44 protein-coding genes and 2 pseudogenes (2 of these 46 cut by a window edge) are annotated in these 57,671 nt (G+C 42.8%); 34 read left to right on the top strand and 12 right to left on the bottom strand.

All coding sequences use genetic code 11. The features are described 5' to 3' along the window. The 5 genes from J2736_RS07590 to J2736_RS07570 form a co-directional block, all read left to right on the top strand. Positions 1-38: the final stretch of an NAD(P)H-dependent oxidoreductase gene (locus J2736_RS07590; protein WP_310224947.1), read on the top strand. It extends 622 nt beyond the left edge of the window; 38 of the gene's 660 nt are visible here — the last part of the coding sequence; its start codon lies off the left edge, out of view; the stop codon is at positions 36-38. A gap of 1,097 nt (positions 39-1,135) precedes the next feature. Beyond that, positions 1,136-1,855 carry an alpha/beta fold hydrolase gene (locus J2736_RS07585; protein WP_310224945.1) on the top strand — a complete coding sequence of 240 codons (720 nt, stop codon included), beginning with the start codon at positions 1,136-1,138 and terminating at the stop codon, positions 1,853-1,855. Positions 1,856-1,911: 56 nt separating this feature from the next. Next, on the top strand, positions 1,912-2,358 hold the full coding sequence (locus J2736_RS07580) for a cupin domain-containing protein (protein WP_310224943.1): 447 nt from the start codon (positions 1,912-1,914) through the stop codon (positions 2,356-2,358). A gap of 214 nt (positions 2,359-2,572) precedes the next feature. After that, positions 2,573-3,238: a cupin domain-containing protein gene (locus J2736_RS07575; RefSeq protein WP_310224941.1), complete on the top strand. Its 666-nt coding sequence runs from the start codon at positions 2,573-2,575 to the stop codon at positions 3,236-3,238. A 623-nt stretch (positions 3,239-3,861) separates the two neighbouring features. Further along, positions 3,862-4,428, top strand: coding sequence for an NAD(P)/FAD-dependent oxidoreductase (locus J2736_RS07570; protein ID WP_310224939.1), 567 nt, complete (start codon positions 3,862-3,864; stop codon positions 4,426-4,428). Positions 4,429-4,610: 182 nt separating this feature from the next. On the opposite strand, the gene J2736_RS07565 is transcribed toward J2736_RS07570, so the two are convergent. After that, positions 4,611-5,147 (bottom strand): nuclear transport factor 2 family protein, encoded by a 537-nt coding sequence (locus J2736_RS07565; protein WP_310224937.1) that lies wholly within the window; start codon positions 5,145-5,147, stop codon positions 4,611-4,613. A 941-nt stretch (positions 5,148-6,088) separates the two neighbouring features. Here J2736_RS07565 and J2736_RS07560 point away from each other — a divergent pair. The 22 genes and pseudogenes from J2736_RS07560 to J2736_RS07455 form a co-directional block, all read left to right on the top strand. After that, on the top strand, positions 6,089-7,102 hold the full coding sequence (locus J2736_RS07560; protein WP_310224934.1) for an LLM class flavin-dependent oxidoreductase: 1,014 nt from the start codon (positions 6,089-6,091) through the stop codon (positions 7,100-7,102). A 123-nt stretch (positions 7,103-7,225) separates the two neighbouring features. Beyond that, on the top strand, positions 7,226-8,650 hold the full coding sequence (locus tag J2736_RS07555; RefSeq protein ID WP_310224932.1) for an MFS transporter: 1,425 nt from the start codon (positions 7,226-7,228) through the stop codon (positions 8,648-8,650). 158 nt (positions 8,651-8,808) lie between these two features. Beyond that, a complete protein-coding gene (locus J2736_RS07550) occupies positions 8,809-9,483 on the top strand; it encodes a DsbA family oxidoreductase (protein ID WP_310224930.1) in 675 nt (224 codons plus the stop codon). A gap of 134 nt (positions 9,484-9,617) precedes the next feature. Then, positions 9,618-9,917, top strand: coding sequence for a Dabb family protein (locus J2736_RS07545; protein ID WP_310224928.1), 300 nt, complete (start codon positions 9,618-9,620; stop codon positions 9,915-9,917). 152 nt (positions 9,918-10,069) lie between these two features. Further along, positions 10,070-10,504 carry a universal stress protein gene (locus J2736_RS07540; protein ID WP_310224926.1) on the top strand — a complete coding sequence of 145 codons (435 nt, stop codon included), beginning with the start codon at positions 10,070-10,072 and terminating at the stop codon, positions 10,502-10,504. Between the two features lie 165 nt (positions 10,505-10,669). Continuing rightward, a complete protein-coding gene (locus J2736_RS07535) occupies positions 10,670-11,356 on the top strand; it encodes a response regulator transcription factor (RefSeq protein ID WP_310225263.1) in 687 nt (228 codons plus the stop codon). 1 nt (position 11,357) lies between these two features. Further along, positions 11,358-12,359, top strand: coding sequence for a sensor histidine kinase (locus J2736_RS07530; protein WP_310225261.1), 1,002 nt, complete (start codon positions 11,358-11,360; stop codon positions 12,357-12,359). A gap of 95 nt (positions 12,360-12,454) precedes the next feature. Then, complete coding sequence (locus J2736_RS07525; RefSeq protein WP_310224924.1) at positions 12,455-13,138, top strand: ABC transporter ATP-binding protein; 684 nt, start codon at positions 12,455-12,457, stop codon at positions 13,136-13,138. Next, positions 13,135-15,705, top strand: a complete 2,571-nt coding sequence (locus J2736_RS07520; protein ID WP_310224922.1) for an ABC transporter permease — start codon at positions 13,135-13,137, stop codon at positions 15,703-15,705. The genes J2736_RS07525 and J2736_RS07520 overlap by 4 nt, the downstream gene beginning before the upstream one ends. Before the next feature lie 195 nt (positions 15,706-15,900). Next, positions 15,901-16,617 (top strand): response regulator transcription factor, encoded by a 717-nt coding sequence (locus J2736_RS07515; protein ID WP_310224921.1) that lies wholly within the window; start codon positions 15,901-15,903, stop codon positions 16,615-16,617. Further along, a complete protein-coding gene (locus J2736_RS07510) occupies positions 16,601-18,064 on the top strand; it encodes a sensor histidine kinase (RefSeq protein ID WP_310224919.1) in 1,464 nt (487 codons plus the stop codon). The genes J2736_RS07515 and J2736_RS07510 overlap by 17 nt, the downstream gene beginning before the upstream one ends. Next, positions 18,061-19,200 carry a TolB-like translocation protein gene (locus J2736_RS07505; RefSeq protein ID WP_310224918.1) on the top strand — a complete coding sequence of 380 codons (1,140 nt, stop codon included), beginning with the start codon at positions 18,061-18,063 and terminating at the stop codon, positions 19,198-19,200. The genes J2736_RS07510 and J2736_RS07505 overlap by 4 nt, the downstream gene beginning before the upstream one ends. A gap of 142 nt (positions 19,201-19,342) precedes the next feature. After that, positions 19,343-20,719: an ABC transporter substrate-binding protein gene (locus tag J2736_RS07500; RefSeq protein ID WP_310224916.1), complete on the top strand. Its 1,377-nt coding sequence runs from the start codon at positions 19,343-19,345 to the stop codon at positions 20,717-20,719. Beyond that, positions 20,716-21,582, top strand: a complete 867-nt coding sequence (locus J2736_RS07495; RefSeq protein ID WP_310224915.1) for a carbohydrate ABC transporter permease — start codon at positions 20,716-20,718, stop codon at positions 21,580-21,582. The genes J2736_RS07500 and J2736_RS07495 overlap by 4 nt, the downstream gene beginning before the upstream one ends. A gap of 12 nt (positions 21,583-21,594) precedes the next feature. Next, positions 21,595-22,473 (top strand): carbohydrate ABC transporter permease, encoded by an 879-nt coding sequence (locus tag J2736_RS07490; RefSeq protein ID WP_310224913.1) that lies wholly within the window; start codon positions 21,595-21,597, stop codon positions 22,471-22,473. 48 nt (positions 22,474-22,521) lie between these two features. Beyond that, complete coding sequence (locus J2736_RS07485) at positions 22,522-23,649, top strand: efflux RND transporter periplasmic adaptor subunit (RefSeq protein WP_310224911.1); 1,128 nt, start codon at positions 22,522-22,524, stop codon at positions 23,647-23,649. Between the two features lie 30 nt (positions 23,650-23,679). After that, entirely contained in the window at positions 23,680-25,875 is a 2,196-nt protein-coding gene (locus J2736_RS07480; RefSeq protein ID WP_310224909.1) for a hypothetical protein, read from the top strand. A gap of 334 nt (positions 25,876-26,209) precedes the next feature. Beyond that, positions 26,210-26,506 carry a hypothetical protein gene (locus J2736_RS07475; RefSeq protein WP_310224907.1) on the top strand — a complete coding sequence of 99 codons (297 nt, stop codon included), beginning with the start codon at positions 26,210-26,212 and terminating at the stop codon, positions 26,504-26,506. A gap of 227 nt (positions 26,507-26,733) precedes the next feature. After that, positions 26,734-27,525 carry a hypothetical protein gene (locus tag J2736_RS07470; RefSeq protein ID WP_310224905.1) on the top strand — a complete coding sequence of 264 codons (792 nt, stop codon included), beginning with the start codon at positions 26,734-26,736 and terminating at the stop codon, positions 27,523-27,525. A 188-nt stretch (positions 27,526-27,713) separates the two neighbouring features. Further along, positions 27,714-28,064 (top strand): alpha/beta hydrolase family protein, encoded by a 351-nt coding sequence (locus J2736_RS07465; RefSeq protein WP_310224903.1) that lies wholly within the window; start codon positions 27,714-27,716, stop codon positions 28,062-28,064. Positions 28,065-28,078: 14 nt separating this feature from the next. Further along, on the top strand, positions 28,079-28,546 hold the full coding sequence (locus J2736_RS07460; protein ID WP_310224901.1) for an alpha/beta hydrolase family protein: 468 nt from the start codon (positions 28,079-28,081) through the stop codon (positions 28,544-28,546). A gap of 633 nt (positions 28,547-29,179) precedes the next feature. Further along, positions 29,180-29,353: pseudogene (locus tag J2736_RS07455) on the top strand (transglutaminase-like domain-containing protein); the annotation flags it as partial. 730 nt (positions 29,354-30,083) lie between these two features. On the opposite strand, the gene J2736_RS07450 reads toward J2736_RS07455, so the two are convergent. Then, positions 30,084-30,434 carry a cupin domain-containing protein gene (locus J2736_RS07450; RefSeq protein ID WP_310224899.1) on the bottom strand — a complete coding sequence of 117 codons (351 nt, stop codon included), beginning with the start codon at positions 30,432-30,434 and terminating at the stop codon, positions 30,084-30,086. Between the two features lie 384 nt (positions 30,435-30,818). On the opposite strand from J2736_RS07450, the pseudogene J2736_RS07445 reads away from it, so the two are divergent. Then, a pseudogene (locus tag J2736_RS07445) lies at positions 30,819-31,619 on the top strand (DHA2 family efflux MFS transporter permease subunit); the annotation flags it as partial. A gap of 333 nt (positions 31,620-31,952) precedes the next feature. Here J2736_RS07445 and J2736_RS07440 read toward each other — a convergent pair. Together J2736_RS07440 and J2736_RS07435 are read right to left on the bottom strand one after the other, a co-directional pair. After that, a complete protein-coding gene (locus J2736_RS07440) occupies positions 31,953-40,301 on the bottom strand; it encodes a glycoside hydrolase family 94 protein (RefSeq protein ID WP_310224897.1) in 8,349 nt (2,782 codons plus the stop codon). Between the two features lie 144 nt (positions 40,302-40,445). Further along, positions 40,446-40,868, bottom strand: coding sequence for a hypothetical protein (locus J2736_RS07435; protein ID WP_310224895.1), 423 nt, complete (start codon positions 40,866-40,868; stop codon positions 40,446-40,448). 128 nt (positions 40,869-40,996) lie between these two features. Between J2736_RS07435 and pdxR the strand changes: the two genes are divergently transcribed. Then, positions 40,997-42,433: a MocR-like pyridoxine biosynthesis transcription factor PdxR gene (gene pdxR / locus J2736_RS07430; protein WP_310224893.1), complete on the top strand. Its 1,437-nt coding sequence runs from the start codon at positions 40,997-40,999 to the stop codon at positions 42,431-42,433. Between the two features lie 14 nt (positions 42,434-42,447). Here pdxR and J2736_RS07425 read toward each other — a convergent pair whose 3' ends face one another. Together J2736_RS07425 and J2736_RS07420 are read right to left on the bottom strand one after the other, a co-directional pair. Further along, positions 42,448-43,053, bottom strand: a complete 606-nt coding sequence (locus J2736_RS07425) for a hypothetical protein (protein WP_310224891.1) — start codon at positions 43,051-43,053, stop codon at positions 42,448-42,450. Between the two features lie 102 nt (positions 43,054-43,155). Next, positions 43,156-43,371 carry a hypothetical protein gene (locus J2736_RS07420; protein WP_310224889.1) on the bottom strand — a complete coding sequence of 72 codons (216 nt, stop codon included), beginning with the start codon at positions 43,369-43,371 and terminating at the stop codon, positions 43,156-43,158. Between the two features lie 213 nt (positions 43,372-43,584). On the opposite strand from J2736_RS07420, the gene J2736_RS07415 reads away from it, so the two are divergent. From J2736_RS07415 to J2736_RS07405, 3 genes are read left to right on the top strand one after another with little or no spacing between them, the layout of a single operon-like run. Then, positions 43,585-45,192: an AraC family transcriptional regulator gene (locus J2736_RS07415; RefSeq protein WP_310224887.1), complete on the top strand. Its 1,608-nt coding sequence runs from the start codon at positions 43,585-43,587 to the stop codon at positions 45,190-45,192. A gap of 60 nt (positions 45,193-45,252) precedes the next feature. Further along, positions 45,253-46,251, top strand: a complete 999-nt coding sequence (locus tag J2736_RS07410) for an iron-siderophore ABC transporter substrate-binding protein (protein ID WP_310224884.1) — start codon at positions 45,253-45,255, stop codon at positions 46,249-46,251. Continuing rightward, positions 46,252-47,055, top strand: a complete 804-nt coding sequence (locus J2736_RS07405) for a (2Fe-2S)-binding protein (RefSeq protein ID WP_310224882.1) — start codon at positions 46,252-46,254, stop codon at positions 47,053-47,055. It abuts the gene before it with no gap. 81 nt (positions 47,056-47,136) lie between these two features. Here the strand turns inward: J2736_RS07405 and J2736_RS07400 are convergent, their stop codons facing one another. From J2736_RS07400 to J2736_RS07390, 3 genes are read right to left on the bottom strand one after another with little or no spacing between them, the layout of a single operon-like run. Continuing rightward, positions 47,137-48,786: an SGNH/GDSL hydrolase family protein gene (locus tag J2736_RS07400; RefSeq protein WP_310224880.1), complete on the bottom strand. Its 1,650-nt coding sequence runs from the start codon at positions 48,784-48,786 to the stop codon at positions 47,137-47,139. 56 nt (positions 48,787-48,842) lie between these two features. Continuing rightward, a complete protein-coding gene (locus J2736_RS07395; RefSeq protein ID WP_310224878.1) occupies positions 48,843-52,274 on the bottom strand; it encodes a glycosyl hydrolase 2 galactose-binding domain-containing protein in 3,432 nt (1,143 codons plus the stop codon). 24 nt (positions 52,275-52,298) lie between these two features. Beyond that, the gene (locus tag J2736_RS07390) at positions 52,299-53,831 is read right to left on the bottom strand and encodes an ADP-ribosylglycohydrolase family protein (RefSeq protein ID WP_310224876.1); all 1,533 of its coding nucleotides are present in this window, start codon (positions 53,829-53,831) and stop codon (positions 52,299-52,301) included. Between the two features lie 202 nt (positions 53,832-54,033). On the opposite strand from J2736_RS07390, the gene J2736_RS07385 reads away from it, so the two are divergent. Further along, a complete protein-coding gene (locus J2736_RS07385) occupies positions 54,034-54,930 on the top strand; it encodes an AraC family transcriptional regulator (protein ID WP_310224874.1) in 897 nt (298 codons plus the stop codon). A gap of 113 nt (positions 54,931-55,043) precedes the next feature. Here the strand turns inward: J2736_RS07385 and J2736_RS07380 are convergent, their stop codons facing one another. Then, positions 55,044-56,000 (bottom strand): dihydrodipicolinate synthase family protein, encoded by a 957-nt coding sequence (locus J2736_RS07380; RefSeq protein ID WP_310224872.1) that lies wholly within the window; start codon positions 55,998-56,000, stop codon positions 55,044-55,046. A 210-nt stretch (positions 56,001-56,210) separates the two neighbouring features. Between J2736_RS07380 and J2736_RS07375 the strand changes: the two genes are divergently transcribed. Next, positions 56,211-57,059, top strand: coding sequence for an AraC family transcriptional regulator (locus tag J2736_RS07375; protein ID WP_310224869.1), 849 nt, complete (start codon positions 56,211-56,213; stop codon positions 57,057-57,059). A 55-nt stretch (positions 57,060-57,114) separates the two neighbouring features. Here the strand turns inward: J2736_RS07375 and J2736_RS07370 are convergent, their stop codons facing one another. Together J2736_RS07370 and J2736_RS07365 are read right to left on the bottom strand one after the other, a co-directional pair. Then, entirely contained in the window at positions 57,115-57,411 is a 297-nt protein-coding gene (locus J2736_RS07370; protein WP_310224867.1) for a MerR family transcriptional regulator, read from the bottom strand. Positions 57,412-57,444: 33 nt separating this feature from the next. Then, positions 57,445-57,671, bottom strand: partial view of a GOLPH3/VPS74 family protein gene (locus J2736_RS07365; protein ID WP_310224865.1) — the 3' portion only. Its footprint extends 412 nt past the window's final position; 227 of the gene's 639 nt are visible here — the last part of the coding sequence; its start codon lies beyond the right edge, outside the window; it ends in the stop codon at positions 57,445-57,447.

Below are 57,671 nucleotides of genomic sequence, written 5' to 3'. Positions count from 1 at the left end.
GAAGACGCCCAATAAATGAAATCGTAAAATTTGTCTAAGGGTAACGGAGAAGTATAAGTAGTACAAGATTGAAAGAAAGCTTCCAGTATTCAAACTCATACATCTAAAGATCGATTTTTTTTGCTATTGAAGTGCACCCCTAAATAGTAGACATAGGACAAACACTCTAAGTGTTAATGCCAATGTATATTATAGGGGTGCTTTTTCTTATGGAAACAAGTGAAGGTGCGAAAGAACTGACTGCAAGTGGAGCTTTTAGGCCATGAATCACATACATATGGTTAATCGAATTGGTAGCCTTAGAGCAAGCATTATCAGACTCCAGTCTAGCGCTTGAACAAATGAATCGAAGTCGAATCGGTGTGTATGTCGGCTCTGCCGCGGGGGAACCCAGACCTTGCTTGAACAAGCAGCCATTAAAGAATCACGTGGTCCTCAGCGAGCGAGACTTTACTTTTCTAAAGCATATATTAAAAAATAGCCTCCTTATGAAAAAAATAAATACCTGCTATAGTTGTGACCGAGGCAATTGAATTTTCAATTACTATCCTAGCGGAGAAGAGGTTGTTCATATATGCAGGCATAGAATAAAATTCTACCACTTTTTGGTAGGAGTCATAAATGATCAACAATCATATAGTACTGTGCTGTAATTTGGTTATCGAGCCTAGCAACTGTTGCGTTAAAATGTGAAGGATTCTATTTTAGAAATCGAGCAAAGCTTATTACTTTATCGAAAAAGTTTGCCGAACCATTATAAAACGAAACAGAGGCCGTAGTCGCGATAGTCGTAAGAATGCATACTCAAGCCCCCAGCAAGAACGTATTCTCGATTCGCGGCAACTCTTCGCAAGTAATGGATTTGGCAACAGGAGGCAGATCCCGTTAACGCTGATAGGTAACAAAGGAAAGCATTGAAGCTGAACAACTACTACTTCGGAAGTCGAACTTGAAGTCGGTGACGTCATATCCATATCGGCATTGAAACCGCATTTTTCACGTTGATGGATAACAGCAAAAAAAAATCGGACACAGTTATGGCCTTGCGGGGCCATTTGTATGGTTCTAGTCAAAGATTTGAAATTTCAAAGGTGATCCATAAAAAGGATTTACCGGGATAATTGGAGAGATAGTGATGAGTACATTTGTTTTGGTACATGGATCGTGGCACGGAGCATGGTGTTGGGAAAGAATAGTTCCCATGCTAGAAGAAGCAGGACATCGGGTAATTACAGTTGACTTACCTGGGCACGGCATAGATCATACGCCGCTTACCGAAGTTAACTTGAAAAGTTATACGGACTGTCTAAGTGCAGTTTTGGATAAAGAATCCGAGAAAGTCATTCTTGTTGGACACAGCATGGCAGGGGTAGTTATAAGCCAGACAGCTGAGTATTTCCCTGAGAAAATCGAGAAGCTTGTTTATCTGTGCGCGTTCCTTCCGGATAATGGTCAGTCATTGTTCGATGCGTTCGGTATCGTTGATCTGGGCGATGACGCTCCAACTGCAGTTTACATTGACGAGGCTCAAATGTACATTGGTCTAAATGATGATGCGATCTATTCTCATTTCTATGCCGATTGTTCCCGAGAGGACTTTCAGCATGCTAAATCAAAGCTTGTTAAAGAGCCGCTGATCCCATCGGTTACGCCTATCCAAGTAACAGAGGAAAGATTCGGTTCAGTACCTCGCGTATATATCGAAGGGCTTAGAGACAAAGCCATTCCAATCAAACTGCAAAGAGCCATGTATGCCAAAATGCCTTGCGAACAAGTCATTACCATGGACACAGACCATTCTTCATTTTATTCGCACCCAGAAGAATTGTCAGTTAATCTACTGAGTCTAGCTTAATTGTTGATGGTAGCTAAAAGAAATATCAAATGAGATTAATTAAAGGAGAATGAAACATGAGTAAACCAGTTGTTAATTATTCTAAGGATCTTGTATGGTTCGACACAATGCCAGGTGAGCAGATGGCAGTGCGCCTTCACAGCAATCAAGTTGGCGGAGCACTATCTATCGTTGAAGCACGTGTACCGTCTCTAATGGGACCGCCGAAGCATATCCATAACGAACGCGAAGAAACGTTTGAGATTCTTGATGGCACTTTCCGTTTCCAAGTTGGCGATGAAGAATTTGATGCTACTCCTGGAACAAGTGTCTTGGTTCCTCGCGGCGTACCTCACGCCTGGGCTAACGTAGGACCTAATATGGGGCGGATTCTGTTCATCTTCACTCCGGGCGGAATCGACGGCTTCTTCCCTGAAATCGGTCGTCATTCGCTGGAGGAAATTGTTAAAATCGCTTCGGAAAATGACACAGTGATTATTGGACCACCAATGGTTGTTAAATAATCAAGCGGTAATCTAGAACCTTACAAAGCAAACCGTAAGAGCGGAAAATGTCAGTGAGTCTTATGCTGGCATTTTTCGTCGTTAATTAATTGAAAATTTTTCAATAAACATATTATTAGCATTAAAACGTGCTATTACGCTATGCATTAGTCATGGTTATAGATGCAGTGGAATACGCTTAGTAAAGATGAAACAACAATCGGGAGGCTTGCCTATGGCTGTATCCTATATGGATTTCAATTCTCCAAACGTACAATATTTCTACGATCTGAAGAACAATCGTACATTCACAAAGGATGCGAACAATTTTATTAACGCCTTGGGAATTCAGCAACTCAATACTCTGGGCAACGTATCTCTGCTCGACATCTACTTATCTAAAGCGAATGTAATCGAGCCGCATATTCATCAGAACGCCTCTGAGCTGGTTTATTGTATTCGAGGTGCAGCAGTCGTGTCGATTCTGAATCCGTTTACCAAAACCGTGCTTAACTACAATATAACATCTGGTCAGGTGACTAATGTTCCCCAGGGGTGGTTCCACTGGGAGATGGCTACGGAAGACGATACGCATTTGCTCGCCATCTTCGACGCACCAGTACCGGAATTCATCGCAGTTTCTGACTTCCTCAGGCTGGCCCCGAGAGATATGCTCGCCCACACGTATTGTCTAGATCAGGCGTTGGTGACACAGGCGTTAGCACCAATCAAGAGTACGACTACGATTGGTCCACCGGCCAATTGCGTGAATCAACGTCTGCCGAGAACTGATAGCTACCCACCGCAGGTGGAGCAACATCTGCAAGTCTCTTATCCGGTATATGGGGCGCGGCAATCTTCCTACCCCGGTATCGGCAACGGATATAATCAACAGGGATAGCCATGGGAGATACAATTATCTGAGTAAGCCTACTGGTTCGTTTATTCTTCTGGCATTACGTTAATCCTTAATTTCATGAGCACGGGCAAGAGTAAGAATGCGGCAGAAAAATTAAAAGAAGCAGACAACTAAGACATCTGTTCTTAGTTGTCTGCTTCTTTTTCTAAGAGTAGAGTATGTTGTACTCCCAATAAAGAGACGGAGCTCACAAGAGTTATCTTGGCTTGCACCGTGCTTTCGCTCCGTCCCTTTTTATGTTAGCTGTGCATCATATCTGAGTATAATTCGTCTTGAATAGGAGTCGTTCGTAAGGGAACCTTATATATCGACAATAATTTCATAACGTTCTGTCGGAGAAATCACAGTATACATATTAAGTAACTTTATTTTTGTAAAGCATATTTATAAAAATAGCGTTCTTATGGAATAGGTGAAGACCTGATATAGTTAACTCTGAAGCAATGCTTCACTAAGTACGAGGTTCAATTATACAGGAGCAGATAAACACCCCTGTTTGGCTAATTACAGGTACTTCGAGAGCAAGTCGTTGAGCAGGAGGACAAGCCTCTTCCTCGGAGTAAATTAATAACGAAGATTTAAAAATAAAGGAGATTGTGAATCTTATGTTTGAAATTGCAATTATTGGGTCCGGTCCTGCAGGTGCAAGCGCTGCGTTATTTTCAGCCAAAGCAGGGAAGAAAACCTTGCTTATTGATAACGATAAAAGTATGACGAAGCGAGCTTGGATTGAAAATTACTATGGGATTGGGGAGATCTCGGGTCCTGATATGGTTGAATTAGGCAAAAAGCAAGCAGAACATTTTGGCGCGAAGTTGCTTCATGAAAAGACTACTAATATTACAAAAGGTGAAAATGGATTCAACATTGAAACAGACCAAGGCAACTATGAGGCCAAACAAGTCATTCTTGCGACGGGTGCTTTATTTGATCTCGCTGAACATATAGGTGTTAAAACGAAAGAAGCGACAGAGCCTCGGATAAAAACAATTGTTGACGTTGACATCAAAGGTAAAACAAGTGTAGAAGGTATTTGGGCAGCTGGAACTATTGCAGGTGTCAGTGTACATGCCATCATTACTGCTGGAGATGGAGCAAAAGTCGCTATAAACGTAATAAGCGAATTAAACGGCGAGAGATATGTTGATCATGATGTATTAAAAACAACATAATGGGGAAAATCCTACAATAACAATAATTGAATTTACTAATGGCCATTTTGGGTCTCACCAAGCAACTATCAGCATCAAAATTAGCACGGGTGTTCGGACTGAATTCTTGAAATCAAAAAATACAAGTAAACCCTTGGATATCCAAAGGGTTTACTTGTTCTTACATCTAATTTGTCGCTGGATTATTTGCCAGTTACAGCTTGTCCAGTTACTGGGTCCGTACTCGGATCCCAGTTTTTCAGAGGATCCATCCTGAATCGCGTTAGTACTGTGGAGCTAATTTTCCAGGTACCATTCACTTTTCTATATATTTCGCGGTATTGCCCATACCCGTTATGCCCTGGATATGCATCTTTGGCGTCAGGGAAGGTCAACATATCCTCCATGGCCCAAATACCATTGGCAGTATCATTGTCAATCATTTCAATCTCAGGCATGTGTCCGTGGTGAACCGTAGGTGCTTTTCCGACAAGATCTCCAATCATCTTCCCGTAAGCTTGTCCGCCCCCAGCAGAAAAATCTTGGCCCTGAGAAATTAGTGTGGCGTCAGAAGTAAAAAGATCCCCGAATTCTTTCCAATTTTTCTCGTCGACATAACGAAAATAGCGGGCTTTTAGTTTTTTGATCTCCTCGATGTCTTCTAATTGTTGGAACTTTTGTTCTAGTTGAGTAAGTCTACTTATTAGATTTTCTTGCTCATTATCTTTCGTGTTGGTCATAATATGTCAATCCCCTTCTAATTTTAGTATGGAAATAATAACCATGAGATTGAATTACAAGCTGGTCATCGTTGAATAAAGGCATAAACGAAATAATCTGGATGTTCTTTTTTTTCGCTACATAAGTGAATAACCTCTTCTCTTCAGGATAGGTAGGTGAGAGGCTTTAATCGCCTGGAAACAACTATAACAGGTATTCTTATTCTTTATAAGAAGGCTATTTTTTTTAATATGCTTTAGAAAAATAAAGTAATACGCCTAGCCGTTTAACAGGTGATGTTAATCTAAGTGAGACAGTTGTAAATAAGGAAGAAACTATTGTTTCAATAAAATCATTGTAAACAAGAAGTTAGAAACAAGACTTTAACAGAAACTGGCTGTTCTGACTTGGGATTTTGTTCGTGACTGATGTTCCAGTACAAAAGTGTCATCGCTACAATAGAATCACTAGGCAGAAATCAATTTGGAAAATTGTATATTATAACCAAGTGCATTACTAGAATCAGTTTATTTTTATAAAGCATATTAAAAAAAATAGCCTTCTTATGAAAAAGATAGATACCTGCTATAGTTGTCTCCGAGGCGATAGAAGCATCACTTACAATCTTAATGAGAGTGGTAATTCACAATTCACATATGAAGGCTTCTACGATACAGCCAAGTTGTGATCGAAAATCTCTACTGTGCACAGTATTTGGATAATTGTGAGTGTGCGGGAAACGCAGTGTCCATCTTCTTCAATGCCTATCTTTCTCTAGAACTTATCTTTTATTAATGATTTTGAGTGCTCCACACATCATCAATATAGGCTGGAAACGGGCTACATCTGTCTACCTGATAGTATTCCCAACGTCTTTTCAATTTTTCAATAATGAAGCAAAATTTAAATATCATAATTTACATTGAGCTTTACAAAAGGTTTAGCTGAGGGGGAAATTATTGTGGATGTATCATACACCAAATCATTTCAAGGAGTTCCCATATCCATTCTTGACACTACTAATATTGTTGTTGGTGGTAATGCAAATGAAACGTTTATGAACAGCTTGGATTTGGCACAAAAAGCAGAAGACTGGGGATATTATCGCTTTTGGTTAACTGAGCATCATAATATTCCCGCAATGGCGAGCGCAGCTACATCCGTTGTGATGGGATATATTGCTGCAGGGACTAAACGAATTCGTGTTGGTTCGGGAGGCATTATGCTATCCAATCATGCTCCGTTAGTGATCGCAGAGCAGTTTGGAACCTTGGAATCCATGTATCCTGGTCGCATTGATCTGGGCCTAGGTCGAGCCCCCGGCAGTGACTCGGCCGCATCAGCTGCTCTTCGGAGGGATCATACAAATGGTGAAGACTTCCCTGAACTGCTGCGCGAATTGAGAGGGTATTTTCGGGATGATGCCTTGGCTAAAGTACGAGCATACCCGGGGACAGGACTTGCAGTTCCGATTTGGCTTCTAGGTTCAAGCGACTTTAGCGCTAGGCTCGCAGCAGAATTAGGTTTGCCATTTTCTTTTGCTAACCATGTTGCTGCCGATTTCACGATACCAGCTGTTCGTTTGTATCGACAATTATTCAAGCCATCAAGTGTCTTGAGCAAACCTCATGTTATGGTCGGGATGAATGTGACAGTCGCTGATTCGAATGAACGTGCACATTATTTGGCCTCTACACAGAAACAAATGTATTTGGCTGTGTTAAGTGGGCGAATGACGCCTCTCATGCCTCCGGTTGAAGATATGAGTCAGGTAGCCTCCGAGGCGGAAATTTTTATGCTTGAGCGTAATTCGATGTACCGCAGCTTAACGATCGGAGATCCGGATCATTTGAAAACTAGCATGCAGAAACTAATTCGTGATACGCAACCTGACGAAATCATTATGACGACTCAAATTTTCCATCATAAGGATCGGCTGCGCAATTTTGAAATTATTGCTGAATTACTAGATTAAATCAGTCTAAGATCGTTAAAGATCGGAAACTTTGGAAAAGCAGCATTTCTCTTGAGCACTATAGAACGAAAGTATTTCTCGTTTCTCATATCATATATAGATAAAAATAGGAGTGGAATAAAAGTGAGTGAAAGAATTTCGAAAGCGAATATGTTTTTGCTAATTATCGTTTGTTTGGCCCAGTTTATCGAGGTCATGAATAGTTCGACGGTCGTTGTAGCGCTCCCTTCCATACAAACGTCGCTTCATATGCAGGCGAACGATTTGCAATGGATTGTAACTTCTTATGTACTGACGTTCGCTTGTTTTTTGATGATAGGAGGACGAGCAAGTGATTTACTTGGAAGAAAACGCGTTTTAATGATTGGTTTGACCATCTTCGCGCTAGCTTCTCTGGCAGGAGCCTTGGCAACAAATTCGGTCTGGTTGATTGCCAGCAGGGCGATCCAAGGTATCGGGGCGGCTCTTTCCATCCCCGCGGCGATGTCGCTCATTAGTAACAATTTCCCAGTCGGACCGCAGCGAAACAAAGCATTCGGGATTTTTGGAGCCTTAGGTTCAGGGGGAGCGGCGGCAGGATCAATAGTCGGCGGTTTGCTAACCGATTCCGCGGGCTGGAGATCGTTGTTTTATCTGAACGTGCCGCTTGGCATCTTGCTCATCATCGGATTATTATTCGTGAAAGTAAGTCCTTCAGTTAAACTCGAAAAACAAACCATAGACTGGTTTGGATTGATTTCCGTTTTGGCGGGCATTTTCATTCTGGTCTATGGCATCTCCATGCCAGATGTCGACGGCAGTTGGTCGGCAGCGAAGATCGCCATGTTGATTGTTGGGATATTGGTTTTGGTCGTATTTGTACTGATAGAAAAATCCGCCAAAAATCCGCTTATGCCGCTTCGTCTCTTCAAGATTCGTTCGCTCGTAACGTCCAATATTATCGGGTTTTTGATGTTTTCTTATGTGACGGGCTTCATGTATTTCTCGACGTTGTATTTCAACGAGCTTGGTTATTCGTCTTTAGCTACCGGCTTGGCCTTCTTGCCGCTGGGTTTGACATCGATCGTCGTAACGCAAATCACGCCGTTCTTCATGCGTAAATTCGGGGCAAAAAGAGTCCTAATCATCACGCAGATCATCAACGCGCTCGGCATGTTTTGGTTAAGCAATATGGATATGGATAAAAGTTACGCGTCATTTATTCTTCCGGCCTTTATCGTGCTCGGTTTATCGATTGGCGCGTCCTTTACGGCAGTTATTGTCGGTTCCGTTCAAGATGTTAATTCCGAAGAACATGGAATTGCCGGCGGAATCGTGAATACGTTCCTGCAATTGGGAGGGAGCTTGGGCTTATCCATTCTGGCCACCATCGCGACTACGGTTACCGCTTCGGCGCATATTAAATCGGCAAACACGGCCTTGTTGTCGGGTTTCCATGCTGCATTAATCGTAAGCGGCTGTTTCGCAATCGTTGCGCTGATTCTTGCTTTCATGAGCGGAGGTAAGAGTAAGAATGCCGCTTCCGTTCCTTTAGAAATGCATGTTTAAAGCTAGATAAAGATATACTTTACCGTATTTCGAAGTAGTTTTTGATGCAGTGATGACAGGTAAGGCTACTTCTCCAGATACCTGTTACGCTCCTTAGATCGAGAGAATTAGTGGAATTATTTCAAGCCTGAATAATATAGAAAAAGGGAGCTACAAATATGATAGTGGAGATGTGGTCGGATATCATTTGTCCCTCCTGTTATATCGTTAAGCGGCGTTTTGAAGCCGGATTGCAGGCGTTTGCTCATCGTGATCAAATTACAATAGTTTATCGAAGTTTCCAATTGGAGCCAACATTGCCGGTGCATCCCAATAAGCATCTATTCAAAATTGATGCCGCCAGACAAAGCACTTTTGTGGAGATGATGGCTAGGAGAAGTCGCGCTGTTGCCGAAACGGAAAAATTAGAAGGACTGCTTTTTAACTATGACAATGTAAAGCACACTAACACATTAGACGCGCATCGCCTTGTCCATTTTGCCAAAAATTTTGGTAAAGAAGGAGTGTTGCTGGACTTGTTGTTCAAAGCTTACTTCACAGATGGGCTGCACATCGGGGAACATGAGACGCTTGTGTCTATCGCCGAACAAGCAGGACTGGAGCGCCAAAAAACGTTGGAAATGCTACTCGACACCAAACGCTATAGGAATGCGGTGCGGTTAGAGCAGCATGTGGCTGAAAGATTAGGTGCGAGAGCTGTTCCTTTCTTCTTGATCAATGACTGCCATGCCCTCTCCGGCGCCCATCCTGTTGCCACGTTTATCCAAGCACTTGAAACATCTTGGGAAGAAGAGGAGATAGCATCACAAGATGACGAAAGTTATATACAGTGACGGAATTTGTTAAGCTAATAGAAATTGCCTGACCTTAATGAACTCGTGCAGAATTAGTTACCATGTAAAGAATACGGAGCCTATAATTGGTGAGCCCATTGTTTGTTCAATCGATATTAAGGAGAATACTAAAAATGGAAAAAGTGAGCATTCATCATATGATTATTTTTAGCCTGAAACATGAGGCAGGTTCAGAGGCAGCAGAAGCTTTCTTGCGAGATGCGGAGAGCCAGCTGACATTGATTCCAGGAGTAAAGCAGTTCCGAGCTTTCCGACTGAAAGCAAACAGCCCTATGGATTACGGAATTTCTATGGTTTTCGATGGCCAAGAGGATTACGCGGCGTATGTAACGCATCCGTTGCATGACAATTTTGAGAATAATCGTTGGAAACGGGAAGCAACACGTGCCATGGTAATCGATTACGATTATTGACACTATTAAGCAATTAAATCAAAAAAAAAATTACTTTTTCATGCTTTCGAGCAAATCGCATATGTCATTAACCAAACGCTTGAAAGAAACAGTTTTCATCAGCAAAGTAAAAGATGAGAAATTCATAATATAGGTTTAAAGGAGGCTTTAAAATGAATATTTCTAATATTCTTGTTGCCTACGACGGAAGTGAGCCGGCAGAGAAGGCGCTCACCCATGCGATAGACATGGCGCAGCATTACCCTGAAGCAAAGTTAACTGTGCTGACTGTCTATAATTTGTCTCCCGATATCGCCCTTGATGTAGCCTTAACAGTGCCTGTCCTTGAACAGGAGTCTGAACTGTTGCATCTGGAACAGGATCTTCTGAAGGAAGCGAGGCGGCGTATCCAAATACTTCCGTCCGCAGAGACCGTAATGCTCGAGGGAAGTCCTGGAGAAACAATTGTTAATTATGCTAAGGACCATTCGTGTGATCTAATCATCGCGGGCAGCCGCGGCCTAGGAGCACTGCGGGAGTTTGTCCTGGGCAGCGTTAGTCATTTTATTTTGAAACATTCGGATGTACCATTGCTTGTGATCAAATAATCGAGGTATCAATCAGTAATCTCAGGAAGATATTTTCCGCTAATGGTGAATAGCATTGGAGCTGCATTAAAGCAGCTCCTTTTACTATTATTAAAGTATCGGACAGATTTATGTGTTGTACTATAGAACGTGTTTTGCGGTGAACTTATCGAATAGGAGATTATGATGAAAATTTTATTAGTTGAGGATGATAAAATTATTGCAACTGGCTTGGTATACTCTCTCCAGCAAGAAGGTTTCGAGACGTTGCATTGCTTGGACGCTGCATCGGCAAAGGAAGCGATTAGAAAACACTCGAGCAGTCTTACACTATGTTTATTCGACCTCTCTCTTCCAGACGGAAACGGCTTCGAGCTCTGCCGAATGGTTAAGGAGCAGAGAGACATACCCGTCATTTTCTTAACAGCCATTGAGGATGAAACGAATGTGGTGATGGGGCTTGATATGGGCGCAGACGATTACATCACGAAGCCCTTCCGTCTCCGTGAGCTGTTCTCACGTATTAAATCTGTAATGCGCAGATATCATAAGCTCCCTGAGAGCAGAAGCATGATTGAGCTTGGTGACATCCGTGTGAACATACGAGAGGGGAAAGTATCCAAGAAAGGTGAGGATGTTCAGTTAACGGCTTTAGAGTACCGTTTGCTGCTTATTTTCTCAAGTCACGCGGGGCAAGTACTTTCGAGGGAGCAGTTGCTAGAGCAGCTCTGGGATGTCGCTGGGGATTTTGTGAATGACAACACGTTGACTGTCTATATTAAGCGACTCAGGGAAAAGCTGGAGGATGACCCTAAAGAGCCTGTTATCATCAAAACGATTCGAGGTTTAGGATACAAGGCGGGTGGTGATTAAAATACTGAGAAATCGTGAAATTCGTATTTTCCTAGGGATCATGTCTGTGATAGGTCTTTGTTTGTCGGCAGTGGCAACTCTTTTCTCGACTTCTGGGGCATGGTTGGTTTTCAGCACCTCCGCTTTGTTTATAGTGACCTATCACCAATTTACGAAATGGAGGTATAGGGAGCTTGAACAACTGTCTAGATACCTGCAGCAAATCAGTAATGGCGATTATGGGCTGGACGTGCGGGATAATCAAGAAGGGGAGCTAAGCCTACTTAAGAATGACATCTATAAAGTGACTGTCAGACTTTCCGAACAGAACGCTTTGCTTGTGCAGGATAAAAGCCGCCTCAAAGAGGCTATATCAGATATTTCTCATCAAATCAAAACACCATTAGCTTCTATGACAGTAATGACCGACCTACTCCTTAATCCGTCATTGTCCGAAGATAAGCGCATAGAGTTTATCAGTAATACCAGTGTTCAACTGGAACGCATGGATTGGCTTGTGTCCTCTCTGCTTAAACTATCCAAAATTGACGCAGGCGTCGTGACATTCAGAAAAGAACATATCAAGGTGGAGGAACTTATCCGGAAAGCCATTCAACCTATTCTTATTCCAATGGACATCAAGGAACAAATCCTATCGATTTCCGGCGACAAATCCGCTAGTTTTACAGGTGATATGAACTGGACTGCAGAGGCACTGATCAATATTATGAAAAACTGCGTGGAGCATACGCCGGAGGGGGGGGCACTTTCGATTACCTATACGGAGAATCTTCTGTATACGGAAATCATTGTGGAAGATACCGGTAAAGGCATCTCCAAAGATGAGCTTCCATATATTTTAAAACGGTTCTACAAGGGAAAGGGCGCATCCGAAGGCAGTGTCGGTATTGGCCTGTCCATGTCACAAAGCATTATTTCAAATCAAAATGGTGATATTTACGTCACAAGTGAGCTGGGCAAAGGGACCCAATTCCAAATCAGATTCTACAAGAGAATCATTTAATAGCGGTTAAGTGACCAAAATGTCACTTTACAGTCACTCCATTGTTAGTTTGGGCAGATATACTGAATCCATATCGATCCATAGGAGGGATTACATTGAGAATTTTAACTATAGAACATCTGTCCAAAATGTATGGCAAAGGAGATACCGCGGTAAAAGCGCTTGACGAAGTTTCATTTTCCGTAGAAAAAGGGGAGTTTGTCGCGATTATAGGTCCTTCGGGCTCTGGAAAATCTACGTTGATGCATATGCTTGGTGGTGTCGATCGACCGACCAACGGAAAAGTGTTCATAGACAATACCGATATATATGCATTGAATGAAACCAAACTGGCTATCTTCAGACGAAGACAAATTGGCCTGATTTATCAATTCTATAACTTGCTCCCCGTATTGACCGTGGAAGAAAACATGAAACTTCCGCTTCTGCTGGACGAGCAGAGAGTGGATGCTAGAAAATTCAACGATTTGGTGGGTTTACTTGGGCTTGGCGAGCGCTTGGGACATCTCCCGAACCAATTGTCTGGCGGCCAGCAGCAGCGCGTATCGATCGGAAGGGCGCTCATGAATAATCCATCCATCATTCTGGCGGATGAACCAACAGGTAATCTGGATAGCAAGAATAGCAGAGAAATCATCGATTTATTGAAAATGCTGAATAAGACCTATAGGCAGACGCTCATTATCATTACCCATGACGAACGGATTGCCTTGCAAGCCGACCGCATCATTGCCATTGAGGATGGAAAGATTGCGAGAGACGAGGTCGTCCGTTCATGAATATCGTAAATAAACTGACATTGCGGCAGTTAAAGTTGAATAAGCGGAGAACGCTGGTCACGATACTTGGCGTCATGATCTCCGTAGCGATGGTTACAGCGGTTGCAACTTTGTTCTTTTCTTTTCAGGGACTGATGCAGAAGCAAGCGATCGCAAACGATGGCTTGTGGCATGTGCGCTACCATGCTGTAAACCGAGATCAGTTAGCAGCGATTAAGAAAGATGAAGCGACGAAAGATGTTATCCTTAACAAGAAACTCGGGTATGCAGAGTTACCTGAAGGGAATAATCCCTACAAGCCCTATTTGTTTGTTGAAGCCTACAATTCACTCGGGTTTACTTCTTTCCCCATTGAGCTAACGCAAGGACGTTTTCCAGAAAATTCTAATGAAGTTATCATTTCCAGTGAGATTGCAGACAATGGAGGCATTCACTATCACATAGGTGATATGCTGACCCTTCAAGTCGGTGAGAGATCAGATCAAACTGGAAAAGGTGAAATCTTAGATGAAAATAGCTCTATACAGATGGTAAATGGCCAGCGCAAAGAGGCATTGATCCATACAAATTCGATAACTTATACGATCGTAGGTATGATCAAGCGCCCGATTTTTGAACCAGCCCAGTCCCCGGGCTATACGATTATCTCTTTTGTGGATGCAGCTGGGATGGGACCTGAAGATTCATTGGATACCAATGTCATTTTAAAGAAGATAAATGGTGCTTTGTTTACGCATGCCGCCGATTTAGCGAAACAAAATAACATCAAAGTGGTGGAATTTAATGAGCCTTTGCTTCGCTTCTATGGGATAACGGATAATGTGCAATTGTATCATACTTTAGTCTCATTATGCGTGATTATTACACTGATTATTATGGCAGGTTCCGTTGCTTTGATCTATAACGCCTTTGCGATCTCCGTTTCCGAGCGTTCCCGATATCTAGGTATGCTTTCCAGTGTGGGAGCTACGAAGAGGCAGAAACGGAACTCCGTTTATTATGAAGGAGCGGTCATAGGCTTGATTAGCATTCCTCTGGGACTTCTTTGCGGATTAGTAGGTATGGTAGTCACCTTCTGGGGTGTAAATTCAAGTATTCAGGGAGCCTTCGGCATTAATCAGGACTTTCGTGTCGTGGTTACACCTATGTCCATCATGATTGCGATCACGGTTTCTTTGTTTACCATATTTGTATCGACGTATATTCCTGCTAGAAGAGCATCCAAGATATCCGCTATGGATGCGATTCGGCAGACTATGGATATTAAACTGTCAGGCAAAGATGTCAAAACCTCAAAATTTGTGCGTCACGTGCTCGGAATTGAAGCGGAGTTCGGATTGAAAAACCTGAAAAGAAACAAACGTCGCTATCAAGCTGTGGTTCTTTCATTAGTCATCAGCATTGTATTGTTTTTGTCCGTATCATTTTTTACAGCGAATTTAGAGAAAACATTCAAGTTGTCCCAAGCAGATATCAACTACGACTTACAGGTTTCGGCGTCTGCTGAGAAACCTGATTTGGATCAGGATCATATCCGTTCCATTGTATCGCTAACCCATGTGACCGAATACAGCTTAGTAAAGCGTATCAACTTTGATAGCCTGATTCCCGCCTCTTACGTCCCAACCCTTGTAAGCAATTGGTTCGACAACATCGGTCAACCGAGTCAATCCGGGAAGTATGCGTACCAAGTAGAAGTGAGTGCTCTAGATGATGAACATCTTCAGTCTTATGCAAAGCAGACAGGAGTCGATTTCCAAACGCTAGTGAATCCAAAACAGCTATCCGCCATCGTTATTAATACAACTTCCTATCAGGATAGCTTATCCCGAAAATTCATAGAGACGTCGGTGTTGAATGCAGTAAAGGGAGATTCCATTGAACTAGGAAATGATAAGTTCCCTAAGGTGCGTGTCGCGGCATTAACAAATGAAGCGCCTATGGGCGTAACTTTGTCGAGGGAGTCAATCTCGCTAAAATTGATTGTATCGCAGAGGGTGCTCGATGCTCTTTATCCGAAAGATTCGGATGAGCTATCCCTGAACTTGTATCTCAAGAGTACGGATCCACTGGATACCCAGTACAAAATTCAAAAGCTCAACAGCCAAGTCTATGTGTATAACATCTTCCAGGCAAGAAGGAATAACGAGCAAAATATGTTACTGATTGATGTTTTCACTTACGGATTCGTAGCTTTAATTACCATTATCTCGATCGCGAATATTTTCAATACGATCTCCACCAGCTTGATCTTGAAGACGAAAGAAATCGCTATGCTTAGATCAGTTGGCATGACACCCAAAGGTATCAATAAGATGATTCATTCCGAAAGCGTCTTTTATGGGATCAAGTCGCTAATCTATGGATTGCCGCTCGGGGTCATGGGGATGTATCTCATTTATAGGGCTTTTATGGGGAGATTCAACTATGGTTTCAGCCTTCCTTGGTCAAGTCTCATCGGTGTGTGTGCCGCGGTGTTTCTCATTGTCAGCGCATCGATGGCGTATGGGAGCACGAAGGTCAAGAATGTCAATATCATTGATGCATTGAAACAGGAGAACGTGTAAAGTAAAAGAATAAAAGGCCTTCTGTCCTGTAACGAGGATGGAAGGTATTTTTTGTTTTTTGGATTGGGAGCAGCGGGGTTGGCTACAGTCGAGATATGAAGGGCTACATGTTACCGTTGTAGAAGTTTCCAAACACAAATGGAAATTTGTTGCTAGTTTTGATAACATGTCTTTGAAAGGAATGAGGCATTTCCTATGGAGAAAAGCAGGATATTGATTATAGAAGACGAGAAGGCGATTGCCGACTTGCTTGCATATGCTTTAAATAAAGAAGGCTTTCATACGATGGCAGTGAATACTGGCTCTGATGGACTACGTCAAATTGAGACTTTCAATCCTCAGCTGCTTCTGCTCGATTGGATGCTTCCGGATATGAGTGGACTGGATATTTGCCGTAAAGTAACCGCAGCACAGAACCTGCCAATTATTATGATTACAGCCAGATCCGATATTACGGATAAAATTGTTGGATTAGAGTTCGGGGTCGATGATTATATCACTAAACCGTTCGACATGCGGGAGGTCGTAGCCAGAATCCGCAATATCTTGCGTCGTATTCAACAGTTAGATCGGACATTGGAGGAAGGGCCAGACGTCAGAATACAGCTTGGAGATATAGAAATTCTCTTGGAAGAAAGATTGATTCGGAAAAATCATGTAACGGTTGAGCTGACTCCGAAGGAGTTCGATTTGTTAATTACTTTGTACAAGTTCAAGGGCAAGGTATTTACTCGTTCGGAGCTGTTGGATGTAGTATGGGGATATGACTATGCAGGAGACACGAGAACAGTAGATATTCATGTTCAACGACTTCGGAAAAAATTAGATTTAAATGCATGGATTACAACGGTTTTTGGCGTGGGTTATAAATTCGAGAAACAGGTGGATGAATCCCATGTTTTTAACGATTAAAGTTAAGCTTTTATTAGGGCTCTTTATCATTTTTCTCATCGCGCTGCTATCGTTAAACCTTTTTATTGTACATATTATAGATGACAGTAATGAGAAGATTATCACAGAGGATTTGATTAGTCTAAAGAAGAACAGCAATATATATATCAAGCAAACATTTCTGATTAATCACTTTACCAATGATCAAATCTATTTTCAGCAAATTGCAAAGGAAATGGTGGAAGAGTTACGCCAAGTTTCTTCGAATGAAATTAGTGCGTACACCGTAGAGGGTCAGAAAATATATACAACGAATCTATTTCACAGTAATGAGACCACTGAGAATGATTTGAAACAAGCCATGAATGGCAAAACAGCCTACACGATTTCTTATGTAAACGGTCTGGCTAACGTCTATTTCGCCTATCCAGTCGTTATCGATGGGAAAGCTGTGGGGATATTGCGTTTTTCCAGGGATTTTACTTTGCTTTATGAGCAAAGTAAACAAATTATTCGGGTCATTTATTACATGACGATTGCGATTTTTGCAGCAGCCTTTTTGTTTTCATATCTATTATCGAGACATATAACCATTCCTATAATTCGACTGACACAAGCGTCTACGGAAGTCACCTCGGGAAATCTTAACATCGATATTGATGTAAAAAGGAAAGATGAAATCGGACAATTGGCATTTAACTTCAGCAAAATGCTTAATCGAATAAAAATTCAAATCCACCGCATCGAAAAGGACCGCGATCGGCTTGGAGAGCTGAATCTCCATCGCAAACAATTTTTCGATAATGTTACACATGAATTAAAGACACCTTTAACCTCCATTCTCGGCTACGCCGAAATGATTAGGGCAAACGGTTGGAGCGACGAGGATTTCTTTGATAAGGGAATGAATCACATCATCGACGAAAGTAAACGGCTTCATGAACTGGTGTTGAAGCTATTGGAGCTTTCAATGGAATCCGCCTCCGAGGAGCCATTTGAATGGTGCGATATCGGGTCAATTCTTACGAGCGTAAGTGAAGCAATGGCCTTTAAAGCACAACGATATCAGAAGTCTATCCGCAATGAGATTGAGGAGGATCTGGCGGTCCTAGGAAATAAGCATAAGCTTCGACAACTATTTATCAATCTTCTTGATAATGCGATTAAATATGGTTATCCGCATACAACAATTGAAATTAAAGCAGAAATTCGCTCAGAAATGGTGAACGTGATCATGACGAATCAAGGGGAAACATTAAGTAAGCAAGATCTTGACCTTATATTTGAACCATTTTACCGAGGCGAGAAGTTAGAAGGGCAAGAACGAGGGAGCCGAGGCTTGGGCCTTGCGATTTGCAAGTCGATTATTAATGATCATAGTGGCTATATCCAAATTTCTAGCGTGGATCAGCGCATCCAAGTCAATATTCAGCTGCCCTATGAAAGATCGGAGGGCAGCGAATTATGAACCATAGCATGTTCCGATTGTTTATGACCTGCCTGCTTATCGGCATGATCCTAACTGGCTGTGCGACGGAGTTGGAACCCAAAACCGTCATTATTCCAGAAGCCGAACCAAGCAGTGAGCCGATTAACAAAGAATTTGCCGTAAATAAAATCTATAAGCTTTCGACGACCAGAGATGGGCCAGAGGAATACCGCGGAGACAACAATTTTTTAGGATGGAACGATAATAATCAATTAGTTGAAACGATTCGAATCGGGTCCGTCAGAAGCATCGCACGTGTCGATTTTCAATCAGGCGCAGCTCAAGAAATAAAGAACCTGCCTGAAACGGCACAATGTATCTCTCTTTCGCCGGACGGCGTTCAGCTTGCATATTTTACAGATGAAGGGTTACATAAGCTCATGCTTGTGAACTTGTTAGACCAGACAGAAACAAGCCTGTGGGACAAGAAGGACAGCGGTAATAAAGACTGCACGCTTCACTGGTCTGCGAATAGCCAATATCTTTCCTTTGTCACTTTGGATAAAGGGGAATTGGATCCACGCATTCATAGGTATGACGTGAAACAGAAGGGTACGAGCGTATTCAGTATTCCTGGATGGACGGTATCGAATAGTAAGCTTGGTGAAATTTCGGATGAAGGCGAAAGGGCTTTGATCACCAAACATGTCAAAAATGATACTTACCTCGTGTCTGGACGTATAACGGACAGCGGGTTCATTCAGGAATATGAACATCCGCTCGGGGGAGGTCAGGCATTCAGTTACCTGAACTCGAATCAAATTCTGTTCGCTAGTGCGGATGGCAGTTTAATTCTATACGATCTTCGCAATTCGACAACAATGACGTTGATGGAGCATATTGGTACCTTTCAATTATCGAAGGATCATAAATATATCGTGTATGCGAAGGAACAAGGGGATATTTATGCAGCCAAGTTTCAAGGCAATAGCCTTGTTAACGAAAAATTGTTGTATAAAGGCTGGACCCCAGATCACATGCAGTGGAGTCCTGATAATAAAAAAATTGTCTTTATGAACAGGAGCCATCCAACAGAAGTGACTAGTAAACCGCTGTCGGCTCCTGCCCCTGCTCCGGATCGGGACTATGATGCTCTTCTAATTGCATTACAATAAAAAACCAAGTTGGCATGAAGCCGATTTGGTTTTTTTGTCGCGCGTTATGATTTAGATACATTTTGTTTACAAGTTGGAGAAGTCTCCGCAACATCTATGATTTATAAATAAATAGTACACGATTATAGAGGAGATGAGCATTTTGAAAAAACGATTATCTTTGATTCCTAGTATTGTGCTCGTAATGAGTTTGGTTGCTTGCAGCAATGGAAATAGCAGTGAAATGAGTCCTTCAGCTATACCATCTACGGGAGTTACCGCGAACAATACCAGCAATGATCAAACACAAGCAAGTCCTCCAGGCACTCCTGCCGGCGGTAAAAAAACTATTGCCTTCTCATCGTATTTTGATGAGGATTATCTCCATGAGGCCGAGAAGAAATATGAAGCCATGCATCCGAATATCGATATCCAGATGACCTATGCGCACCCCAAAGGCAATGATGCGAATTGGGATACGGACGATGAAAAATATCTGAAATCGATAAATACGCAAATGTTGGCTGGTAAAGGCCCTGATCTGCTCGTGCTTGATGAGTTGCCCATGGCGCAATACGTGAATAAGAACATGCTGGTTAATATAAGCGACATGATGAATAAAGACTCATCCTTCCACAAGGAAGATTATTTTAACAATATTTTGGACAACAGCAAGGTCAATGGCTCATTATTCGGGATGCCTTTAAGTTTCTATATGTTTGGCTTGTTCGGTGACCAGGAGGCGATCGAGAAATCGGCCGTTACCTTCGATGATAATAGCTGGACGTGGAACCAGTTCCTGCAGGCGGCCAAAGTGATGAAAACGCAAGGCGGACACCCTTACGTGATTAACTACTATACTGGAGGGTTACTGAATGAGATGTTTCATGAGTCTTACACCACATTTGTAGATGAAGGAAATAAGAAGGCGAGCTTTGATTCTGAACCTTTTGTCAGCTTAATGAAGCAAGTCAAACAGATGGCAAATGAAAATATCATATCTCAGGCCGGGTCGTATGATACGTTTTTTTCTTTTGATAACATCTCTTCCATAAATAACTTTATTTTCCACAGGTCAACCTATTCAAAAACGAAATTATACAGCATTCCAAAAGGAGAGGGTATGAAGCCTGGCGGATACTTCCTGCCTAGACAAAAAGTCGGCATCAATGCGAAGTCGCAGGTTAAAAATGAAGCATGGGATTATATGAGGTTCCTGTCGTCGGATGCCGTCCTGCCGGGAGGCTTCCCATTGAATAAAAAAGCGTATCTCCATGTGACTCAGCAAATCCTCAAGGCCGGAACGATAAAAGCGCCTGAGGAAGGGCAGTTACACGGCAAGGAATTTAAGGTGACGGAAGCCGATATTAAAAAGATGGATGCCTTCATTTCTGATGCGACGAATCCTCTCGTTTACATGAATTCCAAATTGGACGAAATCATCGCGAAAGAATCGGAAGCTTTCTTCAAAGGACAGAAATCAGCTGAGGATGTGGCTAAACTGATCCAAAATAAGGCTACACTCCTTTTGAACGAATGAGACCCTTGGCGTTGAAGGAGTGGTTGTCCGCATTCCTTTTTATGATACCTAGCCTATCCGGTTTTTCTATTTTTTACTTGATACCACTAGGTATGGGTTTTGTGTATTCATTCATGGACAGCCCAACAGGCGGCTCTTTTGTTGGGCTTCACAATTATGCGGTATTGTTCCATAGCGGTTCTTTTCTAAAGGCATCACAAAACACGCTTCTATTCACAGGACTTAGCGTTCCGCTCCTCATTCTTTTGTCATTGCTGCTCGCGCTAGTGCTTAATCAGCCCATTTGGATGAAACAGGCATTGCAAACGGCTTTTGTCCTGCCATTAGTCGTTCCTTCAGCTTCCATTGTCATGATATGGAGCATCTTGTTCGATTGGAATGGCAGTGTGAATGCCTGGCTGAATCATTTTCATCTGGCGAGAGTGGATTGGATGAAGTCAGAATGGTCGATGAGTGTCGTTATACTCGTTTTTATATGGAAAAATGTTGGCTATAATATGATTCTGTTTTTAGCTGGATTACAAAGTATTCCAAAGGACTATTACGAAACCGCAGCCATGGAAGGGGCAGGACTATTTCGGCAATTTACCCATATTACCTTGATTTATCTGACGCCAACCTTATTCCTAGTCCTCTTCATGTCGATTATTAATTCTTTTCGCGTATTTCGGGAGACCTATCTGATCGCAGGCGACTATCCGCATGATCGCATCTATATGCTTCAGCATTACATGAACAATATGTTTCAATCGTTGGATATGCAGAAGCTTACGGCGGCTGCCACGGTCATGGCTGGAAGTATATTGGTGCTCGTTTCCATTATGCTGGCTGTTGAACGGCGGTTTCGTAATTTCATGGAGTAAGCGAGGTGCAAGATGCACAAATTTTTATTCGTAAGACAATTTGGCTTGTCAGTGGTTGTAGCGATTATCGCGGTTATCATGCTGTTTCCGATTCTTGTCACGTTCACGAATGCCTTGATGTCGGAACAAGAGATTCGTTTCAATTATGATCTTCTTGGCAAGATGATCGACGTCACAGATGGGCAGAAGAACGCTTTCGTCAACCTAAAGCTGATACCGGATTGGGTTTCCTTTGAGCAATTTGACCAAGTGTTGATAAAGAATCCCGTATTTTTGAAAATGTTCTGGAATTCCGTTGTGATGGTCGTCCCCATTATCGTGGGGCAGATGATCGTTGCATCTTATGCGGCCTACGCGTTTGTGAAGCTGCGTTTTCCGGGGAGAGACAAGCTGTTTTTTTTGTATCTCCTTACGATGCTGATGCCATTTCAAGTGACGTTGGTTCCTAATTATCTCATTGCCGATAAGCTTGGGTTGCTAAACACGGCCGCCGCGATCATTCTCCCCGGTATGTTTAGCGCTTTTGGAGTCTTTATGCTAAGGCAGTTTATGCTGCATATTCCAATTGCCTATATAGAAGCGGCCAAAATGGACGGTGCAGGTCATGGGGTCATTTTTCACCAACTGATCCTGCCGTTGATTAAGCCGGGATTGGCGGCGCTCCTTGTCTTGTTATTTGTAGACTATTGGAATATGGTGGAGCAACCGCTTATTTTCCTTCAGGACTCTTTCATGCAGCCCTTATCACTATACTTATCAAGAATAAATCAAGAAGCTCGTGGTGTAAGCTTTGCGGCTTCTGTTCTCTATATGGCTCCGATTGTCCTTTTATTCGCCTATGCGCAATCTTATTTTATTAGAGGGATCCAGTTATCCGGCATCAAAGGGTAGCTGGTTGCTGCCGAACTTTGGCAAATTCCCCAGGAGGTAGATTCATCCTTGCAAGAGATAGAGAATGGCAATCGACGCCGGCAAACAACGATCAAAATTCTGGCGTCTATTTTTATCGGCGGACTAATTATTTGTACATTGTTCAGCAATACGCTGCTTACCATGACTTTGCCAAAAGTAGCGACGCTGTCGGTACAAAAAGGAGCATTGAGCTACACATTTACAGGCAATGGCACGATCAACCCCAAGCAAATCACCGCTTTAACTCAGAGTGCTGGAGAAAAGGTAGAGAAGGTTTATGTAAAAGCAGGAGATCGCGTCATGCAAGGCCAACGGCTGATCAGTTACGACAGTTCGGAGGCACAGTGGGAGATTGAGGACCAGCAAGCTAGCTTGCAGAAGCTGAAGCTTGCGGCGGACGACCTGCAAACCTTATTTAAGGAGGCAAATCAAAATGCGAATCAAGCTGATATCAATAGGGCGAGAGTAGCATTAGAAAATAATGCGCTGGATCAGGAACTTCAAACCAAGAAAATTCAAAGATTGCAAATGAAGCTGGCAAACAACCAGGAGCTCAAGGCTCCTTTTGACGGGTTAATTGTTACGGTGAATGCGAAAGAGGGATTGTCCACCAATAGCGATGGGCCAGATGTCCGTATAGCTAATGAAAGCAGCGGTTTTGAGCTCGAACTCCAAATTCCTGCTTCGCAATCTTCCAAATTACAAATAGGTGAAAGTTTAGAGGTATCGATTCAAGGCGCAGCCATGAAGGTGGAAGGAAAAATTACCGATATGCAGAACGTCCAGTCCATCCCAGGCGATAAAGAAAGTTTGGCAACCTCCAATTCGACCCAGAAGAACGTGCATATTGCAATGATGGATAAACGTTTAATAGGTGGCGAACAGGCTCAAGTGAATGTGGTCAAAACAGCTGCTTCAGACACGTTATTAATTCCACATAAAGCCATTCAAGAAGATACGGAAGGTCCGTTCGTCTATACGGTTGAGGAACGAAAGGGCCCATTAGGCAATGCTTTTTATGCCAGAAAAACGGCAATCACGGTAACGGATGACGATGGGAAGTCAGCAGCCGTCGGTCAAGGCCTATTTGATCAATCCTCCATTATTATGGAGAGCAGTGAACCGCTGAAGGATGGCAGTCGAATCCGCATATAAATTATTTTTAAGAGGGGATGGAGAAAATAGATGAAAAAGTTAAATATTCCTTCAAAGGTTTCCATAGCTGCAGCTTCGTTGACCCTAACTTTTATGTTAACCACAGGATTACCTGCCTATGCTGATGGGGACGAAAGTAAGATAATACCAACCATCGGGCGTGTAGTCTGGCAAGATGGCCTCAGTTTTGAACTGAAAAACGTACAACTGGTACCTGATCAGACTAGTCAACTGGCAACATATACTGTCATCGTGCATAACGACGGGAACTTCGGAATTCTGTTATCTGATTATTGGATCCGTTTGAAGAGCCGATCGGGCTCATTCTTTCCCACCAAGATGAATCCCGTGGATAAAGACAAGCAGCAGATTGCTCCGCATTCTAGCCAAGAAATTAGTTTCTATGCAAATGTGAATGATTCCACCAAGCTTCAAGAGCTGGTGTTTCAAATTAATAAATGGAATTTCAGTTTGCCTGGTTATGAACAACATCTTGGCGAAATAAGTATTCCTGCAGATTACAGCATGGCTGTCCCTGCGGGCAGCAGTCAGACTCTTCTTATAAATGGCGTTCCCGTGGATGTTCAAGTCTCTCGATTCCTTACTAACAAGAATGAGAATAACAACGTTCCGACCGTCTATATCAAGTTGGTAAATACGGGGAGACAACCTACTAAGGTGTCTGGCTATATCTTCTATATGCGTTCCTCCGACGGACGCCTTTATCCTCTAGAGGCAAAGGAAGACAAAGATATGACTATTAATTCGAATGATTCCGCAGAGATTCAGCTATTTGGATCTATTCCAACCGACGTGACCACGAATACCTGGGAGCTTGTCATGAGCAGCACAGTGAAGGACAAAGACCTCATTATCCATTTACCGGTTGCGTCTTTTCAGCTGCCTCAAATAACGCAGCCGGAAGTTGGAATTACGGGACAAGACTATACATTTGTCGATCAAAACGGTCTCTATACCGCTCAGTTGAAGAGTTTAAATCGACAACCTCTAAATGATCAGGATATGCTTACAGCTGAGTTAGTTTTTCGCAATCAAGGGGATCACTCCTTACCTATTCCCAATCTAACCGGCTACTTTCTTTTGGACGGCGGCATTAAAATTGAAGCGAAAATGATTCAGATGGCCAAGTCAATCGGAATGAACGCAGGAGAGAGTCTAACTGTGCAATTTATCGGTAAACTTCCTTATACGACCTCCTTCACGGACGTAAAGCTTTTCTTGCAGCAGATAGAAGAGGGAGTTGAGAGAATGGATGTATTGTCATTCTCTAACTTGAAGGTGAGGCAGGACGTTCCATACGTCGACCAAACAGAGACATACACCATAAGTGAGGCTGGACGCAGAAGCAAATATGCTATTGCCGGAACCACTCTCTATGAGAGCAGTTCCTCTGAACTGTTTGTAACCCAAGTTCATATTGAGAACTTAGAGAAGCGCTATTCTTACTTACCTAAGCTGGTTGGCTATTATCGCTCCAAGGACGGATCAATATTCCCGGCAACCATCCAGGTAGTAGATAGCCAACTGAATCCTTCCAGCAAGGCCCAAGTCACTGCGTGGACCCGACTTCCCAAAGGTTACAGCACTAAAGGATTACAGCTTGTTCTAGGGGAAGCGATTCAAACAGAGGCAGAAGGCATCTTACAAAATAATCTTACGAACAAGTCCAATACCCAGAATAACAATGTCGGAAGACATTCAAGTGACGTGCTGTACGTGAAGCCTGTTGCCTATTGGCTGCCAGATGCAATGCAGAATGTCATGACGCAGTTGAAGGATGTAAATCTGTATCCTTTTTCCATTTCTTTGAGTCAAATTGCGACATCCATATCTGGCAACGAGCAAGGAATAAATGAACTCACATTAAAATTCAATTATGAAATAATCAAAGATACGAGCGTGGAAGCGAACCTGGAAGGTCATAAGCTTATACTTTCATTTGAAGATCATGACGGTAGAATGGCGTTCGAACGTGCCTATGATGTGAAGGATTTTGAACCTAAGGCTTTAGATGACGATCAAGCGGGTAAAACGCGTCTTTTACTTGGGAAGCATGATAGTTTTGCCATTAAAATTATAGATAAAGACCTTATTTATCAGCAGCAATTTCTTAAACAGTACACCTTAAAAATGTATGATGAATTCCAAGGCCATCGCAACCTTCTCGCCAGTCAAAAAAACGATTGGTTTGCCACAACGGATTAACGTTGCAACTATATAAGTAAAATACTCACGTAAGAAACGAGAAGGAGATCAAACAGTCCCATATAAAAAACTGATACTTGCGAGTGACATTAGAGGAACCATTTTAATGTCAATCTTAATAATGCCTCCTAAAATGAGTATTGAGGGCTGCATCCCTGTACATACTCATCTTAGCGAGGCGTCCTTTTTTATACAAGTTCACACTACTAACACCTACAGCAATGTTAAATGGGCAGTTTAGAGCAACAACATCTTCCCTGATGCGTATCTATTTATAAGGTAATTTTTCCTTTATTTTCTTTCCAATGCATAAAATCTTCGAGGGAGAGACGTAATGAAGAAAAGGCTTATTATCCTACCCATTATTGCGCTACTTATTATACTGGTAGCTACAAAGCCAAGCTCAAAAGACTATCATGCATATCTTCAAGCAGAACATGGATTGAATTGTGAAAGGGCAAGTGATAAATGTATTCATACAAACCTCGATTTAATGTCTAATCATATTCGTTCCTTGCAATTTTTCATGATGGCAAAAACCCAAATTTTCGGAGACGAGAACAATAAAATAAGAGTAATAGGAGTTTTTAATCATTTCTTTGTTATTCAAAACAAACTTAAACCACAATAACGGGAAACACTTATAAGTGCTTTGAAGTGTTCCGCTAACGTAAGAACGTTAGTTTAACAACAAACTTCAAAGTGAGGCTGCCGTGAAATTTGATCGGCAGCCTCATTAAGCTATTGGGCGTATAATAAAATTCTAATTGAGCTTGTATTTCGAAACTTTATATATGGATATCGCGTCTATTACGATGTTGGAAAAGTTTGGAATATATATAAAGGAGTGAAGTTAGAATGAAAAAGGAATTTATTGGTCTTGTCCTAACGACTTTCTTGATGACTATGAGCACGACGTATCCTATTCACGCAGAAGCGGCACCTCCCATAAATTTTGTAATAATCCAAGATACAAATTTATATCCAGGAGATGATGGAGGCAGCAGTCCTCTTGGTGCAATATCGCCTTATCAAAATGTGCAGCTTGCCCCGGACTCACCTTTTAGTTTCTATGACAAAAGAGGTTCTGATGAATGGTTAAAGGTGCAGACTTGGCTTGGAGACCGCTGGATACGGGACGATGATAAAGTCTTATATGGTACTTATGCGGAACAAAGGAATACATTAACGCTCTTAAAAACGGCAAATTTATTTAACCAACCAGACACCAATACTAAAACAAATCTAATGCTTGCCCCACAAGAGATTTTCTCTACTGCCACAATACATTACGGACCAAAGTACGTCATTAATGCCATGAGTGCATCTGGGCAATCCGGAACATGGTATCAAATTGATACGTGGCTGGGTCCAAAGTGGATTATGAACCCAGCCCTTATGGAGGATGTCCATGCCGAACCAATCGATTTTAAACTAAAGCTAATGGGGGCTGAGACCGTTTTTTTAGTACCTTACGAACAAGAGGGTAGCGGAGAAATACTGGAACCGGGCACTGTACAAGCAATTGCTAAGTGGCAATATGCTCCGTTACCCGCTAATGTAATTACTTGGTATAAGATTAACCTCCCTCAAGGTGAACGTTGGGTAAGACCAAAGAATGAAACGATTGAAATTAAATCGAAAAGTTAATTCTGAGGAGATGCAAATAACAGTTTAATTCACACTAAAATTATGGAAAACGATAGCGGAAAAACGGATGCCAATGCATCCGTTTTTTGTTCGCTGTGCTAAAGGGGCAGTTTACTTCAGGAAAAGGAATTTTTTGGATATTAGCGAATAGGTGTAATAAAGCAGAAAATGTACAAGGAGGACTATTGATGGTCTCCAGCATAAATTCCAAAGGCAGTATGATTCTCGAAATAGAACGTATCGGGCTGATGCCAAGCAATCACTCAGATCATGCCGAAGCATTTCGAATTCATTACCTCAGCGATGGATTGAAAGTGGTTGGGTTCATCGTAAAACCAAAAGAAATACCGGGAAAAGCTCCGCTGATAATTTATAACCGTGGCGGGGCAGAAGATCGATCATTGATAGAAATCAGGCAGCTATCCACGTTTTTTTCTTTTTTGGCGAAAAAGGGATATGTTGTTCTTGCATCTCAATACAGGGGCAACGACGGAGGAGAAGGCCAAGATCGATGGGGCGGAGACGATATTCACATGTGATGAATCTCGTCGAATTGGCAAAGCAATTACCTTATGCAGACACGGATCGAAAAGTCATGCTTGGCTTTTCGAGAGGTGGATTAATGACTTATTTAGCGATTAGGAAAAAAGTGAGTCTCCGTGCCGCCGTCGTCATGAGTGGACCCACGGATTTGGTTGATCTCTATCATAAACGCACTAATATTATGAAAGGGATTCTTGATCGTTTAGTTGGGCACCCCAGTAAAAATGAGGATGAATACATAAAACGCTCGCCGATTGAATGGGCTGATGATATAAATGTCCCCCTATTAATCTTCCATGGGGGGAAAGACGAGATGGTTCCTTTGCAACAAGTCAGAGATTTTGTGCGAAAATTAGACGAACTCAATAAAGACTATAGGTATGTGGAATACCCAGACTCAGACCATTCCCTTAGAGACAAATTTGATGAAGTCAGAACGAGAATAGTTGATTTCTTTAATGAGCAACTAAAGCAATAAGTAGATTAATGTTCATCTATCGAGGAACTATAGCTGCTTAATACAACCCACCGCGCCAGTCGTTCATTACGATCGACTGGCGTTTATTATGTTAACGGCAGCAGTTATGCGTGGTGGAGTAGCCGTCATATGCTATAACAAACTATACTCTTCAAAAAACAAAGGGAGGTTGATGATGTGGTAAATTGGACGGTTGTATTTCTTTCCTTACTCTTACCAATTTATGTTGTTTTCAGGCTGGAAACCATAGTCAGGAAATTAACCAGGATTCAACGGAGGCAAAGTGAACTGGAGAGGGAGAATATTAAAATACATAATGCTCGGATAATAGCTGCCCAAACACGAGGGACAGACTCTACCGACACATAATGGACCCGAACTTTATTACGCTATCGGTGAACATTAGTTTAATGGATGGTAAAAATACTAAATAGAGAGGTATTCCTATGGAGCTGATAATAAAGAGTATTTCAGAAAATGAGTTGGAGGACTTTCTTTCAATTCTTAAGGAAGCTGCATTATGGCTAAAAAATGAAGACAAGGAAATGTGGAGGGATAATCAATTGTCCCCCGAAAATCTGTTGAATACTAATTCAATCGAGGAGTTGTTTTATTGGTTACATAGATAATAGTTACGCTAAATCAAATTTATTGTGCTCTATATTAAGAAATAGAGGGATTCCTACCGGTTTTTGTTATCAACGACTTACAATAGGCGATACACCAGATACAGGGTACTGCATCCATGCCTTAAATGCCGTTTTCTTTAGATCAATAGAAAGATGGGTACGCCTAGATGCACGGGGAGCTACGCAAAAAGGGGGAGAAGAAAATGTCTGGAGGGCTTTTTTTTGCCCATTCAAAAACCGGCGCGCGGGAATGGGATCAAGTTCTTGTCATTTATGACAATCAACCGAGCTAATGCACAAATGTCACTCAGTATGGATGGATATAAACCCCCACGGACATATGTATAAAATACGGATTTTGTGAATAAGTATTCGTTACTTGCGAGCGCCCCCCTTACCAAGGAGTCTATTTATTTTTCAAATCAGAATCTGCCAGTTAGAACAATAGGCTGCACGCGGCAAAGATTTGTTGAATGTTCCAGCATTCGCGATGCCTGGCTGAAAGCTATATCCTTGACTATATTCTTCATCTGGGTAGGTTTTCGGTAATCACAAGACCGAATCCACCCGCAGCATAGCTTTCATAGTATCGCGCCTATCATTTGCATTTCCATTCTTTTCGGCAGAAACGCGAGTCATTGGGGCAACTGCAGCACGGTTTTTCAAATGAATTAGTAATACTTTGTTCCTAAGTTCAAGGACTTATACGAAAACTCTCACGTTTTGCAACAGTGGCTTAGGAAATACCTCCTTTATTTTCGGAAGCCTCTTACTTTTAATTTATGCTTCTTCACAAAAGTCATTATGGGAGCATAAATGCCCAATTGAATAGTACTTACTTTTGTGTTATATAGTAACCAAAAAGTTATAATTTTGTCTTTCAAAGGGTATTTCATCAAATAATCCGATTAACCAAGTTTAATACCAATTGACGCATTATCATCAGGCGTTCCTAACCAGTAGCCATATTCTAATGCTACTGTAACAAAATGTTGTAAAGCTTCTGGCGTAGGAGGACCTGGTTTCACATTCTCCACAGGAACACCGATTTCATTGAAGAATTCTCCCATATTCACTGTCGATACTACCAGCAATTTTACTGTTTCATTTGAGGAGTTTCTCCATGCGTGTTTCACATCTCCCGGAATATCAAGCGTATCGCCAGCCTTAACAGTTTTCCAACTGTCTTCCATAAAAGCCTCAAGCTCCCCTGTTAGAACTATAAAAGTTTCACGATCACTATGACTATGAACAGGCACAATAACACCTGTCTGCCTTCATTAAGGAGTAATCCTTATTCTTTAATTTCTGCAATCAAGAGACTTCCGCGCCTGCAAAAGAACGCTAGAATAACACCTCATATTATCAGGAAAAGTTAGTTGTTTTATGCGATGTCAGGGTTGATTTATATGTTCCCTTATCAACTACTATATAGGAAGTCATTTTTAACAGCCCTTTTTCAATCTCCATTGACTGGTTTGCTTATAGAGAAATTGCTTCGTACATGTAATCTACCTTACTGAATGATTGTTATAAGAGAGTTACTATTTGTGCGAGTGACAAACAAGACAGAGAAGTAATCTATTTAAAAAAAGGAGGATTATTTAAATGATTTCAGATCATAGTAAGGGAATGAATTTAAAACTGAGTTAAGTACTGTCCAATGGACTTTAACTGGTTTTTTGTTGGCTACTGGGACATTAGCACCAACAGTAGGATATCTAGGAGAGAAGATAAGCTATAAAAAATTGTTTCTTTACTCTCTAGTCGGGTTTACCCTATCTTCCGTATTATGTGCTATCGCCTGGGATATCGATTCACTAATTGTGTTTCGTATTTTACAGGGGGCATTTTGTGGATTGATTATTCCAGTTACAATGGCAATTGTTTACCAAGTAATACCTAAGGAAATACAGGCATTTGCTATTTCACTCTGGGGACTTGCCGCCTCACTAGCACCAGCTTTTGGTCCAACAATAAGTGGATGGCTGTTACAAAGTTTTGCTTGGCAATGGTTATTCATTATGAATATCCCAATTGGGATCATTGCTATATTTTTAGTGGCAAAATATATTCCTTACTATCGATTAAATATTCCCAAAAGTTTTGATTTTCTCGGGTTCATTACTGTCATTATTGGGAGTGCGTCGTTATTGCTGGCATTTGGCCAGGGTCATAGTTGGGGTTGGGGATCTGACAAAATCGTTGGTCTCTTCATCGTTGGCAGTATTTCCTTAATATTGTTCATCGTCCGCGAACTTACAGCGAGCACTCCTCTACTTAATATTCGAGTGTTTCGAAACGGCCGTTATACGCTTAGTATCATTACGAACATTTTAACAATTAGTCTATATGCAGGTACTCTTCTAGCCCCTGTCTTCCTGCAAAAAGTACAAAGCGTCACTGCTATGGATACAGGCTTGCTTCTTCTTCCCTCGTCCTGAATTACATTTTCAACTGTACATTTTACATTTACAATACATTCAAGTTGATTCTCCGATCATAAACATTGTCTATAATGAAACTATCCTATGCTTAAGGAGGTGTGCATATCATGTATTACGAAGAAGATCGCGAACCTTATGACAAAGATAAGGATGAAAACTAACCCGATATCCTCAATCAGAAGCATTCTGATTACAACTAACCTCGGTTCCCCCTCTAACTTCCTGACCTCAACTGCAAACTTTTATTACAACAAAAAAAAATCAGTTCTTAACCGCATACCACAATGCGAGTCAAGAACTGATTTCATTTATACAGGACCTCCTGAGGCCTCATTGTATTTTTGGTAGTGACAGTAAGACTTGGTGGATTTCACTATCGTCATGCAATAGGATGAAAGGACCTTCCTCGGTAGTGAACTCTTTCATATCAGCTGCCTTTCCATCAATCGATAACGTTGTTTGTCCAACGGACTTTTGTAATGAATTTGTGACCGTAATGTGGTACTCAGATTTTCCGAAACGGTAGATTACCGCGAACTCCGGCCATTCTTTTGGTATACTTGGGCAGATGAACAACCGTTCTCCTCTACGGCGCAGACCGAGAATCCATTCTATGCCGGCTTGGTACATCCAACCTGACGCACCTGTATACCACGTCCATCCAGCACGACCTTTATGAGGCTCCTCTGTATACACGTCAGCAGACATAACATAAGGCTCACCCACATATTTTCGAACTTCAGATGACGTTTTCGTATGCATGATCGGGTTCAGCATGTGGAATAGTTCAAAGGCTTTGTCTCCATCACCAAGCCCACACCAAGCAATAATGCTCCAGATTACACCGTGTGTGTATTGACCTCCGTTCTCACGGATCCCCGGAGGATAACCCTGAATGTAACCTGGACTTGGATCCGTTTGATCAAACGGTGGGTACAGAATATGCGCTACCGACAAGCTTCGATCTACAAGTTCACGATCAAATGAACGCATAGCCTGCAACGCTTTGTCTGACTGCGACAAACCTGAGATGACGGACCATGATTGGGCGATTGCATCAATTCGACACTCCGCATTATGGATGGAACCAAGCCATTCGCCAGAATCGGTGAACGCTCGTCGGAACCATTGGCCGTCCCACCCTTTTTCGTTAAGTGAATCTGCCAGTTTGTCCTGTATCCGCCTGTAATTTTCTGCCCGCTCGTGCTCATTGCGTTGTTCACATAAATGAGCCATTCCATGCAAAACAAGTCCCAAGAACCAGCCGAGCCACACGCTCTCGCCTCGTCCTTCAGCGCCAACACGACTCATCCCGTCGTTCCAGTCTCCTATTCCGATAAGCGGCAGCCCATGCTCGCCAAACCGTAAACCTCGGTCGAGTGCTCGTAAGCAGTGATCTAAGATCGTACCACTGTGCTCGGACAACACGGTCGGCTCATAGCGTTCATGTTCCTTTTCACCTAATGGTTCGCTTCGAAGATACGGAACGGTTTCGTTCAATATGCTCTCATCTTCGGTATGTTCCATATACCTGACCACAGCATAGGGGAGCCACAACAGATCATCAGAAAAGCGAGTACGGATACCGCGGTGCGTTTCCTCATGCCACCAATGTTGAACATCGCCTTCTTCATACTGGTGGCTGGCATGAAGTACAATTTGCGCTCTTGTGAGGTCAGGACGACTATGGAGCAACGCTAGTGAATCCTGCAGTTGATCCCGGAAACCGTAAGCCCCACCCGCTTGATAAAAGGCAGAACGCGCCCACATCCGGCATGAAAGTGTCTGGTAGAGCAACCAGTTATTCAACATGATATCCATTTCAGGACTAGGTGTAGAGACCTTAATCGTACTCATTTCATCATCCCAAAACTTGATCACATCCTCGTATGCCTGATCGCAAACATGAGTTTGACGATACTTCTGTGTAAGCTCAGCCGCGGTGTCACGAGAATCCTCACAGCCTAGTAAGATGTAAACAATTTGTTCAGAATTAGGCTTAATTACGAATTTGGTTTGAATAGCTCCACAGCCCTCATAGGATGGCCCTGTTGTGCCTGACAAGTGAAGTCGGTTCATGACAGCAGGATGGTCTATACTGCCGTTCCGGCCAATAAACTCCAAGCGATCCGATGTCCATGTCATATCCATATAGGTGCTATCAGCTTCCTGACGGTTTCCCTTCTCCCACTCTGCCGATGCTTCCATTTGCGGGCGAATCGCTAAAAACGCGGTTGCGTCGCGGAAATTCTCTTGATACGTATTTCGTGCCATCAGTACTTCATTCTCTGAATCCCATTCCGAGACGATGAAAGAGGCATTCCCTTCACGGTGCACACCAAGTACCCATTCCGCATAATAAGTGACCGATATTTTCCGCTGTTCGGACGTGGTGTTGTGCAAACGTAATTTGATTACTTTAATCGGATCATCAAGGGGAACGAAAACGGTCATTTCCTGTTGAATACCATGACTCTCATGCTGATAGCGCGTATACCCGCGACCATATACAACCTTATAGCTGGAAGTAACTTGCTCGCGAGCTGGAGTCAACGACCAATACTCCATGCTTTCTTCGTCCCGTAAGTAACATACTTCACCTGGTTGGTCGATGGAGGGATCGTTTGACCATGGCGTCAATTTACATTCGCGGCTGTTGCGCCACCATGTATACCCTGTGTACAGTTCCGATGTTATACATCCGAATTTCGGGTTAGCCATGACGTTAATCCATGGTGAAGGCAGGTAATTACCGTTTTTAAGAACGATGTGGTACTCGCGTCCATCTGCCGTAAAACCTCCCCAACCGTTGAAGAAGAGGAGATCATTCGTTTCAACAGCCTTTGCAGGAGCAAAGCGGTTTGGTGGTGCAGTTATCGGAATTGTCTCATCCGAAGTGTAGCTCGGAACAGATGCTTTTAATTGCGCCTTTAGACTTGGACCGTCAGCTCGCAGCACAATACGGGATATTGCATACAACAATGACTTATCGCCGTCTGCTAATTGAGTGACGGGCAGTACGTGAACGCCCCCTTGCCCTGATCCTTGTCCGCTAATGATTTGTTCGACCATGCGCCGAAGAGCTTCCTGCAAATCCTGCTGATATCCTTCGACCGATTCATTCAGTATCACAAGATCGATGAACAGCCTGTTATGACGCAAGTACTCATAGCCAATGATTAGCTTGTTAATAAATGAAAGATTTACCGCATCTGAAACCCGTACTATAACGACGGGCAAGTCACCTGATATCCCATAAGCCCACAATCCCTGCTGTCCCTTTTCGTTAACTGCAATACTACTCTCCCGCTCTGGGTGTAAGGGTGCCGCGTATAACGTACAACCCGCAAGCAATTGAAAAACTGCTAGATCAGCAATAGAAATATGTAAATGCTGAACTTCAATTTGACTCCTCGTCCAAGCAAGCTGAAAAGATCGTTCGATTTGTTGTTTCTGAGACAACTGCTGCACAATATCTATTGCTTGTTCCTTTGACTCTGTTACGCCAGTTAGAGCTGTCAATTCAACTTGTTCACCAGCCTGTAGCGTTAATCGCCGACGCATGATAAATGCAGGATCCGCCACCGACCCAACCGTGCTGCCAAGCCGGGTTGTAATTCCCTTAGGTCTTGATAACGTATATCCCCTACCAATAAACCGTGTACGATCGGTTTCAAATTCTACCGGCCCAAGTGGCCTGCCGCCAGCCGTTAATATGTGGTACGCCCACACGGATTTTTCTCCAGCATCTCGAGGACGTTTACGGGCAAGTAGGCATTCTGCCGCTGCTTCAAATTGTGTTTCAATAAATAGTTTAGTAAACGCTGGATGAGCTTTATCCGCATTATGAGCTGCTAATGCGATTTCGAGAAACGTCGTCACCTCAAGCGTCCGAGCTTCACTCCCCTTATTGACAATCGTTAAACGACGAACTTCTGAGTTCGACTCAGGTGATACACAGATTTCAAGCGTCGTGTGCACATCCCCGTCTTCACATAAGAACGTAGAACGATCTTGTGCGAACTGCGCAAGTTGCTTATTTGACGGCAAGCGACATGGTTGAAAAGTCGGAGACCACACTTTATCCGATATGACATCCCGAATATACATATAACTTCCCCAGTTGTCCGTCACTGGGTCTTCCCGCCAGCGGGTTACATCCATGCCTTCAAACCGTATGAACCCGCTGCCGCTATTAGAAATCATCGTGGTAAGTGTCCCGTTCGAATGTATATTTACTTCCGGTACTGCCGTATTGGCAGTGTCGTATTCCCGTAGAGGAGCTATATGAGCAGGTTTCGGTTTTTCGATTCGTGACTGACCGGATAATTCACGATTTATTATCGTATTCCGTGGTGGAATCCGCTCTTGTAACAAGAGTTCCGCGGCCTGCACCCGTTTATCGCGATGAAAATGATCAACCATTTTACTCGGCAGCAATACATTGGCAAGCGTCAGTAAACTCATTCCTTGGTGATGCGCCATAAAACTTCGAATAATCTTGTAAGTATCTCCTTCAGGCATACGTCCCGGGGTATAATCGATGGCCTCGTAAAAGCCATATTGTCCGCGCGCACCTAGGTTCTCCATTTGTTGCAAATCCTTCAAGCCTTCACGCAGGGCAAAAGGAAGTGCCATGACTGTCGCATACGGCGCCAGAACCAAATCTTGCTCAAGACCGCGTTTGAAACCTAGGCCTGGAACACCGAAAGCGCGGTATTGGTAATTCATTTGGTAATCAAACGCGTAATAACCGGATTCTGAGATACCGAAAGGGACACCCCGTTCGTGCGCATATTCAATTTGTCGGTTCACGACACCTCGATACGTACTCTCCCAGATCGTGTTCCGATAGGTGCGCATAATCAGCCCTGGCATCAAGTATTCAAACATTGTACCGGACCATGAAACCAAAGAAATCTGATTCCCTTGCCTTTTTACCGTTCGACCGAGCGCATTCCAATGGGATACAGATATTTGTCCTAATGCGATCGCAACAAAGCTTGTCTGTCTAGCCTCGGAAGCTAAGAGGTCATAGAGAATGTTATCCCGCTGGTTCGAAGACGCATGGAAACCCAGTACGAAAAGTTTGGCCTTATAATCATAAAGCGGTCTGAAGTCGGTCTCCATGATCAATGTCTCGAGACGATCGATCAGCCTGTTGCCGAGCTCTAGCCAATCACTAGAGGCTATTTGGGGTGATGAGTTCTTCTCTTGCTTCACTTCGTTAAAAACATAAGGATCTTCTTGTCCAATGTATGTCACTTCTTCAGGACTTGTTTGATCGAGCTCAGCGGAAAACTCAACTTGTAAACTCGAATTGCCTGCAAAAATTGACGGAAATGGATTTATGCCTCGTGTGAAATCAGTCTTTAGCCAATGGGCTAATCCTTGCTTAACTGTCATCAAGCTTGCCACGAAATTCCCCGAATCCACTGTTGAGACATAAGCCGGCGGCAGTACATCAAGGGAAATGGTATCGTACCAGTTATAGAGATGCCCGTTCCATTTGTCTAACTTTTCGACGGTGCCCACAGTCCGTTCTAAACGCTCCACAAGCTCGGGAGTATTAATAAATCCGAAGTCCCGAGCAGCCAGGGCAGCTGTCAACAAGAAGCCAATATTGGTTGGAGACGTGCGATGCGCAACGCCATTTGGAGGATCCATTTGCACATTATCCGGTGGTAGAAAGTGATCCTGCGGCCCCGCATAATCCTCATAAAATGCCCAAATTTGTTTAGCCAAAACACGCATTTGGTCCTCTTCCACTGGGGTGAACTGCAGCTCGTTATGTGCAATGGGTTGGTCCAGCCAGCGTACAGCGAAAGGAGCTCCAGCCCAAATTAAACAGAGCGTGAAACCCATCCATCTCAGTGAAGTCTCCTGCTGCAGCGCTACAACTATCACAAAGAGAATAATTAATCCATATCCGACACGTGCTCCCAGAAGCAACGCCTGTGGTTTCCCCTTCGCATTTCGATCAATTTGAGAAGAACTTGTCCATTCAAGCATATGACGTTTGCTAATCAACAGTCTGTATAGGGACTTACAGATCGCATCTAGAAGAACCGCACATTGAAATGGTAAAGTTACCATATTCATTAGCACGTGTAAAACCGTAGACAATATCCTACGTGGATGCGAAATGACGGTCTTAATGTGAACAAGTTGCCGGATAATCGGTAATAGCATGGTTACGAGAATGAAAGAAAACCAACCTATCGAGGATCCAGGCAGAACAGTTAAACCAAGTGCCAATAGTATTAAATAAGCAATTGGAAGTAAGCTGCGGCGCAAATTATCGATCACTTGCCAACGTGTAATAGCGGACAGATCTACGGGTCTTAATGTTCCGCGACGGTCGCAAACATGAGAGAAAAGCCAACAGAGCAGCTGCCAATCTCCTCGGACCCACCTGTGCAAGCGCTGTTGATAGGCTAGGAACTTTGACGGATGGTTATCGATCAGTTCAACATCCGACAGTAGAGCTGCCCGCAGAAAGCCTCCTTCAAGCAAATCGTGGCTAAGCACTGTATTCTCAGGAATACGTTCGCATAGAAGCTCTGCAAATATATCCACATCAAAAATACCTTTTCCCGTAAAAATCCCCTGCTCCATTGCATCCTGGTAAGGATCTGAAGCGGCAAAGGCATACGGGTCCAATCCTGGCTCCGAACAAATGTAAGCAAGCCTCGATTGCATAGCTGACTCATAACTAGTTCCAATTCGAGGCTGCAGGACTCCGTAACCTTCAATGACCCTAGTTCGCGCTTGATTTAAGCGTGGTCTGTTGTAAGGAAGATGCAGCGTGCCAATCATCCTCTGTGCGCTTCCCATCGGAAGCTGTGTATCCGAGTCCAAGGTTATTATGTAGCGAAATGACCGTAGATTTTCCGTATCACCTATCAGAGAGTCGAAACTCGTCACCTTACTCCCTTTCATCAACTCGACGAATTCCACTAATTTCCCGCGTTTTCGTTCCCATCCCATGAAAACTTCCTCAGCAGGGTTCCACTTTCTACGGCGCTGATAATAATGAAAGGTTGCTCCTTCTGGGATCGCATACATCCGATTGAGTGTAGCAATTTTTTCTTTGGTAAAAGTAACAAGCGCTTCGTCTTTATGAAGTGTTTCCTCCGCAGCATCAGTAAAATCTCCCAAAAGAGCGTAATGTATGTTTGGATCGCGGTTGGCTAAATAATGAATTTCCAGACGATCAACAAGCTCTTCTACTTCTTCTGTAGTCGACCATATGGCAGGAATGACGACCATCGTGGTTGCAGTGGAAGGTACGCTATTTGAAAAATCATAACGCAGCAAAGGCCGAGGGCGTATCATTCGTTCAATGCCAAAGTGGAGCCAAGTAATGACCCATTCGCTTACAGGAAGGGAAAGCATAAGTAAAACAACTACCCACCCTACCGGTGTATATCCTCGAGTTCCGCCAATCCAAGTACCAAAGGCAATAAGTACAAGCATGAACAGTCCGATTAACAGAGATAAATAGGTACCCGTTGATCTTTTGGCAATACCGATTCCACGTACTGGTCTAGTTTTGCTGCATAATCGCAAGGCATTCTCTAACTTCTTGATTCCAGCTCGTTCAAATAAAAAATAGGCCACAAACGTCGATCGTGGTAAGTCAGTTGCCTGCTCTTTTTTTTCACTCCACCGTTCATGCTCTTCCTTCGAAAGAGCTACGGCATGTGTGGCAATCAAATTCTCGGGAATGCGCATACGGTGTGCTAATCTTTCAACTTGATTCAGGATTTCGTTCCTGCTATACGAATCAAGAAGCGAATAGTCATCCGTACTATCTTGACGAAGCGTTTGATCTAACAAGCTAACGCGTTCAAATAAGCTATTCCAATCCATACGCTCATTTTTTCGCAAGCTGCTGATTAAATTACCTGCCCTAACCTGAAAGGAGGATTGAAGCTGATGTTCGTATGATACAATGCGGTCTAGATCAATCGAACTATTCTCTAATTTGCAAACTAACCATTCCCGTACTGTACCTGAATCCTCTGCCCACTCCCGCAAGTGACTAATTAAATGAACGATCCATGGACCTGAAAGCGGTAATTGTTGCTCTGCTTCTTCTAAGACCGCGTTAATCGTCTCTGGATTTAACTTGGAAGGTTCTATTTTTGAAAGCAACTGTTCGACTTGTACGCAAACCTCCCGACGTTCCCGTACAAGTGCCATCGTTTCAGACAGCCTTCCTATTAAAGACATCCTTAATATGAGTGAAATGGAACAGACTTCAGCAAGTTTCAACGCCGATACTTCTTGATATGCGTTCATATAGGATACAAGGGTTTCCTCATCCATTGTACCGTCAACTTGCTCCAAATAATCCTCACAAAGACTCTGGATTCTTAACATACCCTTCTTTTGTAAAGAAGGTAAGTAATCAAAAGAGCGGTTGGTAAAATTAGCTTTTACTTCTATGGCTTGTTCCTCAATAAATTCAGCATTATCAAGAAGCCATTCTTCCGCTGGTAAGGCACAACTTGCGGGACTGTTTTGCAACGATTTAACAAAATCCCTTAAACTCTCTATGTTTTTCTCAAATTGATTCCATATGTATTTGGGTTGGATTCGCACTAACGTTGGCGTATGCTGTAAGGCAAGTTCTCGCGCTCTTTGACAAATTTTATCTGTATGATTTACCATTGGCCCCTCCGGAGATCAGTTTATACAATTTCTTGTCTTACTGTCGTCCGGTATAACGAGAATTCCGGGACATTCAAATTATCCCCAGTTTTGTATAATATCATTAGTGAAATTTATGTTTTCATGACTGTACACCTAATATCGTCATATCAATTGGTTATTTACGCACCCTATCGGTACTGATGATAACCAGCTGACAGCACTGTGAATATTATCGAATTCACGATAAAGCAATTCAGTTGCATCTTTCTTTTCAATAGATTGTCCTAGGTTGATATTTGGAACTGTTTTCTCTGGAAAGACGATAGCGATAATTTCTATGCCAGCGTCTAATAATTTAGGAAACCATTCGTCAGACAACCATTGTGTCTCCTTGGCTATAAACAGACTATGGCTTTCATCGAATAATGCTTTTTTCGCTTTTTTTAATGCTGCAAGTTCAACTAATTTATTAAGGGGGAGGCAAAAATCTTCCTCATGAGCTAAATAACTCCAGCGAATGACGACAGATTCAATCACATCATCCCAAAAAATATGAGCTTTATCAGAAAAGTAATAATGTAACATGAATTATCTCTCCTCTCACTTGCTGATCGAATAACAGTTACTACCGCGATAGTAGTATTAGCCTGGATTCGTGGTATTATAAATAGTAAATTTAACTGGTTCGATAGAATAATCAAGGGGATTTGAAAATGTGGAAACCTGATCGCAAAAGTAATATAGCTCTTTACGAGCAAATTGCCGACCATCTCGAGCAAAGAATCTCATGTGGAGAGTTTCCTCCGGGCAGTTTGCTACCATCCGAACGGAAACTTGCTGAACAATTTGATGTGAATCGTAGCACCGTCATTTCGGCATTCGCGGAACTTCGATCCATGGGTATAATTGAAAGCCGCACAGGCAGCGGGACTCGAGTAAGTACATCCAAATGGGGAGCTACTCCGAAGAATACTCCAAACTGGAGTCGGTTTGCCGAAGGAAGTAACTTTCTTCCTAACCCAGCATTTTTGAGAAGGATCCGTGAAGCACTAGCTCAAAATCCATCACTGATCGATTTTGCAAGCGGTGAACTATCGGCTGATTTAGCTCCAACTGATGAAATCACTGCGTTAATGCGTGAGAATGCCTATACATCTTATTTGGGTTACGATAACCCCCAAGGTTCGATGCCATTAAGAGAGGCTTTAGTAGAATATCTGAATACATATAGAGGTATCCGAACAACGGCATCCTCAATTCTCATCACTTCGGGATCTCAGCAATCGTTATTTTTAATCGCACAATGTATTCTGTCTCCAGGCGATGCAGTTGCCATTGAAGATCCATCCTATTGCTATTCGCTTCCTATGTTTCAATCGGCTGGGCTGCGTTTGTTCCGCTTACCGGTCGACAATCATGGCGTACAGCCTGAAGATATTCGCGCATTATATAAAAAACACCGTATAAAGATGGTGTTCTTGAATCCAAATTATCAGAATCCAACTGGAACATTACTAAGTAATGAAAGACGCAAACAACTTCTTGATATCGTTTCTGAATTAGGAATCCCCGTTGTAGAAGATGATCCATTTAGCTTAACATCGTATGAAGGCGTCCCTCCTCAGCCTCTCAAATCAATGGATACTACGGGTTCGGTTCTATATATTGGCTCATTCTCCAAGATTGCAGCTTCTGGTTTACGAATCGGATGGATGGTAGCACCTCACGCCATTGTGGAACGGCTAGCCGATGCTAGACAACAGATGGATTTCGGATTGAGCATTATTCCACAGCAGGTCGTCGGACAATTTTTTCAGTCATCCTATTTAGGTCCACATTTGGAGCGATTACGTATAGGGCTACAGTTTAAGCGGGATTTACTCATTCAGTCGATAGAAAAAGAGCTTTCAGGACTAATCGAATACGTGATTCCAAATGGCGGATTGCATCTGTGGTGCAAATTGATACCGAATATTTCAGATAGTAAATTGTTAGAAGAATCTATTAAAAAAGGGATTGTCTTTGTACCCGGAAGTGTTTATGGTTCCGATTTGGGTTATGTGCGGTTTACATTCGCCAGAACGAAGCCGGAGGAGATTGCACTTGGGATATCAAGATTTGCTCTTGTATTACGTCAGTTGATTGAATGAAGAACAAAAGTGTTTTATTTTGAATGTTCCCCTAATATTTTGTTAATCATAGTAATCTCATCAAAATGAGTATGAATTCCTTTGCCAAACACAATGTATCCTTCTTTGTCTGCGTAAGGATACCTAACTTCAAATTCATCCGAACCCATGAGTCCAGTGATCTGAAGAGATACATTTGTTTGTTTGGATTTTGAATTTAAAATTGCATTCATTGTTCCATGCAAATAGATAGAGCCATCTTGTAATTTGGTTTTATTTAAAATAGAGGTAGAATTAACTAAAATGGATATTTTCTCATTCCCATTCATCAATACACCACTTCCAACAGGATATACTTCAGGGCTATCCTTGGATATGACAGGCTTTAATCGTAGACTTAATTGTAATCTAGCACTAGGGTTTAGATGATTTATTATAAGCGCCGGAATTACTCCCTCTAGTTGATTAGCACTTGTGCCTCCTTGCGTGTTCAACCAATACTCTGCTCCTCCCACCCATTGTAACCGTTCAAATTTATTATCTACTTTTGGCTCTTGATGTCTTGAAAAAAAGGCTATCATAAGAGCGATGGCAAGTAATATTCGCGCCCAAAACCAAATTGTCATATTTATTTGCTTCATCGTAATTCTTAACCCCTACTCTCAATCTCTTTACTTGATCAACTAGCATCACTTAAAAAAGACAACGAATTCGACTTATGCGAAGACGTTGTCTCTTTATTATTAAAAAGAGTACCAAATAAATGCGATTAGCGCTATTATTCCTGCAGCAATTGAAATCACATAAAAAGCAGTAAGTCTGACCCATTTCACACCAGTTTTTTGAAAATATGTTTGATCCCCTTCACGATTTTTACGCGAAAAACCAATAATGAGAGTAGTAACTAAACCGAATAATAAAATAATTGAAAATATTACATAATACAACGATGAATTCATAAGAAACCACCTTTCCTTTTCTATGCCCAATCTCAATCGAATTATAAATGAAATGCTTCTTCAACTCATCAACCAGTTGCGTTCATTTTATACCATCCAATTTCGAGTCTCTGAAGAATAATAAATACTTGCATATTGAAGGCAACCTAGATCTGCCGTATGATCATATCTATGCGATAGTGTTACTTTTGTGGAAAGAAAGGAAAATGTTCTATGAGCGATTGGAAGCTTGAAAATTTATTTCTTTCATCGATCCGAATTTATAGCAGTAATAAAAATCATAGTGGATACATTTTGAGTAAAAGAACGCTTAAAAATTATGCCATCTGCATGATAAGCAATGGCACGGGTGTACTCTCCATTAATGAAGTTACCCATATAGCTCAGGAGGGAGATTTATTTATCTTGTTGCCTGGGATGACTGTCGAGGGCACATCTCATGGGTTGAATCCCATTCACTTCTCAGTTATTTTCTTCTCTTGCTTGCAATTGAAGAAACGAAGCAAAGAATGGAGCATGGAACACCCCCTTTTCCCTATCAGCGGGAAGCATCAACTAACTGCACATGATCGTTCTGTAAAAGAAATACTCGAGCGAATTCTAACGTCAGCTAAGAACGGCCAAATCCAAGAAAAGCTCGATTTGAAATATCACTTACATACCCTGCTTACGAAATTAATGATCGTTAGCCGATCACAAGAACATGAACCCGAGAAACTAATTGGCATGGACTATGCACTCGCATTTTTAAACGAGAATTATATGAAAGAACTCAAAATGGGTCAGTTAGCAAAAATGGCCGGTTATAGCATCAATCATTTTACAAGAATCTTTAAGAATCGTATGAATATGACCCCGACGGAATATTATTTGCAACAACGTATTAGAAAGGCCAAACAACTGCTCTTTTCTTCTGAAAAAATGAAAGAGGTAGCCCAACAAGTCGGTTATAAAGACGAACACTATTTCAGTCGAGCGTTTAAGAAAGAGGCTGGTGTCGCTCCTACACTTTATATGAAAGACAAGAGCCGACGAATCGCGGCTTTGTACTATGGACTTGATGACTATTTAATGACACTAGGACTTCATCCCGTTGCTGTTTTGTCATATCAAGATCGGGTTTCACAACATTACCCTGTTCCTACTTTTGATGCTATTAGTCAAGGAACCGTTCGCCTCGAAAGCATCAAACTGAATTACGACAAGTTGATACAAACCAAGCCTGATCTTATCCTGACAAGTAATCGCTTCGAAATGGATGAGACACTCGAAAGTATAGCGCCGACCATCATGTTAACGCATTCGAATGATTATGCCCGAATGTTGTCCTATTTAGCAGCAATTCTGGGTAAAGAATCACAAGCAGCGTCCTGGAAAGACAGGTATGCAGAGCGCAAAAATATGTTACAAAATAAAATCACAGAAAGATGGGGTTCACAAACCGCGTATTATATCCGAGTTAGTTCAAGTTTCTACCGTATCTATGGCTCCCTCAATCAAACAGGGACCCTACTCTACAATGATCTTGGTCTGAAGCTTCCCGTCGAATTTCCACATAGGGAATGGGCTTTTGATTTTCAATTATCCGATCTAAAGCTATTTAATCCAGATCATATTTTTATAATGACGGATCTTACGGAGATTGCCAAACAACGACTACAGCAGCTTATGTTATCTGACGAATGGTTAGCGCTGGAAGCCGTGAGAAAGCATCAAGTTTACGAGGCAAGCGATTTGCTTTTCAAAACGTTAGGTCCAACTGGACGACTCTGGGCATTGAATCAGATTGTAAGTCAATTACAAATTGATAAGGTGAAATAGTTCAAGCGAATATAGGGAGATAGTCAATTGAACCAGCATATATGTTTCCTTACAATGATAATGATTATTATTATCAAAGAAATGTTTAGGAACAATTTTATGGGAAGTATGATGACCATCATCATTGTACTACTGTTGTCGGCTTGCGGTACGGGGAAAGAAACGAGCACAAGCTCCACTACACCTGCAGCTACAACTGCTAGTCAGACTACGAGAACGATAACGCACTTGAAAGGTAATACGGTCATCCCTGCAAAAATCAATAAAATCGTTGTCCTTTCAGCAGCCTACATTGACCACCTATTAACCATTGGCGAAAAACCTGCTGGTGTAAATAATCAAGTTCGTTATGGTGGAGATTATCTTCCCTATGTAGCTAAACAATTACAGGGAGTTCCCCTAGTAGGATCAGCAGACAAGCCTAATCTCGAAGCCATTTTGGAAATTAAGCCTGATGTTATTCTCGTTGAGAGCCGTACAGCTGCGACAACCTATGAACAACTTCAGAAAATCGCACCGACCATTGTTATGGGGAATGAGTGGCAAGAGTATGAGAGCGACGTTAATTTTTGGAAAAAAGATCTAATGATGATCGCTGAGATGTACGATAAAGCCGATGTCGCCAAATCTAAAATTGCTGAATTGGAATTAAAGGTGACGAAAGCACGCGAGCAAATAAAAAAATTAAGTAATAAGAATTTGGCTTACTTACGTGTTAGAGAAAAAAATCTTCAACTTTACGCGCAAAATGGACATCCAACCAACGTGTTGCTCTATCACGATTTAGGATTTACACCAACCGCTCTTACACCTAAAGATAAACGCGTTGATTTATCCATGGAAAAAATACCTGAAATCAATGCGGATTATGTTTTACTAGAGACGGATCCTAACGCCAATGATTATTTGAAAAACCTGAAAGCGAGCCCACTCTGGAAGAACACCCCTGCAGTTGTGTCAAACAAGATTTATGAAACAGACTCCTTCTGGTTATTTAAAGGTTGGGGTGTCATCGGACGTGGAGAAATTATTGATGAAATTCTAAAGATCATTAAGTAAATGATGATGAATACGGGTGACAGCGAGATTCAACTTATTTCTTCCTTGCAAAACAATTTCGTTACTTCTATTCGTAATTGCAATGAATCGTCTTATACCTATTCAGCGATGGAGTTATTGAAGGAATCGTCCCTTTCGCACATCCTTCTACAGCAGGCTTCCCTGTTGGGAAATGCTGCACCCATGGTCACGGGCACCTTATTTGCTAAACGGTATTCCGTATTCATCATGGGGCTTATGGCATCAGCCAGTATCCATGATACTTTGTTATCAACATCCCTTAACCACGTACGATTCAGTTTGATTCAAGGCGGAGCTATGGCATATGAGACAGTAATCATGGAAAAATCTTTGCTACCAGCGTTTGGTACACAAGAACGTGATCTTCAATTTAGAGAATATATGAAAAGTTTGCAAAGTCATACGGATCTACTTTTTCAAGCCATAGCTTCGCAAACAGGTGCTAACGTCAAAGTAATGTGGGCACTGGTCTCACACAATGTGAGGCAACTCTATTCTCGGCTTGTTGAGGATCAAAAGCACTGGCGAACGAAGAACCGTTTGGAAATGATCCAAAAAGATCAGATGCTCTTGTTTGAACCAGGAAACGATAATCGATTTGCAGTTAAGCTACACATTTTCAAGCATCCGGAATGGCACGGCTCACACTTCTATTTACGGCCATACTGTTGCTTAGCTTATCAAATTGATTCTGGAGGTGGGGCAGAAGATTACTGCACGACCTGTCCTAAACTCAATCCAGAAGAAAGACTGCAACTGCTAAATGATAACAAAAAGCATTAATTCACATACAAAAAAACCAGCCTTGTGTACCATAACGGAACCACAGCGCTGGTCTTATGTTTACGCGTTTACACTAATTTACTACTCGTCTGCACCAAATGCCTTATTAACCGCTTTACTTATAATGGTATCAAACGGTCCCCAGTTGAGATCCTCATTCCCATAAGGATGATTAACCATGTTGCCTTTCAGTTCTGTCAAGTAATGTTTGCCGTATTCGTGCAGCTTGGCGAAATAATCAAAGGCTCCCACAAACGCACAATCGTATTCCTGCGCCAACCTGCGATACATGTGATGAAATTTGTAGAAGTTTCGGGTATTGCCATGTGGTGTAAACACAGGATTCATCCCATTATTCGTTATGATGAGACAAGCTGAGCCATGTACTCGAATTCGCCCTAGTATGTTCCTTAGTGTTTGTTCAATGGCAGCCGTATCTCCTGAACACGCATCATTAATTAAATATTCTAAGACAACTAAATCCGGCTCTAGGCACAACACTTCGTGATCCAGTCTGTGAATACCTCGTCTCGTACCCTCTCCGCCAATCGCTACATTCGATGAGAATATTTTGGACCTAGCATATCTTTTTCTTAAATCCGACATGACCATATATGGCCATAATCCCGAACGTGTAGTACTTTCACCGAAAAATGCAATACGTACGGATTCTCCAGAGGTTAATTTCTCCTTAAGCGTCATTAATTGCTCTGTTTGTTCAATAGGAATGACATCTAGTGGATCAGACAAGGTTGGTGAAAGGTTAAAAATGAGTTGAGGACTAGCGTTAATGTAGAAACGTCGTTTCTCTGTAAGCGCCGTTGGTTGGACACTTGCCAAATTCAATGCCAATCCCCAGTCGGTGTCATGCCCGTAAGCTGATTTATAGACTAATGGAATCGGTTCATTGCGCTTACAAACGATTGAATCTGTCCAACGGACAGTGTCTTCGGTCAACACATTTCCCGTTCCGTAATCTTCCCCAGTTGCAGCTATGCGAATGTTAACGCATCCTTCTGGAAGAATCTCCTGTACCTCAATTATATACATCCGATGAACAGTATCCTCGTATCGTCCAGATAGAATTGGCAAGGCACCATTGAACAAATCCTCTTCTTCCATTTCAATATGTGTTCGGCTGCCTCCATCAATGCTGCTATTTCCCCAACCTGTGAATACATGTGCCAACACCAGTCCATCTTCCACAGCCGGAGGTTCAGGAAGCAATAATTCTCTCGATTCAGGCGCTTCCGTATCCCCTTCAACCACTACAATTTGACCGTCTTTCTGCAAGACAATGGCATCGTATCGACATAACCAAACTACGTAATCCAGTGAGAGTTCTTCTCCCTCTGCGATTTGTCCCTGAGGATGTCGTTTAATCGTACCCCAGTAGTAATCAAACGTATAATCCTGATTGGGCACATACAGGAGATCACGACTTTTGTTATATACCTTCAAAGTTCCTGGTACCATTCGCTGGTAAGGATAGCCCCCGCTTCCGCGTATACCTTCTCCGTTCCAGCCGCAAGGCGAAACTCCACTCTCACCGCGAATGTGATAGACCTGTTTGACAAACTGTCGATCTCCAGCCCATCGAATTGTTATTTTACGCACGTCTTCCCATGAGAGTTGCATATCAGAAGTTTCCACACGACCAGGTAATACAAGAACATCCATGGTAGGTGGAGAGGTTGGAACGACTTGAGCACCTATTTTTATAACCGTCATTAGCTATCCTCACTTATCTATGTCTTCACGTTTTCACTTCATGCCATTACATTATTTTACGATATTTCCCCGTTACTCAGCCATGCTAAATTAAAAGTGGCGAGTGATAGATATTTGGTAAAGGCACATTGATTGTCAACCCAATCCCGTTCGAATAAGCAAAAAATGGTCTGACCATCCGAACTGACGGCAAGATCCGAATAGCCCGAGTAAGTCTCGAGTAAGCGGCTATAGCGCCACGATTTCCCCTCATCAACACTTAAGCGAATTGTCAAATTTCTGCGAGATTGACTTCCCCATAGAAATTTGACACCTGTTTGAAAAGTATGTTCTTGAATATTGTCCGCACCGTCAAAAGCACAATTACTGAATAAGATGCCGCTGAAACCGCTCGTTTCAGGGTAAGCAATGCGAAGTAGGCTTCCCTCACAAATGGGATCATGGAGTTGATTATCCCAATAGGGCTCGCCCCATGTTGCACCACCATCTTTACTGATGACGACCCCACGTCTACGCTCAGCCGACTCGTGACGGAAATTCATCATTACGCTGCCATCATCGAGCTCTACGACAGTAGCTTCACTAGGGTTAATCCAGCCGTTGGTATTCCAAACAATTGAGCCACGCTCCCAAGTTGTGCCACCATCATCACTGTAGATGCTAGAAACGACCGAAGGACGATGAAGTTCCCCGCCGTTCGATAACCATACCGGAATCACTAGGCGCCCGCTGCGCATTTGAATACTGTGTCCCGTGCCATTTCCGATTACATTCCAATCATACTCGTTACGGAACATTTTGAATACATATGTTATTTCAACTGGATCTGACCAGGTAATACCTTCGTCTTCGCTTTGGATATAAAAACAATTGGCATAATTACGGTGCCAGAATAAATAAACGGTATCACCTGTTCGAGATGCAATCATACTTGAGTTATGATACGTCTCTGTTGATGTCCCTTCTACCAGCATAATACGGTCGCTCCAGGTTTCCCCATTGTCCGTGCTGCGACGCATGATGACGTCCTGTTTCGTCCAATCCCCTTCTCCCATCCGAGCCTCGTAATATGCTATTACAGTTCCACGACGAGCCGAAATACGAACAGCCCCTCCAGCGGGACCGTTCATAAATAGCTCCATGCGTACATTAGAAGGCTGAAGATTCATCTCCGCAGGAATTCCATTGAACCAGTCACTGCGGTCAGAGCCAAATGGTGTGCTTATCTCCATAACTAGAACGTGATTAGTATCCAGCAGCGGTAAGAGTTCTGTATCAGGCACAGAGGCCGCAACCATTGAACTCCCCGCCAACACGGTAAAGCCGATCTTTTGTGACCATCTCTCGGATGAAGTGGCTGATTCATGTAACGAAATTACGCTAATCGTTCCATTACCTGTCACCTGATCTGTCAAATCACTGCATATCCAAAATGTGAAAATTCCTTTCTCCTCATCATGGTCGATAGATGCAATAAGGGGTTTCCCCGCCTTTTTCATTGCATAATACCCCGCTTTGGGGTATCCATAATAATCAACTAAACTCCAACCACTTGCAGGCCAGCAGTCGTTGTACATCCAGAACAATAAACCACTTGTATAAAACCGGGTGCGCCTGTAAGCTTCTATGACTAATCGGGTTAGCTCATGCTGGGTATAGGACATTTTGCGCACATGCTCAATAGTTGTGACTGAAGGTGGCATGAGTTTGTCTGTCAGGGTGAGCAACGCTCTGAACAGTGAAAAATCAGTCAATGCGGGATGATTCTTGGTATGGTATTCCAACATCTCATAGCTTGGATCGTCCAGATCTTCCTTACTCATATAAGTGAGGAGTGAATGCACTTCTGGCGTCCCAAACATGGGGAACTCAGGACAAAAACGGCTAAGCAATGAACCAAAATACTTGCGATAATCCCGCATATCATGACTCCGAAAATAGTCGAACATCTCCAACATGGTTCCTGTATAGTGTGCCGTTCCAACCGTGAACGAAATGTTCGGGTATCCGCCAAACGGGCTGGTCGGTAGAAAGGGTCGCGACGGATCCCATTCCTTACAAAGCTTTCCGGTAATTTGCTCAGCAATTTTACGCCCTGGATAGACCGGATCATCTTCGTTCTGGTACATCCCGTTTTCATTGTCCCCATTCCACCACACGAGACTCGGATGGCCACGCAGTGATCGAATGGTCTGGGCAATTTCCTCGTATAAATTAGATCCCCAGTCTTGATCGTCTTCTGGATAGACAGCACAGGCCATTAAGAAATCTTGACAGACGAGGATACCGAGACGGTTGCACCAGCGCCAGAATGACTCCGGCTCGTAGATGCCTCCACCCCAACAGCGAAGCATCGTAATGTTGCCTTCCTTGGCAAGACGAATCAAATGCTCATAGTGGCTATCAGCCACACGAGACGGAAAAGGATCACAAGGAACCCAATTGGCCCCTTTGCAGTAGACAGATACGCCATTAACCAGCAGTGTGAAGCTGCTTCCCGGCTGATCGCCATTAGCGTCCCACTGCGGATTCTCTGTGCGCAGCTTCATCGTCAATGCTGCTTCAGCACTTCCAGGTTGATCCTGTAGTTGTTCAATCCGAACCGTACGAATACCAAATTCATTCTTGCACTCATCAAGTACGTGCCCGGATTCCGTACGCAGTATCGTTATTGCCGTATACAGCGGTTGCCCGCCATATCCTGCAGGCCACCATAGTTCAGGCTCTGGTAAATCAATAGAGAGCGACAGATCGTGGCCAATCAACTTTTTGTTATTTTTCCAAACGACGAGCCCGACTGCATTTACTATCATGACTTCGACCCACACCTGATCGGAAATTCGGCGACTTGTCTTCAGACAATATTCTAGTGCAGCTCCCCTGGGATCAATTGCCTTTGTATACACAAACACATCATCTATCGAAGCCGTTTCTTCGAAGACTAACCGAACAGAGCGCCATATGCCGTAGCTAACAAATCGGTTGACCCAATCCCAGCCGAACGTACACTGCATGCGACGCACGTAGACGCGTTCGTTCGTAAAAGCAGCGTTATAGCTGGCAAAAGGTTTGTTTTTAACACCCTCAGCGATCGTATGAAATTTGATTTCTAGTGTGTTTACTCCTTCGCGTAATAAACCAGCCGTATCGATACGGTAACATCGGAACATGTTATCAGCCTGCAACAACAGTCTATCGTTTAGGTAAATATCCGCGAAAGTATCTAGTCCATTCAACTCCAAAACCGGATATCCTTCTTTTACTTTCTCCAAATGAAACTCTCGGCGATACGTCCACTCCCAGTGCTCAATCCACTGACAATCATCCGCTTGCATGCGGTATCGAGGATCAAGAATGATCCCAGCGTTGTGTAGATCATGATGCACATGCCCTGGAACAGTCGCCTCAATGCCAATTGAGGTGCTCTTCCCAGTTGGATCTACGCCTTCCAACCACCATGTACCATCTAGAAGCATCGATCTCTCCATACGTTCACAGCTCCAATTTCAACTTTATAGGGAATGAATAAGTGTAATCGGGATGAGACCTTTTGTATGCCGGCCATGAGAGCTAAGTTCTAGAACGAGATCGTAGCGTTGTTCATCTAGCTGATCACTCGGGATAATTGTGAATTCAACTTGTTTAGAGCCAATGTTGCAGTGGTTATGTTCCAGTGAGAATGTTGTTTTTCTACCTTGGGATACACGCCAACCATCCGGCAGATACCATGCTGCTTGTATCCATTGCTGCATGTATAACTCATTATCTACGTTTAGTTTCAACGTAATAGGCTGACTTGCTCCAACATAAGGTTCCTTTCCATAATCTAGTTCGCACTTGAATATGACAAAGTTATAAGGAACGACAAACGGCCCTTTGTCCAGTTGATTCTTAAAACTGCGTTCTGTCCACGCGTTAATCGCAATCGGTTTGTGATACAAAGCAGCGGCATCGTTCATCTCAATCGTATAACCATGGCCTTCCGTATTCACGACGTCGCATATGGCTGATCCAAGGAAGGCTGGTGCCAGCCGTACAATACGGTCTGTCAACTCTGTAACAGACTTCGGTACTTTGATTCCCTGGTCTCCCAAATTGATACAAAGTGTCTTGATGGAGTCTCCAATGGGTTCCTTCCACTTCTGAGGAATGTTGTCCACCCCGCCAATGATCCCCATAATGGATCCGATAGTGGCAGCTGTACAATCCGTGTCTTCTCCACAGTTCGTTGCAATACATATGCTTTCGCCAAAATCACCTTCCCCATAGAGCCAACCGAGAATCGTGATACCTACATTGCTCGGAGCATCGTAACCAATAGGTCCAACAGGTACATCGCTTGGCAAATCTTCTTTTCTCATACCCAGAACACCGAAACTTCCCGGCAGTTCATTCAAAATGAGTAACCGTGCATCTTGCCACGTCAACCCGCTTCGGTAAGCGTTTACAACGCAGCCAATACCTCGAGCTACACCGCTCTCCTCCGGAATATAGGACAGTCCAATATCAATTAGTTTGAATGTATCGCTTTCTACAAAAGCAGCACTTTGTACAGCGGCAAAGAATACCTCCGCATACACACCTTCGTGGCTATGATCAACAATCGCATCTTCATAGGCGTATTTGACAGCAATCTCTGGGTGGCCTGGAGCTAGGCAAGCCCATATTTCCGAGCGAATATAAGCCCCATTACTATCGCGAAAAACATTATTTACATAACCTGAAAGCGGAGGAACAATGCCTTGACGCATATTATTCTTACCAGCTCCGTACTCTCCCCAGTTGGGTACGATAAAAGTCAACCAATACTCGCCTAAGATGCTGGCAGTGACACCACGTCCATACTTTTCTGCTACGTTTAACCAGACCAATTGCAGATCTAAATCATCGTTAGGAAGCGGTTCTCCATGTAACTCTTGCGTGTAGAAATCAACATGAAATACGCCGCGTTTGCATTCAAATGGCGCCCCGAGGGTACCTCCAATGTTTTTGCCGATCCAGCAACCTCGCAGCTTTGCTTCATAATCTTGTAAGGTAAGTTTCACTTGTCTTGCCCCTCTCATTATAGAAATGCTATAAACAAAGTTTACAGGAGCAGTTGCATTCTCGGGAATGAATGATTTTAACATGTATGATGCGACTCACCTTAAAATCGTCCAACTTGTTCGCACAGGAGATCCCTCATTCGTTATAATAAGTTTATAAGAAGTTTACTAGAAGATGTCCATTGATTAGTGGAGGCCATTGATGCAGACGATTTCTATGTCCAGATTAACAAAGTTAGATGTCAAATGGGCGGGCGAGGCCGTCGGCAATACGCACCTTCAACAAAAGAAATCTAATCCATTTTACGAATTAATTATCGTGACGCAAGGTACTGTATATTTGCAGGTACGCGATGAACCCTTTACTCTGGTCAGCGGTGAGTGTCTTCTATTAATGCCCTGGGAAGAGCACAGCAGTTGGAAGCCCATTAGCGATCAGGATGGATTCTATTGGGTACAATTTGGAGCTGAACCCGGCTTGCAATTGTCATCTGCTCCCCTTCATACTGCAATCGTGCCGACTCATCAAGATTTACGTACTTCTCCCCTAGGTTCAGAGGTTTCTGAACAACTTCTGTTACCGCGGCGAATTCAGCCTCGTAACCGTTTTGAGTGGCTGTATGTTTTCGACCAGCTCTTACACCAAATGAACACGTCTGACGGGTATTACCGGTATCGAAGTTCCCTGCTCTTGGGGCAGTTACTTGTGTCTATCGCGGAAGCATGGTTGCTTGAACGGGAGGATTCCATCCAACCCCTTTCGACATTTCAGCTGTATCGGAGGCTGGTTAACCTGATGGATGAAGAGTACACCTCCGACTTGAACGGTAGCGCGTTAGAAGCCAAAGTACATCATGCCTACGAATACTTATGTCAAGTATTCAAAAAGCACTCTGGTATGACGATCGTTTCGTATTTACATGACTTACGTATCCAAAGAGCGAAATATCTCCTAACCAGTGACAACCTGAGCATTGGTGACATCGCACAGCAAGTAGGTTTTCAAGATCCCTATTACTTCAGTCGAGTTTTTAAAAATAAAGTGGGTGTAAGCCCTCAAAAATTCCGTGACGCTTCCACAAATGGAAACGGGAGTTAGTCCGGTACGCACCGGTTTCGCCGTCTCCAAGCGGTTGGCGTAATTCCCGTAGTGAATGCTGCCTTTCAACGGTAAATGATGGTCATTCACGATCATATCAGGCTCCCCTTCAATTAACACGTCGTAATTGGGATAATGGAACACTCGAACATCTCAGGTATGAGTTCTTGCGCTAGAGGTCGCAACCGTTCCGCTTCTGCGGCTGGGATCCATCGATATGGCCAGCGTAGTCGCGTACCTACGCTCGACCATCCGCCAATAGCTGCAAGAAGCTTATCGCACGCTGCATTACAATAGCCTTGCTCCGTGATATAGGGAGTAATATGCTGTGTCATAAATTGTACAATACGTTGTTCTTGTTCGATTGCTCCAGGCAGATCTGTTCTCATCCGCTCGTACCAGCGTTGAGCGCCAATCGGGCTTAGGCAGGCTACATTGGAATAAGCCCCCTGCGCTCCACGCGCATAGCCAGATGCTAAGAAATGCCCTGGTACGAAGATTGAAATTCCTTTGGCATGCGTATTCATCGCTTTGTACCAACGAACATCACCACCAGCGACTTTGATCCCGACGACTTCAGGTATTTCCGTATGAATGCGCGCATACAGCTCCGGTGGAATGATTCGCTTCGCATGTGGAGGATTATAGACCACAATTCCGATTGGATTCGCCGCCTCAGCGAACCTTTTCAAACACGATAGAATCTCATCGTCCTTAAGAGAGAACCAATCGGCCAAAATGATCTGAATCGCACTCGGCTTCCATGCCACCGCGCGCTTGATTCTTGCAAGTGACAACTGAGGGCTCATGTGGCTCGCACCGACTTGGAATGGCAACTCTACCTTCTGGCAAGCCACAGCCAGCATCTCGTTCACGCGAACAAACTCCTCTTCGGACTGTGTATGGAACTCCCCAGCAGTCCCATTGGAATAAATCCCACTGACGCCTGCGGCGATTAGGTAATCAATTTCTTCCTGAAGCCGTACATAATCAATCGTATCATCCTCATTAATTGGCAACAGTAGTGTTGCGTAATTGCCGAAGATCTCGTCTGCGTTCATTGGTTTCATTCTTCTAATCCCCTTCTTGGGACATTTCGTTCCCTGTTATAATGTGCAACTATACCTCGATCATAAGGGAAACTGTGAACAGAACGATGCCAATATTCAAGGGAATACTCTCAATTTTTAAGTATCAGCCGAATTAAGGCTTCTCAGCTATATTGTTGATGTTGGCTATCACGTATAATGGAACATATAGATTTAAAAGGAGAGTGCTTCATGCTGCCGCAATACTTATTTGAATATCCAAATATGCATAGCGATTTTCCTTTTTATATAAAAGAGAAACAACACACAGATGTCCCTATGCATCGGCACGATTTCATTGAATTGCTGTTCGTATTAGAAGGTGAAGGTACGGAGTGGATTAACGGTCACGCGCATACGATGAAGTCGGGCACTGTTGTATTACTTCTGCCCTATCAGTTCCATAGCATCCAGGCGGATCCTAAGTATCCATTGAAAATGATTATCTGCAACTTCGACATGACCTTAATTTTTGCGGGTCGGGAGGCGGAACTCGGTTTATTTCAACTTGTTTTTAACGATGAAGGTTTATCGCCATACGTTCAATCCCAAGGGACCGATCTTGAACTTATTAAGGCTTCATTTCAGAATATGTTAACTGAGTATAACGACAATAAAATGTGGAAGCAGCTTCTCATTCAGGCGAATATTTTGGAAGCGCTAACGCGGTTCGACCGATTGCGCCGACAATCTACCCATGTTGAGAAACCGGTTTCAAAAATAAAGAAAACAGACCGCTGGGAAATTATTCGTTATGTGTATGATCATTATTTGCAGCCCCTTTCCCTTGTCTCGCTTGGTCACGAGTTCAAGCTGAATCCTGTGCAAGTTAGTGAGATGATTAAAGAAAGACTCGGCATTGGATTCGCCCAATTTATTCAAGAATTGCGTGTGCGACATGCCTGCTCCCTGCTGAAAACGACGGACTTGCCCGTATTTGATGTCGCCATCGAATCAGGGTTCGGCTCATTTCAAACGTTTTTCCGAATATTCAAAAAGATGAAAGGCACTACACCAGGCAGTTATCGAAGTCTTCGCTAGATGCGATATTTGTTATTGATGCTTCAGAGTCACCACAAAAAAAGCCTTCAAGCCCTTATTGGGCCGAAGGCTTTTCGCGAGTTATACGACCATCATGAAGTAATTTTTGTTTAATTTGTTTGATAGTCAACCCTTCTTCTTCTTTCATTAGACGAATTTCCTCAAGCCGTTGTAAGGCTAATACACGTGGGTATCTTCTTGTCAATCTAGTATCCTCTTGCTGAAATGAGATCATATCCTCTTCGGTGTAATATTTGATGGTACTGTATCGAACGCCAGAAAGTTCAACCAATTCGCTAATACTTACATATTCTGATGATAATATTGTATCTAAACTTCGTTTTCTCCCCATATTTTCACCCCTACGTTGCTGCACAGCTCCAAGCTACATGCCAGATTCAAGATTTTGGATAGCAATATCAACCGTTCTTATTTTTTTATAAAGGTCACCTTTGCGAAATATCGCTAGTCTTTGTTTTAACGTTTTTTGTTCGTAATCCGAAAAATAATCGGTAAGCATACTTTTACTGTGTAAAAATAACACTAAGGCGACGGTATGATCTTCTACATTTCCATCTTCTAACAACTCAGCTCGAATTTTCTCGATGATGT

The organism is Paenibacillus qinlingensis (genome assembly GCF_031455095.1).
GTDB lineage: Bacteria > Bacillota > Bacilli > Paenibacillales > NBRC-103111 > Paenibacillus_E > Paenibacillus_E qinlingensis_A.
Note: the sequence above shows the minus strand (reverse complement) of the source record. Positions and strands in the feature narration are given on the sequence as shown.

What these genes read in the sequence shown, in the direction of transcription:
- J2736_RS07520 (WP_310224922.1), top strand. Translation starts at nt 13,135, where the DNA reads ATGAATATCGTAAATAAACTGACATTGCGGCAGTTAAAGTTGAATAAG.
- J2736_RS07415 (WP_310224887.1), top strand. Translation starts at nt 43,585, where the DNA reads ATGAGCGATTGGAAGCTTGAAAATTTATTTCTTTCATCGATCCGAATT.
- pdxR (WP_310224893.1), top strand. Translation starts at nt 40,997, where the DNA reads ATGTGGAAACCTGATCGCAAAAGTAATATAGCTCTTTACGAGCAAATT.
- J2736_RS07545 (WP_310224928.1), top strand. Translation starts at nt 9,618, where the DNA reads ATGGAAAAAGTGAGCATTCATCATATGATTATTTTTAGCCTGAAACAT.
- J2736_RS07540 (WP_310224926.1), top strand. Translation starts at nt 10,070, where the DNA reads ATGAATATTTCTAATATTCTTGTTGCCTACGACGGAAGTGAGCCGGCA.
- J2736_RS07495 (WP_310224915.1), top strand. Translation starts at nt 20,716, where the DNA reads ATGAGACCCTTGGCGTTGAAGGAGTGGTTGTCCGCATTCCTTTTTATG.
- J2736_RS07475 (WP_310224907.1), top strand. Translation starts at nt 26,210, where the DNA reads ATGAAGAAAAGGCTTATTATCCTACCCATTATTGCGCTACTTATTATA.
- J2736_RS07585 (WP_310224945.1), top strand. Translation starts at nt 1,136, where the DNA reads ATGAGTACATTTGTTTTGGTACATGGATCGTGGCACGGAGCATGGTGT.
- J2736_RS07395 (WP_310224878.1), bottom strand. Translation starts at nt 52,274, where the DNA reads ATGGAGAGATCGATGCTTCTAGATGGTACATGGTGGTTGGAAGGCGTA.
- J2736_RS07510 (WP_310224919.1), top strand. Translation starts at nt 16,601, where the DNA reads ATGTTTTTAACGATTAAAGTTAAGCTTTTATTAGGGCTCTTTATCATT.
- J2736_RS07370 (WP_310224867.1), bottom strand. Translation starts at nt 57,411, where the DNA reads ATGGGGAGAAAACGAAGTTTAGATACAATATTATCATCAGAATATGTA.
- J2736_RS07410 (WP_310224884.1), top strand. Translation starts at nt 45,253, where the DNA reads ATGATTATTATTATCAAAGAAATGTTTAGGAACAATTTTATGGGAAGT.
- J2736_RS07570 (WP_310224939.1), top strand. Translation starts at nt 3,862, where the DNA reads ATGTTTGAAATTGCAATTATTGGGTCCGGTCCTGCAGGTGCAAGCGCT.
- J2736_RS07550 (WP_310224930.1), top strand. Translation starts at nt 8,809, where the DNA reads ATGATAGTGGAGATGTGGTCGGATATCATTTGTCCCTCCTGTTATATC.
- J2736_RS07565 (WP_310224937.1), bottom strand. Translation starts at nt 5,147, where the DNA reads ATGACCAACACGAAAGATAATGAGCAAGAAAATCTAATAAGTAGACTT.
- J2736_RS07535 (WP_310225263.1), top strand. Translation starts at nt 10,670, where the DNA reads ATGAAAATTTTATTAGTTGAGGATGATAAAATTATTGCAACTGGCTTG.
- J2736_RS07375 (WP_310224869.1), top strand. Translation starts at nt 56,211, where the DNA reads ATGCTGCCGCAATACTTATTTGAATATCCAAATATGCATAGCGATTTT.
- J2736_RS07465 (WP_310224903.1), top strand. Translation starts at nt 27,714, where the DNA reads ATGGTCTCCAGCATAAATTCCAAAGGCAGTATGATTCTCGAAATAGAA.
- J2736_RS07435 (WP_310224895.1), bottom strand. Translation starts at nt 40,868, where the DNA reads ATGTTACATTATTACTTTTCTGATAAAGCTCATATTTTTTGGGATGAT.
- J2736_RS07515 (WP_310224921.1), top strand. Translation starts at nt 15,901, where the DNA reads ATGGAGAAAAGCAGGATATTGATTATAGAAGACGAGAAGGCGATTGCC.
- J2736_RS07470 (WP_310224905.1), top strand. Translation starts at nt 26,734, where the DNA reads ATGAAAAAGGAATTTATTGGTCTTGTCCTAACGACTTTCTTGATGACT.
- J2736_RS07480 (WP_310224909.1), top strand. Translation starts at nt 23,680, where the DNA reads ATGAAAAAGTTAAATATTCCTTCAAAGGTTTCCATAGCTGCAGCTTCG.
- J2736_RS07505 (WP_310224918.1), top strand. Translation starts at nt 18,061, where the DNA reads ATGAACCATAGCATGTTCCGATTGTTTATGACCTGCCTGCTTATCGGC.
- J2736_RS07380 (WP_310224872.1), bottom strand. Translation starts at nt 56,000, where the DNA reads ATGAAACCAATGAACGCAGACGAGATCTTCGGCAATTACGCAACACTA.
- J2736_RS07440 (WP_310224897.1), bottom strand. Translation starts at nt 40,301, where the DNA reads ATGGTAAATCATACAGATAAAATTTGTCAAAGAGCGCGAGAACTTGCC.
- J2736_RS07400 (WP_310224880.1), bottom strand. Translation starts at nt 48,786, where the DNA reads ATGACGGTTATAAAAATAGGTGCTCAAGTCGTTCCAACCTCTCCACCT.
- J2736_RS07420 (WP_310224889.1), bottom strand. Translation starts at nt 43,371, where the DNA reads ATGAATTCATCGTTGTATTATGTAATATTTTCAATTATTTTATTATTC.
- J2736_RS07575 (WP_310224941.1), top strand. Translation starts at nt 2,573, where the DNA reads ATGGCTGTATCCTATATGGATTTCAATTCTCCAAACGTACAATATTTC.
- J2736_RS07405 (WP_310224882.1), top strand. Translation starts at nt 46,252, where the DNA reads ATGATGATGAATACGGGTGACAGCGAGATTCAACTTATTTCTTCCTTG.
- J2736_RS07490 (WP_310224913.1), top strand. Translation starts at nt 21,595, where the DNA reads ATGCACAAATTTTTATTCGTAAGACAATTTGGCTTGTCAGTGGTTGTA.
- J2736_RS07580 (WP_310224943.1), top strand. Translation starts at nt 1,912, where the DNA reads ATGAGTAAACCAGTTGTTAATTATTCTAAGGATCTTGTATGGTTCGAC.
- J2736_RS07385 (WP_310224874.1), top strand. Translation starts at nt 54,034, where the DNA reads ATGCAGACGATTTCTATGTCCAGATTAACAAAGTTAGATGTCAAATGG.
- J2736_RS07425 (WP_310224891.1), bottom strand. Translation starts at nt 43,053, where the DNA reads ATGAAGCAAATAAATATGACAATTTGGTTTTGGGCGCGAATATTACTT.